54 protein-coding genes, 3 tRNA genes and 1 other annotated feature (2 of these 58 running past the window's edge) are annotated in these 57,671 nt (G+C 40.4%); of the genes, 21 read left to right on the top strand and 36 right to left on the bottom strand.

The genetic code is table 11. The features are described 5' to 3' along the window. The 6 genes from PR761_RS06410 to PR761_RS06385 form a co-directional block, all read left to right on the top strand. A protein-coding gene (locus tag PR761_RS06410) for an MATE family efflux transporter (protein WP_006813257.1) crosses the window boundary here: on the top strand, positions 1-458 show its end. 916 nt of this gene lie to the left of the window's left edge; only the last 458 of its 1,374 coding nucleotides appear in the window; its start codon lies off the left edge, out of view; the stop codon is at positions 456-458. Positions 459-617: 159 nt separating this feature from the next. Continuing rightward, positions 618-694 (top strand) — tRNA-Val (locus PR761_RS06405). Between the two features lie 42 nt (positions 695-736). Further along, a tRNA-Val gene (locus tag PR761_RS06400) sits at positions 737-813 on the top strand. A gap of 42 nt (positions 814-855) precedes the next feature. Then, a tRNA-Val gene (locus tag PR761_RS06395) sits at positions 856-932 on the top strand. A gap of 412 nt (positions 933-1,344) precedes the next feature. Next, positions 1,345-2,757: a pyruvate kinase PykF gene (gene pykF, locus PR761_RS06390; protein WP_006813258.1), complete on the top strand. Its 1,413-nt coding sequence runs from the start codon at positions 1,345-1,347 to the stop codon at positions 2,755-2,757. A gap of 438 nt (positions 2,758-3,195) precedes the next feature. After that, positions 3,196-3,432 carry a major outer membrane lipoprotein gene (locus PR761_RS06385; protein ID WP_004263789.1) on the top strand — a complete coding sequence of 79 codons (237 nt, stop codon included), beginning with the start codon at positions 3,196-3,198 and terminating at the stop codon, positions 3,430-3,432. Positions 3,433-3,545: 113 nt separating this feature from the next. Here PR761_RS06385 and PR761_RS06380 read toward each other — a convergent pair whose 3' ends face one another. The 9 genes from PR761_RS06380 to ydiJ all read right to left on the bottom strand — a co-directional run bounded on the left by PR761_RS06380 (position 3,546) and on the right by ydiJ (position 14,335). After that, positions 3,546-4,595, bottom strand: coding sequence for a L,D-transpeptidase family protein (locus PR761_RS06380; protein WP_006813259.1), 1,050 nt, complete (start codon positions 4,593-4,595; stop codon positions 3,546-3,548). Positions 4,596-4,834: 239 nt separating this feature from the next. Further along, positions 4,835-5,251 carry a cysteine desulfuration protein SufE gene (sufE, locus tag PR761_RS06375; protein WP_006813260.1) on the bottom strand — a complete coding sequence of 139 codons (417 nt, stop codon included), beginning with the start codon at positions 5,249-5,251 and terminating at the stop codon, positions 4,835-4,837. Between the two features lie 33 nt (positions 5,252-5,284). Then, positions 5,285-6,523, bottom strand: a complete 1,239-nt coding sequence (sufS, locus tag PR761_RS06370; RefSeq protein WP_154611047.1) for a cysteine desulfurase SufS — start codon at positions 6,521-6,523, stop codon at positions 5,285-5,287. Positions 6,524-6,527: 4 nt separating this feature from the next. Further along, positions 6,528-7,835 (bottom strand): Fe-S cluster assembly protein SufD, encoded by a 1,308-nt coding sequence (gene sufD, locus PR761_RS06365; RefSeq protein ID WP_115164245.1) that lies wholly within the window; start codon positions 7,833-7,835, stop codon positions 6,528-6,530. Then, the gene (gene sufC / locus PR761_RS06360; protein WP_006813263.1) at positions 7,810-8,556 is read right to left on the bottom strand and encodes a Fe-S cluster assembly ATPase SufC; all 747 of its coding nucleotides are present in this window, start codon (positions 8,554-8,556) and stop codon (positions 7,810-7,812) included. Before sufC ends, sufD begins: the two co-directional genes overlap by 26 nt. Before the next feature lie 44 nt (positions 8,557-8,600). Beyond that, positions 8,601-10,100 carry a Fe-S cluster assembly protein SufB gene (sufB, locus tag PR761_RS06355; protein ID WP_006813264.1) on the bottom strand — a complete coding sequence of 500 codons (1,500 nt, stop codon included), beginning with the start codon at positions 10,098-10,100 and terminating at the stop codon, positions 8,601-8,603. A gap of 16 nt (positions 10,101-10,116) precedes the next feature. Continuing rightward, entirely contained in the window at positions 10,117-10,485 is a 369-nt protein-coding gene (gene sufA, locus PR761_RS06350) for a Fe-S cluster assembly scaffold SufA (protein ID WP_039854407.1), read from the bottom strand. Between the two features lie 380 nt (positions 10,486-10,865). Continuing rightward, complete coding sequence (menI, locus tag PR761_RS06345) at positions 10,866-11,282, bottom strand: 1,4-dihydroxy-2-naphthoyl-CoA hydrolase (RefSeq protein WP_006813266.1); 417 nt, start codon at positions 11,280-11,282, stop codon at positions 10,866-10,868. Further along, positions 11,279-14,335 (bottom strand): D-2-hydroxyglutarate dehydrogenase YdiJ, encoded by a 3,057-nt coding sequence (ydiJ, locus tag PR761_RS06340; protein ID WP_154611046.1) that lies wholly within the window; start codon positions 14,333-14,335, stop codon positions 11,279-11,281. The genes menI and ydiJ overlap by 4 nt, the downstream gene beginning before the upstream one ends. 254 nt (positions 14,336-14,589) lie before the next feature. Between ydiJ and ydiK the strand changes: the two genes are divergently transcribed. Then, complete coding sequence (gene ydiK / locus PR761_RS06335; protein WP_006813268.1) at positions 14,590-15,705, top strand: AI-2E family transporter YdiK; 1,116 nt, start codon at positions 14,590-14,592, stop codon at positions 15,703-15,705. Between the two features lie 660 nt (positions 15,706-16,365). On the opposite strand, the gene ppsA is transcribed toward ydiK, so the two are convergent. Continuing rightward, entirely contained in the window at positions 16,366-18,744 is a 2,379-nt protein-coding gene (gene ppsA, locus PR761_RS06330) for a phosphoenolpyruvate synthase (protein ID WP_006813269.1), read from the bottom strand. A gap of 281 nt (positions 18,745-19,025) precedes the next feature. On the opposite strand from ppsA, the gene ppsR reads away from it, so the two are divergent. The 4 genes from ppsR to PR761_RS06310 all read left to right on the top strand — a co-directional run bounded on the left by ppsR (position 19,026) and on the right by PR761_RS06310 (position 24,357). After that, the gene (ppsR, locus tag PR761_RS06325; RefSeq protein WP_172459986.1) at positions 19,026-19,868 is read left to right on the top strand and encodes a posphoenolpyruvate synthetase regulatory kinase/phosphorylase PpsR; all 843 of its coding nucleotides are present in this window, start codon (positions 19,026-19,028) and stop codon (positions 19,866-19,868) included. 121 nt (positions 19,869-19,989) lie between these two features. Then, positions 19,990-21,039 carry a 3-deoxy-7-phosphoheptulonate synthase gene (locus PR761_RS06320; RefSeq protein ID WP_039854409.1) on the top strand — a complete coding sequence of 350 codons (1,050 nt, stop codon included), beginning with the start codon at positions 19,990-19,992 and terminating at the stop codon, positions 21,037-21,039. 267 nt (positions 21,040-21,306) lie between these two features. Beyond that, positions 21,307-23,448, top strand: coding sequence for a TonB-dependent receptor domain-containing protein (locus PR761_RS06315; protein ID WP_154611045.1), 2,142 nt, complete (start codon positions 21,307-21,309; stop codon positions 23,446-23,448). 537 nt (positions 23,449-23,985) lie between these two features. Continuing rightward, the gene (locus tag PR761_RS06310; protein WP_006813273.1) at positions 23,986-24,357 is read left to right on the top strand and encodes a helix-turn-helix domain-containing protein; all 372 of its coding nucleotides are present in this window, start codon (positions 23,986-23,988) and stop codon (positions 24,355-24,357) included. Positions 24,358-24,440: 83 nt separating this feature from the next. On the opposite strand, the gene PR761_RS06305 is transcribed toward PR761_RS06310, so the two are convergent. The 11 genes from PR761_RS06305 to btuC form a co-directional block, all read right to left on the bottom strand. Continuing rightward, positions 24,441-25,457 carry a lipoate--protein ligase gene (locus PR761_RS06305; protein WP_006813274.1) on the bottom strand — a complete coding sequence of 339 codons (1,017 nt, stop codon included), beginning with the start codon at positions 25,455-25,457 and terminating at the stop codon, positions 24,441-24,443. 74 nt (positions 25,458-25,531) lie between these two features. Then, positions 25,532-26,017 (bottom strand): C40 family peptidase, encoded by a 486-nt coding sequence (locus PR761_RS06300; RefSeq protein ID WP_039854176.1) that lies wholly within the window; start codon positions 26,015-26,017, stop codon positions 25,532-25,534. Positions 26,018-26,128: 111 nt separating this feature from the next. Further along, on the bottom strand, positions 26,129-26,536 hold the full coding sequence (gene arnF, locus PR761_RS06295; RefSeq protein ID WP_006813276.1) for a 4-amino-4-deoxy-L-arabinose-phosphoundecaprenol flippase subunit ArnF: 408 nt from the start codon (positions 26,534-26,536) through the stop codon (positions 26,129-26,131). Next, a complete protein-coding gene (arnE, locus tag PR761_RS06290) occupies positions 26,533-26,880 on the bottom strand; it encodes a 4-amino-4-deoxy-L-arabinose-phosphoundecaprenol flippase subunit ArnE (RefSeq protein WP_006813277.1) in 348 nt (115 codons plus the stop codon). Before arnE ends, arnF begins: the two co-directional genes overlap by 4 nt. Further along, positions 26,877-28,535 (bottom strand): lipid IV(A) 4-amino-4-deoxy-L-arabinosyltransferase, encoded by a 1,659-nt coding sequence (gene arnT, locus PR761_RS06285; RefSeq protein WP_006813278.1) that lies wholly within the window; start codon positions 28,533-28,535, stop codon positions 26,877-26,879. Before arnT ends, arnE begins: the two co-directional genes overlap by 4 nt. Before the next feature lie 7 nt (positions 28,536-28,542). Then, positions 28,543-29,436: a 4-deoxy-4-formamido-L-arabinose-phosphoundecaprenol deformylase gene (gene arnD, locus PR761_RS06280; RefSeq protein ID WP_006813279.1), complete on the bottom strand. Its 894-nt coding sequence runs from the start codon at positions 29,434-29,436 to the stop codon at positions 28,543-28,545. Continuing rightward, complete coding sequence (arnA, locus tag PR761_RS06275) at positions 29,436-31,421, bottom strand: bifunctional UDP-4-amino-4-deoxy-L-arabinose formyltransferase/UDP-glucuronic acid oxidase ArnA (RefSeq protein ID WP_006813280.1); 1,986 nt, start codon at positions 31,419-31,421, stop codon at positions 29,436-29,438. Before arnA ends, arnD begins: the two co-directional genes overlap by 1 nt. Beyond that, positions 31,421-32,413 (bottom strand): undecaprenyl-phosphate 4-deoxy-4-formamido-L-arabinose transferase, encoded by a 993-nt coding sequence (gene arnC, locus PR761_RS06270; RefSeq protein ID WP_112836618.1) that lies wholly within the window; start codon positions 32,411-32,413, stop codon positions 31,421-31,423. Before arnC ends, arnA begins: the two co-directional genes overlap by 1 nt. After that, complete coding sequence (gene arnB / locus PR761_RS06265) at positions 32,413-33,558, bottom strand: UDP-4-amino-4-deoxy-L-arabinose aminotransferase (protein ID WP_112836609.1); 1,146 nt, start codon at positions 33,556-33,558, stop codon at positions 32,413-32,415. Before arnB ends, arnC begins: the two co-directional genes overlap by 1 nt. A gap of 125 nt (positions 33,559-33,683) precedes the next feature. Next, positions 33,684-34,451, bottom strand: a complete 768-nt coding sequence (locus tag PR761_RS06260; RefSeq protein ID WP_112836607.1) for a vitamin B12 ABC transporter ATP-binding protein BtuD — start codon at positions 34,449-34,451, stop codon at positions 33,684-33,686. 4 nt (positions 34,452-34,455) lie between these two features. Beyond that, on the bottom strand, positions 34,456-35,457 hold the full coding sequence (btuC, locus tag PR761_RS06255) for a vitamin B12 ABC transporter permease BtuC (protein ID WP_112836605.1): 1,002 nt from the start codon (positions 35,455-35,457) through the stop codon (positions 34,456-34,458). A gap of 123 nt (positions 35,458-35,580) precedes the next feature. On the opposite strand from btuC, the gene PR761_RS06250 reads away from it, so the two are divergent. Further along, positions 35,581-36,462, top strand: a complete 882-nt coding sequence (locus tag PR761_RS06250) for a RhoGAP domain-containing protein (protein ID WP_006813285.1) — start codon at positions 35,581-35,583, stop codon at positions 36,460-36,462. Positions 36,463-36,539: 77 nt separating this feature from the next. Here PR761_RS06250 and ihfA read toward each other — a convergent pair whose 3' ends face one another. The 13 genes from ihfA to PR761_RS06185 form a co-directional block, all read right to left on the bottom strand. Continuing rightward, positions 36,540-36,836 carry an integration host factor subunit alpha gene (gene ihfA, locus PR761_RS06245; protein WP_006813286.1) on the bottom strand — a complete coding sequence of 99 codons (297 nt, stop codon included), beginning with the start codon at positions 36,834-36,836 and terminating at the stop codon, positions 36,540-36,542. A gap of 4 nt (positions 36,837-36,840) precedes the next feature. Continuing rightward, entirely contained in the window at positions 36,841-39,228 is a 2,388-nt protein-coding gene (gene pheT / locus PR761_RS06240; protein ID WP_006813287.1) for a phenylalanine--tRNA ligase subunit beta, read from the bottom strand. Between the two features lie 14 nt (positions 39,229-39,242). Then, entirely contained in the window at positions 39,243-40,226 is a 984-nt protein-coding gene (gene pheS / locus PR761_RS06235) for a phenylalanine--tRNA ligase subunit alpha (protein ID WP_112836603.1), read from the bottom strand. Positions 40,227-40,349: 123 nt separating this feature from the next. Then, positions 40,350-40,480, bottom strand: a sequence feature (Phe leader region). After that, on the bottom strand, positions 40,430-40,474 hold the full coding sequence (gene pheM, locus PR761_RS06230) for a pheST operon leader peptide PheM (protein ID WP_126437459.1): 45 nt from the start codon (positions 40,472-40,474) through the stop codon (positions 40,430-40,432). It overlaps the preceding feature by 45 nt. Positions 40,481-40,583: 103 nt before the next feature. Then, the gene (gene rplT, locus PR761_RS06225; RefSeq protein WP_006813290.1) at positions 40,584-40,940 is read right to left on the bottom strand and encodes a 50S ribosomal protein L20; all 357 of its coding nucleotides are present in this window, start codon (positions 40,938-40,940) and stop codon (positions 40,584-40,586) included. A gap of 46 nt (positions 40,941-40,986) precedes the next feature. Continuing rightward, a complete protein-coding gene (rpmI, locus tag PR761_RS06220; protein ID WP_005968897.1) occupies positions 40,987-41,184 on the bottom strand; it encodes a 50S ribosomal protein L35 in 198 nt (65 codons plus the stop codon). Positions 41,185-41,277: 93 nt separating this feature from the next. Next, complete coding sequence (infC, locus tag PR761_RS06215; protein ID WP_039854410.1) at positions 41,278-41,817, bottom strand: translation initiation factor IF-3; 540 nt, start codon at positions 41,815-41,817, stop codon at positions 41,278-41,280. 364 nt (positions 41,818-42,181) lie between these two features. Continuing rightward, a complete protein-coding gene (infC, locus tag PR761_RS06210) occupies positions 42,182-42,724 on the bottom strand; it encodes a translation initiation factor IF-3 (protein ID WP_071599530.1) in 543 nt (180 codons plus the stop codon). Positions 42,725-42,727: 3 nt separating this feature from the next. Beyond that, the gene (thrS, locus tag PR761_RS06205) at positions 42,728-44,656 is read right to left on the bottom strand and encodes a threonine--tRNA ligase (protein ID WP_039854184.1); all 1,929 of its coding nucleotides are present in this window, start codon (positions 44,654-44,656) and stop codon (positions 42,728-42,730) included. A 308-nt stretch (positions 44,657-44,964) separates the two neighbouring features. Beyond that, complete coding sequence (locus PR761_RS06200; RefSeq protein WP_039854186.1) at positions 44,965-45,318, bottom strand: hypothetical protein; 354 nt, start codon at positions 45,316-45,318, stop codon at positions 44,965-44,967. Positions 45,319-45,509: 191 nt separating this feature from the next. Continuing rightward, positions 45,510-45,857, bottom strand: coding sequence for a hypothetical protein (locus PR761_RS06195; RefSeq protein ID WP_039854412.1), 348 nt, complete (start codon positions 45,855-45,857; stop codon positions 45,510-45,512). A 184-nt stretch (positions 45,858-46,041) separates the two neighbouring features. Further along, complete coding sequence (locus tag PR761_RS06190; RefSeq protein WP_006813297.1) at positions 46,042-46,491, bottom strand: methyltransferase family protein; 450 nt, start codon at positions 46,489-46,491, stop codon at positions 46,042-46,044. A gap of 91 nt (positions 46,492-46,582) precedes the next feature. After that, positions 46,583-46,981, bottom strand: coding sequence for a hypothetical protein (locus tag PR761_RS06185; protein ID WP_006813298.1), 399 nt, complete (start codon positions 46,979-46,981; stop codon positions 46,583-46,585). 544 nt (positions 46,982-47,525) lie between these two features. Here PR761_RS06185 and PR761_RS06180 point away from each other — a divergent pair. Next, positions 47,526-48,230 (top strand): MarC family NAAT transporter, encoded by a 705-nt coding sequence (locus tag PR761_RS06180; protein ID WP_006813299.1) that lies wholly within the window; start codon positions 47,526-47,528, stop codon positions 48,228-48,230. 1 nt (position 48,231) lies between these two features. Here the strand turns inward: PR761_RS06180 and PR761_RS06175 are convergent, their stop codons facing one another. Beyond that, complete coding sequence (locus PR761_RS06175; RefSeq protein ID WP_006813300.1) at positions 48,232-48,882, bottom strand: transglycosylase SLT domain-containing protein; 651 nt, start codon at positions 48,880-48,882, stop codon at positions 48,232-48,234. 305 nt (positions 48,883-49,187) lie between these two features. On the opposite strand from PR761_RS06175, the gene PR761_RS06170 reads away from it, so the two are divergent. The 5 genes from PR761_RS06170 to PR761_RS06150 all read left to right on the top strand — a co-directional run bounded on the left by PR761_RS06170 (position 49,188) and on the right by PR761_RS06150 (position 53,809). Beyond that, positions 49,188-50,099 (top strand): metal ABC transporter substrate-binding protein, encoded by a 912-nt coding sequence (locus PR761_RS06170; protein ID WP_006813302.1) that lies wholly within the window; start codon positions 49,188-49,190, stop codon positions 50,097-50,099. Further along, positions 50,100-50,987 carry a manganese/iron ABC transporter ATP-binding protein gene (locus tag PR761_RS06165; RefSeq protein ID WP_112836599.1) on the top strand — a complete coding sequence of 296 codons (888 nt, stop codon included), beginning with the start codon at positions 50,100-50,102 and terminating at the stop codon, positions 50,985-50,987. Further along, the gene (locus PR761_RS06160) at positions 50,987-51,877 is read left to right on the top strand and encodes a metal ABC transporter permease (RefSeq protein WP_006813304.1); all 891 of its coding nucleotides are present in this window, start codon (positions 50,987-50,989) and stop codon (positions 51,875-51,877) included. Before PR761_RS06165 ends, PR761_RS06160 begins: the two co-directional genes overlap by 1 nt. Next, positions 51,870-52,736, top strand: coding sequence for a metal ABC transporter permease (locus PR761_RS06155; RefSeq protein WP_006813305.1), 867 nt, complete (start codon positions 51,870-51,872; stop codon positions 52,734-52,736). Before PR761_RS06160 ends, PR761_RS06155 begins: the two co-directional genes overlap by 8 nt. A gap of 203 nt (positions 52,737-52,939) precedes the next feature. Then, positions 52,940-53,809 (top strand): fructosamine kinase family protein, encoded by an 870-nt coding sequence (locus tag PR761_RS06150; RefSeq protein WP_039854188.1) that lies wholly within the window; start codon positions 52,940-52,942, stop codon positions 53,807-53,809. A gap of 65 nt (positions 53,810-53,874) precedes the next feature. Here the strand turns inward: PR761_RS06150 and PR761_RS06145 are convergent, their stop codons facing one another. After that, complete coding sequence (locus PR761_RS06145) at positions 53,875-54,414, bottom strand: YniB family protein (RefSeq protein WP_006813307.1); 540 nt, start codon at positions 54,412-54,414, stop codon at positions 53,875-53,877. A gap of 308 nt (positions 54,415-54,722) precedes the next feature. On the opposite strand from PR761_RS06145, the gene hxpB reads away from it, so the two are divergent. The 3 genes from hxpB to PR761_RS06130 form a co-directional block, all read left to right on the top strand. After that, a complete protein-coding gene (gene hxpB / locus PR761_RS06140) occupies positions 54,723-55,388 on the top strand; it encodes a hexitol phosphatase HxpB (RefSeq protein ID WP_006813308.1) in 666 nt (221 codons plus the stop codon). A 193-nt stretch (positions 55,389-55,581) separates the two neighbouring features. Then, the gene (locus PR761_RS06135; protein WP_039854414.1) at positions 55,582-56,172 is read left to right on the top strand and encodes a metal-dependent hydrolase; all 591 of its coding nucleotides are present in this window, start codon (positions 55,582-55,584) and stop codon (positions 56,170-56,172) included. A gap of 167 nt (positions 56,173-56,339) precedes the next feature. Beyond that, positions 56,340-57,671, top strand: partial view of an L-cystine transporter gene (locus PR761_RS06130; protein WP_006813310.1) — the 5' portion only. 60 nt of this gene lie beyond the right edge of the window; 1,332 of the gene's 1,392 nt are visible here — the first part of the coding sequence; it begins with the start codon at positions 56,340-56,342; the stop codon falls past the right edge of the window.

Below are 57,671 nucleotides of genomic sequence, written 5' to 3'. Positions count from 1 at the left end.
AATCAACGGAAGCCGCTAAAGTCTCATCTTATACCGCGCTGGCAGTAGGTCTAACATTAGCGTGTTTAACCGCCATTGTGACAACCATTTTCCGCGAACCCATCGCGATGATGTATAACAAGAACCCAGAAGTCGTTGTCTTGGCATCAAGCTTAATGCTCTATGCGGCGATTTATCAACTATCAGATTCTGTGCAAGTTATTGGTACTGGTGTATTACGTGGATATAAAGATACCCGTTCGATCTTCTTTATTACCTTTACGGCTTATTGGATTTTAGGCCTACCATCTGGCTATATCTTGGCTTTAACAGACTTAATTACTGAGCCTATGGGACCGAAAGGCTTTTGGATTGGCTTTATTATTGGGTTAACGGCATCAGCTATTGGTATGGCAACTCGAATATTGTGGATCCATCGTCAACAAGATAGCGTTATATTGCTCAAGTCAACTCGCTAATTGGCGTAAATTTAATCATTTATTGGCAAGGTGAGATGTGTTTTGGCTCAGATAGTTTTAAATACGAGCAAACTATCGCAAAATTACATTTTCCCCTTGCCAGATTGATGGCAGAACGTTAATATTCGTCCCCGTTGTTAGAGCAGTATTTACTGATATGCGTCCGTAGCTCAGTTGGTTAGAGCACCACCTTGACATGGTGGGGGTCGGTAGTTCGAGTCTACTCGGACGCACCATTTAAATCAGTAATTAACTGTAAACACGTAATCATTTTCAGTGCGTCCGTAGCTCAGTTGGTTAGAGCACCACCTTGACATGGTGGGGGTCGGTAGTTCGAGTCTACTCGGACGCACCATTCAAATCGATAATTAGCTGTAAACGCGTCATTATCGCCAGTGCGTCCGTAGCTCAGTTGGTTAGAGCACCACCTTGACATGGTGGGGGTCGGTAGTTCGAGTCTACTCGGACGCACCATTTAACTTCATCTTAATCTTGTTTCTTCAATTATCATATTTGACTTGATTGTCCTTTAAAATTGCCTTATTTTGTTGCGCAACAATCTTTCATTTATAAAATCTCACGGTTATTTGATCTTAATTACTTCTGCATTAAATTTTGAAAAATTTGATTTGTCTCACAGTTTGATGTTGTCTATAATACTCGTAAAGGCTGAAAGGTTTCACCAGCCGTAAATCAGTAAGTTAGCTTTATCATAAAATGTCATCTACACTATAATCAGAGTCAAAAAGAGACGTTTTAAGTGTAATTGGATTTTTAACACTAGACTGTCGCCTATTCTTATAAATGAGTTGCGCAACATACTAATTTTGCGCATTAAGCATCGGCGGCAATACCGATTTCCTTTATAACCATTAGATAGACTGCCATGAAAAAAACCAAAATTGTTTGTACCATCGGCCCAAAAACCGAATCCGAAGAGAAATTAACTCAATTACTGGATGCTGGCATGAACGTCATGCGTCTGAACTTCTCCCACGGTGATTATGAAGAACATGGTCAACGTATCAAAAACCTTCGTTCTGTATGTGCAAAAACAGGTAAACAAGCAGCTATCCTGCTGGATACAAAAGGTCCTGAAATCCGTACGATGAAACTGGAAGGCGGTAATGACGTTTCTCTAGTCGCAGGACAAACCTTTGCCTTTACAACAGATACTTCAGTCATTGGTAACAAAGATAGAGTCGCAGTAACCTACCCTGGTTTAACCAAAGATTTGAAAGTAGGCGACACCGTATTAGTTGATGACGGTTTAATTGGTATGAAAGTAACCAATGTCACCGCGACAGAAGTGATCTGTGAAGTCCTCAACAATGGTGACCTCGGTGAGAAAAAAGGTGTTAACTTACCAGGTGTTTCTATTGGCTTACCCGCTCTTGCAGAAAAAGATAAAGAAGACTTAGTATTCGGTTGTCAGCAAGGTGTTGACTTTGTTGCAGCATCTTTCATCCGTAAACGTTCTGATGTTGAAGAAATTCGCGCTCATCTGAAAAAACATGGTGGCGAAAACATCCAAATCATCTCTAAAATTGAAAACCAAGAAGGTTTAAATAACTTCGACGAAATCCTTGAAGCCTCTGACGGTATCATGGTTGCTCGTGGTGACTTAGGTGTAGAAATTCCAGTCGAAGAAGTTATCTTCGCGCAAAAAATGATGATTGAGAAATGTGTTCAAGCACGTAAGGTTGTTATTACTGCAACCCAAATGCTGGATTCTATGATCAAAAACCCACGCCCTACTCGCGCTGAAGCAGGTGACGTTGCTAACGCCATTTTAGATGGTACTGATGCGGTTATGCTGTCTGGTGAAAGTGCCAAAGGTAAATACCCTATCGAAGCAGTTACTATTATGGCCACTATCTGCGAACGTACTGATCGCGTTATGCCTACTCGCATCGAAACTCAAAAGCCGACTCAACGCTTACGTGTTACTGAAGCTGTTTGCCGTGGTGCTGTTGAGATGTCAGAAAAACTGGATGTACCATTAATTGTAGTGGCAACCTATGGTGGTAAATCAGCAAAATCTGTACGTAAATACTTTCCAACTGCACCGATTTTAGCCTTAACAACTAATGAAGAAACTGCGCGTCAGTTACTATTAGTAAAAGGTGTTATTCCAATGATTGTCGGACCATTTGAATCAACGGATGATTTCTATCGCGAAGGTAAACGTGCAGCACTTGAAAGTGGTTTAGCTGCTGCTGGTGATGCCGTTGTCATGGTCTCTGGTGCATTAGTACAAAGTGGAACCACTAATACCTCTTCTGTACACGTCCTGTAAGCGCTTAACTTAATAACGTTATTCTATGAGCCCTATTGCTAAATTAGCAGTAGGGCTTTTTTATTTCCTTAATTTTGTTATCCCTCCAAATTTAACATTTTATGCTATTGTAAAATAATTTTTATTTTATTAAAAAAGCCTTAACGACTATTTTTAGATTATTTAAAAAGACAATCACAAAAGGATAATTCAATGCTCAAATATCAACCCAAACAATCCCTAATTTAAATTTTTTTGCCTTTTATCACAGCTAAATACAAAGTATTTCTAGCAAATTTCTGAATTAAGTACTAGCATAAGACTTAGTGAGTACCATACCCTAATTTACATTAGGTTGTTTTAAAGGGATAGAGGTAGCTTTAAGATAATACTCTTAAGTCTATTTTTTGGTTGCTTGCTTTTATATTTTCAAGATAAATCAATCTAGAGGGTAAAATAATGATTCGTACTAAAATTGTACTGGGCTCTATCGTATTAGCTTCAGCATTACTGGCGGGTTGTTCTAACAGCACTGAAGTGCAGAAACTCTCTTCAGACGTGCAAACTCTGAACGGTAAAGTTGATCAACTGAGCAACGATGTTCAGTCTCTGCGTTCTGACGTACAGACTGCACAAGAAGAAGCAGCTCGTGCGAACCAACGTCTGGACAACCAAGTCCGTACTTACAAAAAATAAGTTCGATTTGATTGTTATCTAGAAAAGCTTTTTAAGCTGAATTAGTATTTTATGAGGGCCTATTTTTATAGGCCCTCATTTATTTAGTAGCTATCTATGTTTATTGTTCGTTACTAGCCTTGAGATGACTGATATTTTGCAGGGATTGATGATTTTACCGCCCCTTCAAATACTGGCTGTGGCTGGGTAATTTTAAATGGTTCAATTGGTTTTAACTTCGGATATTGACGATTTGAGTCAATATTCTGGTCACGGTTAACCCGTACAGGTATCCCTGAACGTCTCGCTAGCTCTTGCTCCACCAGCGCTTTATCAATGCCTTCATTTGCTAGGAATGCTTTTAAATCATCCGGTAGCTTAATAGGCATCGTTTGAGGGTCATCCGTTTCTTTACGTGATAATGGCTGATGGACTTCAATATAGTAACTACCATCGGCTTCTTTTGAGTATTTAACCGGCTGGTCAATTACCTGCACTCGTGTTCCTTTCGGTACTGATTTAAATAATGCTTCGATATCATGTGGACGTAAACGAATGCAACCCGAACTAACTCGCATGCCAATCCCGAAATCTGCGTTAGTTCCATGGATCAAATACTCCCCTTTACCATAGGAAAGGCGTAAAGCATACAGCCCCATTGGGTTTTCAGGGCCAGCTGGAACTACCGCCGGTAAAGTGATCCCTTGTTTAGCATAATGTTTACGTATATTTGTGGTTGGTGTCCATGTTGGATCTTTAATCAGCTGGCTAATTGACGTGACCATTTCTGGAGTATCACGACCTAACTGACCAATCCCTATAGGATAAACAATGACTTTCTTACTGTTTGCTGGGAAATAATACAAACGCAATTCGGCTAAATTAATAACAACCCCAGTTCTTGGTGTAGATGGTAATAACATTTGTGAAGGGATAATCAGTTCTTTGCCCGCCTCAGGCAAATAAGGGTCAGTACCTGGATTCGCTTCTAGCATCGCAAGTAAACCAATTTCATGCTCACTCGCTATTGCTTCTAAAGGGCGACCATCATTAGGCACTACGTATGTGGCATTCTCCCCAATTAAGCGCGTATTATTATCTGGCAATAAATATTCTTTGGACTGTGCAGGTGTCAGCACTGCGCTCATGACAAACAAACTCACCGCCGTCAAAACTTTTTTCATACCTACTCCAAGGAAAATAAGGTTATTACAAATATTCAAACAATATCGCTCATAATAGCAACTATCTTGATAGTCTTTAATACTTAATAAATATTTAAATAAATTAATAGCTCATTATTTAATAATCACATAAAGATTTAAATTTAATTTATCTAATAAATACAGTGCGTTAGTTTTTAAAAATCAAGAATGGAAATATATGAAAAGTGTGGGAAATTCATATAATTTCCCACATTTAATTAGAGAAGTTCGTTGGCTCTAGCTAAAATTGACTTGATCATCCCGTTGAGACCTTGGGTACGAGATGGAGTAAGATGTTGCTCCAATTCTAATTTTTGGAAAAAGCCTTTTACATCAATTGCAAGAATTTGCTCAGGCGTCTTTCCTTGAAATAAAATGATAACGATCGCTACTAGCCCCTTAACAATTGCAGCATCGCTGTCACCCGCTAGCAAAATTTGGCCATCGTCCTGTTTTTGCATATCAATCCAGACTTGACTCTGGCAACCTGCAATTAAGTTAGCATCAACTCTTTGGTCGAGTGATAACTCCGGTAATCGACCACCTAGTTCAATCATATATAAGTAGCGTTCTTCCCAATCCTGACAGCGTTCAAAATTGCGTAAAAGTTTCGCTTCATCGGGTAATGCTGACATACATCTTCCTTTGAAATACCGTAAATTAAATCGTTAACCTAATAATTTTTTTATACGTAATAGCGCATTATACAATGCTTCGATATCATGCTTTTGTGTATAAACCCCCACCGATGCACGACACATAGCAGGGACATTATAGCGTTCCATAAGCGGCATAGCACAATGATGTCCGGTACGAATAGCGATGCCATATCTGTCTAAAAATGCGCCAATATCATAAGCATGATGTTCACCCAAATTGAACGCTATCACGCCCTCACGCTGATTATTTCCATATAAACGTAGTGAAGGAACCTGTTGAAGCAATTCGGATGCATACTCAATAATCTGTTTTTCATGGGCAAATGCATTGGCAAGGCCAAGCTGATTAAGGTAATCGAACGCAGCACCTAACCCAATAATACCACTAATATTCGGTGTTCCAGCCTCGAATCTCCATGGGATATCCGCAAACGTAATACCGGTAGTGAAACTGACCTGCCGGATCATTGCTCCGCCCCCTTCCCACGGTGGCATTTTTTCTAGTCGTGATTTTTTACCATATAAGATACCAATTCCCGTCGGGCCATACAGTTTGTGCCCCGAAAACACATAAAAATCACAGTCCAAAGCTTGGACATCGACTATTTGGTGCATAGCACCTTGAGCGCCATCCACTAAAATAGCTAAATCACCCTCTTTCTCTATGGCAATACTGCGTGCTTGTTGGATGATTTTTTTTACTGGATTTACCGTTCCTAGCACATTAGAAATGTGGGTAAAACTGAGTAATTTAGTGCGCTGGTCAATCAATGTATCTAATTGAGAAAGATCTAAGCTCCCATCATCCAAGATAGGTAACACTCGGATTTCACAACCAATCTCTTCTGCCAACATGAACCATGGAACAATATTGGCATGGTGCTCCATTTCGGTAATAACAATGTTATCACCGTCATTAATAAACTGTCGTCCAAAGCTATTAGCAACTAAGTTGATGCCTTCCGTAGTCCCTTTGACGAAAATAATTTCATCTTGAGACTTTGCATGAAGAAAATCCGCTGCTTTTTGGCGAACCTCTTCCATCAAGGTCGTCGCATTCGCACTAAGAGTATGAACGCCACGATGCACGGCAGCATAGTGATGGAGTGTAAATTGGCTTTCACATTCAACCACTAGTTGTGGCTTCTGAGCACTTGCAGCACTATCCAAATATACTAATGGATGCCCGTTCACCGATTGTGCTAAGGCAGGAAAATCCTGCCTTACTGTTTCAACATCAAAAGCCATCGATTTACACCCCCGCTAAACGTTGGTGAATGTTCGCCATTACGGCCGATTTTAGCCCTGCAATATCAATAGACTCGGTTAGTTCTGCAGCGAAGGCATTGATGATCATTTGCTTTGCTGCTTGGTGACTAATTCCCCTCGAGCGCAAATAGAATAACTGCTCATCATCCATTCGTCCGACCGTTGCACCATGTCCACATTTCACGTCATCCGCGTAAATTTCCAATTGTGGCTTGGTATCTATCTCCGCTTTTTCACCCAATAACAATGTATTGTTTGTCATCTGCCCATCAGTTTTTAGTGCATTCGGTGCGACTTTAATCATCCCATTAAATACTGTTTTACTGCTGTCCATCCCGATGACTTTATGTAATTGGCGGCTAGAACAATAGCAAGCATTATGCTCAAGATAACTGCGGGTATCCGCTATCTCTGTTCCTTGTGGTAATACCAAACTATTGAGCTCAAACTGCGTATTCTCACCCTCAAGACGTGAACTGGTATGGTGACGTAATAAGCCTGCACCCAATAGAAAACTACTGCTTTTCACTTGGCTATCACGCCCAACAATCATGTCGTTATGCGCAAAATGCTGAGCAGATGGATTCTCTGTAACAAGTTTGAAATGAGATAATTGAGCGTTATCTCCAATTTCTACCGTTAAACGCCCTCCCGTCAAATGAGGCTGATTATCCAAACTCACAAAATGTTCAATGACTTCGCTCTGACTGTTATTTCCAAGGGTGAGATGATAACGATATTGGCTCATATTCGTCCCTTGAGAATTCACACTACCACTCGAAATATTGAGTAAATAGAGAGGTTTAGAAGCCACTTTATTCGCCGCTAAATTAATTAATAACGGTTGTGGTGCCAAACATTCCGTTAGATGAAGAAAAATTTCGCTGTTGACGGCATCTGGCAATACATCTTGGCTATCCAGCAATGTAACCTGAAATTCCCCCATATCAATGGAGCTTAATTCTGCATTATAGCGCCCATCAACAAGAGTAATCCGGTAAGCATCTATTTCTAATGCTATATCGGCATTAGGTTTAAGTACCGACTCTGGATCACTGAAATGATACTGAGTACGTAGAACCGTTTCTAGCGGAGTATAGTGCCAATCTTCATGACGAAATTTAGGCAATCCAACATATTTTGCAATCTCCCAATGCGTTTGCGCATGTTGAGACTTTTCGCCTGAACGATGTTCAAATAGTTGAGCAAAGTTTGCCATTGCTTGCTGATTAAGCTCAGAGACTTGAGCACTTTTTACTGCTCTATCACTGTTGGTCAATAAGCCAGCCATAGCCTTGCTCCTCCAGTTTTTTCGCTAAACTGAAATCACCGGATTTGATGATTCGCCCTTGATACAAAACATGAACAAAATCTGGTTTTACATAGTCTAAAATTCGCTGATAGTGCGTCACAATAATAAATGAACGCTCTGGTGTACGTAGGGAATTCACACCATTAGAAACAATTTTTAATGCATCAATATCTAAACCTGAATCTGTTTCATCTAAAATGCATAACTTCGGCTCCAATGCAGCCATTTGTAAGATATCGTTACGTTTTTTCTCACCGCCCGAGAAGCCTACGTTGACTGAGCGTGTTAGCAAATCTTGTGGCATATCTAACAACGCAATTTTATCTTCGATAAAATCTTGAAAATCAAAACGGTCTAAAGATTCTTGCTGACGATACTCACGCACCGCATTAACCGAGGTTTGTAAGAAAAATTGGTTACTCACACCCGGAATCTCTACTGGGTATTGAAACGCCAGAAAAATCCCCTCTCCTGCGCGATCTTCAGGATCTAGCGCGAGTAAATCCTTACCATTAAATATGACTTCGCCGCTGTCAATTTCATAATCTTCACGACCTGCCAGCGTTGCTGATAATGTACTTTTTCCTGAACCGTTAGGTCCCATAATCGCGTGAACTTCACCAGGTTTAATTTCCAGCGATAACCCTTTTAATATTTCATTACCTTCTACACTGACGTGTAAATCTTTAATGCTTAACATATCAACATGCCTTTAGCGCTAGTGCGCAACTAAACTTGTTAGGATCAGCCCACACTGTGTTCTAAGCTGATAGCCAATAATTTTTGTGCCTCAACGGCAAACTCTAATGGTAGTTCTGAGAAAACATCTTTACAGAATCCATTAACGATCATAGAGATAGCATCATCTTCACTGATACCACGCTGCAAGCAGTAAAACAGCTGATCTTCACCAATACGTGAAGTCGTCGCTTCATGCTCTAAGTGCGCCGTATTATTTTTAACTTCCACATATGGGAAAGTATGTGCACCACACTGTGTGCCAATTAGCATTGAGTCACATTGCGTGAAGTTACGAGCGTTATGTGCACTTGGCAGAATTTTGACTAACCCGCGATAGCTATTCTGGCTTTTACCCGCAGATATTCCTTTCGAAATAATGGTTGAGCGCGTATTTTTGCCAATGTGGATCATTTTAGTTCCAGTATCCGCTTGCTGATTACCGTTTGTCAGTGCTACAGAGAAAAATTCTCCCACAGAGTTATCCCCTTTGAGGATCACGCTTGGGTATTTCCATGTAATTGCTGAGCCAGTCTCTGATTGTGTCCACGACATTTTCGAGTTTTCACCTTCACAGAGCGCACGCTTAGTCACAAAGTTTAAAATTCCACCAGCTTCACTGTCTCCACCTGAGAACCAGTTTTGTACCGTGGAATACTTAACTTCTGCATCTTTATGAATAATGACTTCGACTACCGCAGCATGTAGCTGATAGCTATCTCGAACTGGTGCTGAACAACCTTCGATATAACTGACATAACTGCCTTCATCCGCAATTAAGATCGTACGCTCGAATTGTCCGGTTTTCGCCGCATTTATACGAAAATAGGTCGATAACTCCATTGGGCAACGAACCCCTTTGGGGATATAGACAAAGGTGCCATCAGAAGCCACAGCCGCATTTAATGCAGCAAAGAAATTGTCATGGCTGGAGACTACACTACCCAAGTATTTTTGAACTAATTCTGGATATTCATGGATAGCTTCACCAAATGAGCAGAAAATAATCCCATGTTTTGCTAAATCACCACGATAAGTCGTCGAAACAGAAACGGAGTCAAAAATAGCATCCACAGCAACAGCACTACCTTCACGAACAGGCACACCTAGCTGCTTAAATGCATCTTCCACTTCCGCAGTTAAATAATTATTTTCTTCAACTGCACCGGTAGTTTGTGTTGCACCTGACTGTGAGCCACAAGTATCATCACACGCACCACAAGACGGAGCTGAATAATAGCTATAATCTTGATAATCAAGGTTTGGATAATTTGCTTTTAGCCAATGAGGCTCTTCCATACCCTTCCAGTGATTAAAGGCATCAAGGCGAAATTGAAGCATCCATTCTGGTTCATTACGTTTTGCGGAAATAGCGCGAACCACATCTTCATTTAAACCTTTCGCCATTTCATCGGTTGCGACTTGGGTAAAAAAGCCTTCTTTATAGCGCTTTTCATCAAGCCAGCTTTGAACTTCTTCGCCAACTTCTACATTGCTCTGAGACATAATCTAGCTTCACAAGTTAAACGCCAAAGCTTTCACCACACCCACAGGCATGTTGAGCTTTCGGGTTATTGAATTTAAAAATGTGATTCAGCCCTTCTTGGACATAATCCACCACTGTGCCATCAATAAATGGCATTGCTTGTTTCGGTACATACAGATGTGCGCCATCCAACTCAAATAATAAGTGGTCATCCGTAGGGTTTTCTATCATTTCGAACACATAGCCAAATCCCGCACATCCTGACTGTTTTACGCCAAGGGATAGTCCTTTACTGTTTGGAGTTTGTACCATTAATTTTTTAATTTGTTTTGCCGCACTAGGCGTCAGGCTAACTCCCTGCCAATGATTTTCATCGAGTGAAAACGTCTCTACACCGCCAGTCATTTTGACCTCACTTTTTTCATGGTTTTTCAGCCTGTTATCGGAGATTTCTTCTATATATGACATGGTAATGATAACCCATATGACTTCAACCATTTGTTTTAAGAGGTTATAGCGATTGATCGTAATTTTTCATCCAACTTTCCGCCGAATAGATATCTAACCAATTAATAATTAAGGAATAGATTTAAAATATCACAATATTTTTTATGTATTAAATAGTACATAAAAATAACACAAATTAATAATCGGTCATGCTGTATGACACTGAATTGATTTAAAACGAATTAATTAAATAGATAGGTTCTAATGAATTGATATAAAAGATGAATATTGTCAATAGAATTTGCCCTCAACATCACGATGCTAAGGGCAAAAAATCATTACTCAAATAACACGGCAGTGGTTAAACGAGAGGTGCAACAGAGTTGTCCTTTCTCATTAAATATATCGATATTCCATACCTGTTGGCGACGACCAAGGTGGATAGGTTTACAAACCCCTTTTACAACTCCATCTCGTGCTGCACGGACATGGTTTGCATTAATTTCCAACCCGACAACACGTTGATCGCCTTCAGTACATAAATATCCCGCAATCGAGCCTAGAGACTCCGCAAGAACGACCGAAGCACCACCATGCAGTAAACCGAATGGCTGCTTGGTGCGCTGGTCAACGGGCATTGTGCCTTCCAGATAATCATCACCAAACCCAGTAATCTCAATACCTAAATGCCCTAACATGCAGTCTTTAGCCATTGCTGACATTTGTTGCAAATTAAATTGACGCTTCCAAATCATGAAACAATCTCCAGTAGTGCTTGAATTGGATGTTTTATTGTCGTTTTTTCCATACGTTTTACTTGGCTACGACAAGAGTATCCAGAACTTAAGCAACGTTCTAGGGGTAATTTTTCTATTGCCGGCTTCCACGATAGATTATAGATACCTTTTGAGTTTTCGAGATTAACCACTTCATGCCCATAAGTGCCTGCCATTCCACAGCAACCTACACTCACGTTAGTCAATTTTTGTCCGAACCGAGCGAATAATGCAGTCCATTGATTTGCACTATTTGGTAACGCGGTAGATTCTGTACAATGGCCAAACAGATACCAAGGTTGCTCATTGTCAAATTTGCTATCACGATGTTCTGGCAGGCTTATTAGCCATTCATGAGCTAACATCACCGTAAACTGGCACTGTTCTGCGCCTAAAATTTCATGATATTCGTCGCGGTAACACAATACGAGTGCGGGATCGACACCGACCATCGGCAATTGCAGTTTTGCAACTCGATTCAGAAAATCCGTCGTTTTGCGGGCTGTTTTTGCGAAGCGGTTTAAAAAACCTTTAATATGTTGCGCTTTACCATTCGGAGAAAATGGGAGTAATACCGGTTTAAAACCCAATTTTTCGATCAACCGAACAAAATCTACCACAACTTTTGCATCGTAATAGCTCGTAAATGGATCCTGAACCACAAGCACATATTGTTCGCGAGCAGATGCAGGCATTCCTTCTAGCTGCTCAAGCGTGACGGTGGTTGCAGCATGACCGGATAATTCCTGTTTCAACGTGGGTTGAGAAAACAGTGGCAAATCCACCATTCCAATCGTGTGTTCACTTAATTTTTGCACGAGAGGCTGACGAAGGAAAAAGTTAAATATCCCCGGTGCTCTAGACATAAACGGTGCGCTCATTTCAACATTTGCCACAACGTGGTCACGCATTGGACGCAAATAACGGCTGTGATATAACGCTAAAAATTTTGCTCTAAATGATGGCACATCAATTTTAATTGGGCACTGGGTTGAGCAAGCTTTACACGCTAAGCAGCCTGACATTGACTCTTTCACTTCGTGAGAAAAATCGTAGTCACCCTTTTTTGCTCGCCAAGAGTTACGGGTTTTTTCGATCAATCCTCGCAGTGAAGGCGAATCATCTTTTACTCCCCGTTCAATCTGGTCAGGCGTTACCCCCTGCTCAGCTAATAAACGCAACCATTCGCGAACTAACGTTGCTCGTCCTTTAGGGGAATGGATGCGCTGACGAGTTATTTTCATCGATGGGCACATCTGACTTTTCACATCGAAGTTAAAGCATAAGCCATTCCCATTACAGTCCATAGCGCCACGAAACTCTTGGCGTATTTGAAGCGGAATTTGTCGATCAAATGTCCCACGCTTAACGGCATCAACCTGTTTCATTGGCGCATCAAGCCCTTCAGGCGGGCATATTTTCCCAGGATTTAATCGGTTATCAGGATCGAATGCTGCTTTAATTTTACGCAACTCTCCATACAACACATCGCCAAAAAATTCAGGGCTGTACTGTGCTCGGAAGCCTTTACCGTGCTCCCCCCATAATAACCCACCATATTTCGCCGTAAGCACAACAATTTCATCAGAAATTTGCTTCATCAATATTTCTTGTTGTGGGTCACACATATCTAATGCTGGACGAACGTGTAACACCCCCGCATCAACGTGACCAAACATACCGTAGCTCAGTTTATGGTGATCAAGAAGCGCTCTAAATTCTGCAATATAGTCCGCTAAATGTTCAGGTGGAACGCAGGTATCTTCAACAAATGGAATTGGTTTTGCAGCGCCTTTACTATTTCCTAATAATCCCACCGCTTTTTTACGCATATTATAGATACGCGTAATATCTTCGAGGTCATGGCAAATTTGATAGCCAATGATGCCGGCTTGGTTACTGGACATCAATTCATCGATACGTAAGCATAAATGATCCGTGAGCTGATTAATTTCAGCTTCATCATCACCACTAAATTCGACAATATTAAGCCCTAGCATCTCTTTATCAGGGATGTCAGTGATAAGTGATTTGACTGAATGCCAAACAATATCTTCTTTCGCTAGATTAAGAACCTTTGAATCCACCGTTTCTACTGATAGCGCTTTCGCTTGTACCATGAATGGGGCATTACGTAAGGCAGATTCAAAAGAGTCATATTTTACATTCACTAAACGACGTACTTTTGGTATTGGTGTAATATCCAATGTCGCTTCAGTGATAAAAGCTAAGGAGCCCTCAGAGCCTGTTAATATCCGTGTTAGATCAAACTGACTTAGGTCATCATTGAAAACGTGGCGTAAATCATAACCCGTTAAAAATCGATTGAGTTTTGGAAATTTTTCTTCGATTAAAGGGCGTTGCTCTAAACAACGTTCTAAAACAGTTTTATAAATCCGTCCTTCAACAGAATCCTCTGACGCAATCGTTTGGGCGAGTTCGATCGGCATAGCCCGAGTCTCAAGGCAAGCCCCCCCTAAAACCATGGCTTTAACACCCAGCACATGGTCTGAAGTCTTACCATAAACTAATGAGCCTTGCCCCGATGCATCCGTATTGATCATTCCACCTAGCGTCGCACGGTTACTCGTCGACAATTCTGGGGAGAAAAAATAACCATACGGTTTGAGGTATTGGTTTAACTGGTCTTTTATCACACCCGCTTCGACTTTAACCCACCCTTGCTCCAGATTAATGTCTAAAATTCGATTCATATAGCGGGACATATCCACCACAATCCCTTCTGTTAGAGATTGCCCATTCGTGCCCGTACCGCCACCGCGAGGTGTAAAACTCAACTCACGATATTTTTCCTGCCCGGCTACACGCGTGATGATTTGTACATCAGCACTCGAACGCGGAAAAATAACGGCTTGTGGTAATAATTGGTAGATACTGTTATCGGTAGCCATGGACAAGCGTTCGGCATAACTGGTTCCGTTATCACCGGTGAAACCTTGCTCTTGCAATTCATGCAAAAATTGTATGGCTAATTGACTGAGATGTGGTGCTTCAGATATACGCGGGATCATTATTAATCATGACTCTTGTTGTTTAGTATCGCATTTGTCGTTATGTACTATCTTTATTTTAAGTAGCACAATAGGCACAAGGTTTGCTGAACGATGACCTAGCGCCACTGTACTGATAGTACATTTGCGGATGACATTGTCCTTAAAACCATATCACACTATTGTTTTTTTTAACCATGAAAAATAATTACGTTATTTTCACCTGTAAAAGCAGTAAAACCACAGAATTTTCATTTGTTAAGGATTAATCATTAATGGAAAAATCGCAAAAACGCATGGATCTCCCCAAGCTTGTCCTTGGACTGCTCTCCATTATCTTTATGATAGCCACCTGTTTTTGGGTATTAAGTCCATTTATTTTAGGATTTGTATGGGCTGGGATGATGGTTATTGCCACTTGGCCAATTATGTTAAAACTACAAGTTCGACTATGGAATAAGCGTTGGCTCTCATCTGTCGTAATGGTGTTGCTGATTTTCTTACTGTTTGTTATTCCATCAAGTATCCTGATTGGCAGTATCATTCAAAATAGTGCTCCATTAATTGAACTTGCTAAGTCCCCAGCCAATATTACTTTACCCGATTTAGAGTGGCTGAATCAGATCCCTATGGTTGGTGAAAAACTGTATTACGCATGGCATAGCCTAGTTGCTAGTGGTGGTAATGCACTGTTAGCTAAGGTTCAACCTTACATTGGTCAAGCCGCAGGTTGGTTTGCTACCCAAGCCATTAGTGCTAGCCGTTTTCTCTTCCATTTGATGCTGATGCTACTGTTCAGCGGTCTGCTTTATTATAAAGGTGAACTCGTCACTTTAGGCATTCGCCATTTTGCAGTTCGTTTAGCAGGGATCCGTGGTGATGCTGCGGTCGTGCTTGCAGCGCAATCCATCCGCGCAGTGGCACTCGGAGTTGTAGTGACTGCATTAGTACAAGCCATTGTTGGTGGTATTGGCTTAGCGCTTTCGGGGATTAGCTATGCCGCCATCCTAACGGTACTCATCTTTATCTGCTGCGTGGCACAGATTGGACCATTACTCGTCATGATACCGTCTGTTCTGTGGCTATTTTGGACGGGAGATACCACATGGGCCATTATCCTTGGTGTGTGGGCAGCAATCGTAGCGACCATGGATGGCGTACTGCGCCCTTGGTTGATTAAGATGGGTGCAGATCTTCCAATGGTACTGATTTTAATTGGGGTTATTGGTGGTATCCTATCATTCGGAATGATTGGCTTATTTATTGGTCCGGTTGTACTCGCCGTTTCTTACAGTTTGTTGAAGGCATGGATGAATGAAGTTGCACCACCGAGTGAAAGTTTAGATGAGACTGAAAAGTTTCTTGAAGAAGAGTTTTTAATGAAAAAGTAAATTTCACTTAATTACAAAAAAGCATGCTCTATTTTGAGCATGCTTTTCTATTCTTTCATTCTCATTAATATTTAGAAACAATATTTAACACTCTTACGTTAGTTTTTATTCTTAATTATGTTAATATTCTTTTCGTCGAATGAATTATCATTTAGGAACAATAAGTAATATTTTATTAAGAGAGTTCTTAATGATTAACGTATAATAATAGTTTATTATAATCTTGTTACTATATCTTCGATAATGAATATCTAGCTATGTTTTTATATTACTAAACGTAGCTTACTCAATGAATTGCTGTGTGTAGTCTTTGCCTGTCAGCCCATGATAGGCTTTTTTTTTATCTAAACCTCAGCGCCTCTCCGTGACTTATATTATATTCTCAAATTACACTTTATACGTGATTACACATAATTAGGGTATTATCTGATTAATAAAGTTATCATTATATTTTTAATATTAATTCCGACACTAATAATGAGACGATAGTTTTATTTTGATGAAATAATAGTTAGCTTTTATGAATTATTACTTAATTCAAACCTATTACGTGTTTATTCCAATTTATGTAATAGGCTAAATCTATATATAAAAAAGGCCGGTAAATTATAATTATTTACCGGCCTTCCATGATAAGTTAATTAAAATATAATTATTAACTTATTGATTTTCAGCGATTGTTAGCCATGTTTGAACAACAGTATCCGGGTTCAATGATAAGCTATCAATCCCTTCATCCACCAACCATTGTGCAAAATCTTGATGGTCTGAAGGACCTTGACCACAAATGCCTACATATTTGTTCTGACGTTTAGCGGCTTTGATTGCCATCGACAACATTGCCTTAACGGCATCATTACGCTCATCAAACAGCTCAGATACCACGCCCGAGTCTCTATCGAGACCAAGAGTTAACTGAGTCATATCATTCGAACCAATAGAGAAGCCATCAAAGTGCTCAAGGAACTGGTCTGCAAGTAACGCATTCGATGGGATTTCACACATCATAATGAGTTTGAGACCATTTTCGCCACGTTTCAAATCATGCTTAGCTAATTCAGCAACCACAGACTCGGCTTGTGCAACGGTACGTACGAATGGGATCATCACTTCAACGTTAGTTAGACCCATAGTATTACGAACACGTTTAACTGCTTCACACTCTAATGCAAAGCATGCACGGAAACTATCTGACACATAGCGTCCTGCGCCGCGGAAGCCCAACATAGGGTTTTCTTCTTTGGGCTCATACACATCACCCCCAACGAGATTCGCATACTCGTTAGATTTAAAGTCAGATAAACGGACAATCACGCGTTTTGGCCAGAATGCAGCCGCTAACGTCGAAATACCTTCAGTCAGTTTACTAATATAGAACTCAACAGGGTCATCATACCCCGCCATCATGCTACGAATTTCGCTCTGTAATTCAGGTGATTGTGCATCAAACTCTAATAATGCTCTTGGATGAACACCGATCATACGGTTGATAATGAATTCTAATCGGGCTAAGCCAACACCTTCATTTGGTAAACAAGCAAAGTCGAATGCACGGTCAGGGTTGCCCACGTTCATCATGATTTTTACATTCAGGTCCGGCATATTGTCGACTTCAGAGCTATGGATTTCAAACTCTAATTTACCGTCGTACACAAACCCTGTATCCCCTTCAGAACATGAAATGGTTACTTCCTGACCTTCTTTCAGGCGTTCAGTCGCATCACCACAACCAACCACAGCAGGAATCCCCAACTCACGAGCAATAATTGCCGCGTGGCAAGTACGTCCACCACGGTTAGTCACGATTGCAGCGGCTTTTTTCATGATCGGTTCCCAATCAGGATCCGTCATGTCCGTCACTAATACATCACCAGGTTGAATTCTATCCATCTCACTTAAGTTATGGATAACTTTCACACTTCCTGCACCAATACGATGACCAATAGCACGTCCTTCAACTAAAACCTGCCCTTGATTTTTCAGTTGATAGCGTTCCATAACCTGCTGATTTGAACGAACGGTTTCCGGTCGAGCTTGAACAATATATAGACGACCATTATGTCCATCTTTTGCCCACTCGATGTCCATTGGACGACCATAGTGTTTTTCAATTTGCAGAGCCTGACGAGATAACTCTTCTACTTCATGATCAGTCAAAGAGAAACGATTGCGTAGTGCTTCTGGTACATCTTCAATCTTAACTTGTTTACCGTGCTCTTTACTGTCGGCATACACCATTTGTAATTTTTTAGAGCCTAAAGTACGACGAACAATTGCAGGCTTATTATTTTGTAATGTTGGCTTATGTACGTAGAACTCGTCAGGATTGACAGCGCCTTGTACAACCATCTCACCAAGACCATAAGCAGAGGTAATAAAGACAACTTGATCGAAACCAGATTCAGTATCGATAGTAAACATAACGCCCGAGGACGCCAGATCAGAACGTACCATTCTTTGCACACCAGCAGAGAGGGCTACCCCACGATGGTCATAACCTTGGTGTACACGATAAGATATAGCACGATCATTAAACAGCGACGCAAATACGTGTTTAATTGCAACCAGTACAGCATCAATCCCTTGCACGTTGAGGAATGTCTCTTGTTGCCCTGCAAATGAAGCGTCAGGCATATCCTCAGCAGTGGCAGATGAGCGAACAGCGAATGAAGCGTCAGCTTCACCTTCAGACAACGTAAGAAAGGCCTCACGGATATCCTGTTCTAGCTCTTTCGTCAGTGGGGTCTCAATCACCCATTGACGGATCTGAGCACCGGCAATCGCCAGTTGATTCACATCATCAATATCCGTTTCATCTAGCAGGTTATAAATACGTTGGTTTACACCACTCTGCTCCAGAAAATTATTAAACGCCTGTGCGGTTGTCGCAAAACCGTTTGGTACGGATACACCAAGATCGGATAAGTTGGTAATCATTTCACCGAGAGAGGCATTTTTACCGCCTACACGGTCAACATCATTCATCCCTAATTGGTTATACCAAAGTACATTACACGGAGTAAGGCCATTTGTGGACATTGAAAGCGATCCTTCTATAGCAATTTAGTGACAGACAACAAATCGTAAAAAATCTCGTTGGCGAAAATTCGCCTCGCGAATAGACTAGCACAGACGTTATGGGAAGATGGACTGGTGAATCGTTCCATCATTGAATAAAAAATTTTTGTTCTAAAAATTGTTCAAATTATGTCTATACTTCCCCGCATAAACTATTTTTTAAACTTTAATCGATTACAATATTTCAACAATCTGGCAATAAATACGATAAAAAGAAATCATTTATGAGCGAGCTAAATCCAATGAATAAGAGTGTCAACCAAGCCCAGCGAACTGTTTTTTTTATTTCTGATGGCACGGCAATAACCGCTGAAACGTTAGGGCATGCCGTATTGTCTCAATTTCCTTTATCTTTTATTTCTTATACTTTACCGTTTGTAACCACTGAGGCTCGCGCATTAGAAATCAAACAAAAAATTGACGTAATTTATACCGAAACTCAGATGCGTCCGCTGGTGTTCTATTCAATTATATCCCCACAAGTTAGAGAGATAATTACCCAAAGCTCAGGATTCTGTCAGGATATTGTGCAAAGTTTAGTCGCACCAATCCAACGTGAAGTCGGTTTAGAGCCTGAACCAAAGTTGAATCGTACCCATGGCTTATCTATGCAGAATATGAATCAGTATGATGCCCGTATTGCAGCGATTGAATACACCTTAGCTCATGATGATGGTATTTCATTGCGTAACCTAGAGCAGGCTCAAGTGATTTTAATCGGTGTCTCTCGCTGTGGAAAAACACCCACCAGCTTATATTTAGCCATGCAATTTGGCATTCAAGCCGCAAATTATCCATTCACAGCCGATGATATGGATAATTTACAGTTACCCATAGCTCTACGTCCTTATACCCATAAGTTATTTGGATTGACAATCAGCCCTGAGCGATTAGCTGCAATCCGAGAAGAACGTCGAGAAAATAGCCGATATGCCTCTTTACGCCAGTGTCGTATCGAGATTTCAGAAGTTGAAGCTTTGTTTAGACAGAATAAAATCAATTACTTAAATACCACAAACTACTCTGTTGAAGAAATTTCGGCAAAAGTGATTGATACGATGGGGCTACAACGTCGTATTTTTTAGCAGAATAAAATATAAAAAATTATTCATTCAACCCTGATTGAAGGTTGAATTTGAGCCACTTTCGTTTATTGTGACTTTAGTCACTAATATGGCTCAGCCTATTAAAGTTTTGAGAAACGAAATGCATAAAACAGATGAGTTACGCACTCAGCGAGTGGACAGCCTAATTACGCCACAAACGCTCGCAGAGGAATTCCCTATTTCACAAGAGATTGCTGAAAACGTGACAGCGTCACGTAAGAGAATTGAAAATATTTTATCGGGTCAAGACCCTCGCTTGTTAGTTATCGTGGGCCCATGCTCAATTCATGATATCGACGCTGCAATTGAGTATGCAAATAAACTCAACCAGTTACGTCAAAAATATCAAGACCGACTAGAAATCGTCATGCGGACTTATTTTGAGAAGCCGCGAACGGTTGTCGGCTGGAAAGGACTCATCTCCGATCCCCATCTTGATAACTCGTGCCAAGTCAATACAGGGATACGACTCGCTCGTAAGTTACTAATTGAGGTTAACCAATTAGGACTGGCAACGGCTACCGAATTTCTCGATATGGTAACAGGGCAATATATTGCTGACCTTATCAGTTGGGGAGCTATCGGCGCGCGCACGACAGAAAGCCAAATTCATCGCGAAATGGCATCAGCCCTATCCTGCCCTGTTGGGTTCAAGAATGGTACTGATGGTAATATCAATATTGCGATTGATGCAATCCGTGCAGCAAAAGCCCAACATATGTTTTTATCACCAGATAAAACTGGGCAAATGACGATTTATCAAACTAGCGGGAACCCACATGGTCATGTGATCATGCGTGGAGGCAAAAAGCCAAACTATACAGCAGAATATATTCAAGAAGCCTGCGATAAATTGCATAAATTTGGATTAGCTGAACATTTAGTGGTCGATTTTAGTCATGGAAATTGTCAAAAAATCCACCGCCGTCAGTTAGATGTAGCCAAAGATATTGCAAAGCAAATTGAACAGGGTTCAACGGTTATTAGCGGTGTGATGGCAGAAAGTTTCCTACTGGAAGGGAACCAACAAATTAAAGAAAACCAGCCTTTGGTTTACGGTCAATCAATTACTGATCCTTGTCTTGGATGGGAAGATACTGAACAATTGATTGAAATCCTTGCTAACGCTGTCAATTCACGTTTTAAATAAACTCGTTCATAGGGTCACTTTAGCTTAATTTTAAAGCTAAAGTGGCTTCAAGCAGTTACCCCGCGAATATATCACCAACAATCAATTCACCATTAAAAATAATTAGCTATTAATTCTTTTATATTATTTATTTTTAGCTAGAAATTACTTGATCTCCCTTAGTTTCAATTGATAATGATTCTCGTTTTTAACCGCAAGCCACCCAGCGATACATTTAACTATCTAGGCAGCCAGCATCATACATATCAATCAGGAAAGGATTTCCTAATGGCGTTTACACCGACATCTGCATCAAGAGCAGATTATTCATACAATAAAAAATTCTCTTTATCGACTTTAACCCTCGCAATTTCTATCACCGGATTTAGCGCGAATATTCATGCAACACAAGATGTCATGCATGTCACATCTCCCCCACTCAATAACGAAAAATTGGCTGTCGCTGAGCAAGTTGAAATAATTGATGCAACTGCACCAGAACATCAAACCGCAAGCTCTGCGCTGAGTTTACTCAAGGGGCAATCCGGTGTTTTTGTGACTGGAATGGGCAGTACTTACGGTGAAGGGGTTCAAATGCGCGGTTATGATTCGCGCGGTGTTAAAGTGACCATCGACAATATCACACAGGATTTTAACTCTGGTTTGTTTGATGCAACGTTCATAGACCCCTCATTAGTCAGTAAAGTCTATGTTCATAAAGGTGCATCTTCCGTCCAACATGGTAGCGGTGCCCTTGCTGGCGTTGTTTCATTAAAAACATTGAATGCGGCTGATGTGCTAGCTTCTGGGAAAAATTTAGGTGGGCGAGTATTTAGTGGCATTAATCGTAATGACCATAGTTATTACGCAGGCGCAACATTACTGGGGAGAACAGATACCTTTGATAGTCTATTCAGTTACAGCCAGCGTAAAAAATTTTTCACCGCCTCTCCTGATTCCGTAAATTTCGATAACCATGAAAAAATTCACAATTGGATGTTAAAAACTTCTTGGCTGGCTAACCCAGCTTATCAAGTTGGATTACAACTACGCGAGTATCGCAATGATGGTACTAGCCTAAAACAACCTACAACCATTGATACCAAGAAAGTGATGTATGCGAATACACCTCATCAGCGTCAGAGTCATCAACGTGATGTGCTAATAAACCAACGTTTTACATCACAGAATAAATTTAACTGGCAAGCAGAATGGGATCTGTATTATACCGATTTATATTTGAGCCAATTAGATTTAGTTAAAGCCATCAAAAAACCTAACGAGTATGGTGAGGAGTCTCGTAACCAATACACTTATGGAACAAAATTTTCCAACAGTTTTACTGTTCCAGTATCCAGTTGGGCATATAATTATATGCAAAGTGGTTTTGAACACTATCAACAGAAACAAACGCCTAATCAATATGCGATTAGCTATCCTCCAACTGAACTGTCCAATACGTCAGGCTGGCTAATCAGTGACCTGACCCTACAGCATTTACCTATCACCTTATCTGCGGGAACACGCTTTACCCAATATCAAGTGAATCGAGAAGGTTTCGATAAAAGTCAGCATACTAACTGGTCCTCTCGCTTTGCTGTGAACGCAACACCAACTTCATGGTTAAGTCTCCACTCATCTTATGCGGAGGGCTTCCGTGCACCACGAATGGCTGAGCTATATAATGATTCTCAACATTTTAAAATACCCATCTACGGAATATCAGTTTTCAGACCATCCCCTGATCTAAAACCAGAAACCAATCAGACCATAGAAGCCGGATTTAAGCTGAGTTTTGATGATTTTGTTGTAGCAAATGATTTCATTCAAATTGGCAGTACCTACTTTACGACCAAAGCTGATAACTATATTGCTACCCATGCGGTATATAAAAAGGCCGTGGGACGAGATTTTATGTGGACATGGCTCCCAAAAGAGGTTTATTACATCAATGTTCCATCAGCCACCATCACTGGGTTTGATAGCTTTATTAAATATCAATCCCAATGGTTTGAACTCAGCCTCAATCATAACGTCACAGTCGCTAAAGAAGATGTTGAAAATTACTCACTCTCTTCGATCCGACCAGAAACTTTAACGACACATTTCAAAACTCCTATCGCAAGTACAGGCGTCAATATCGGATGGATTGGTGAGTTTTCAGCAAAAACTCAATTTACGGGAGATAGTACATACAAGCTAAAAGACCATAAATTTGATGAAAACCTAGATCGCCATCGTAGAGAGATTATTCAATACGCTGGTTATGGAGTTCATGATTTCTATGTGAATTATCATGCCGATCAATTCGTTAAGGGATTGAATACCACCCTTACGATGAAAAATGCTTTCGACCGCCAATATGTTTCTTCACTCGGTGTCCCACAAGAGGGTCGTAATTTTTATTGGCATGTTAACTATAACTGGTAACCAATTAGCAAATAATAATTAGAATGGTAGGCTCCTTTTTTACACAATTACCTGTAATCAATGAGCCTGCCATCACAATTTAAACAATAATAAGCCCGTGAACTCTCTACCATTATGCGATTTCTAAAGCTGATGAGCCTATAATTCAATTCAGCTCGGGATTTCCTGTTAATTGTTATTACTTGGTGACAAATAAGCCACTAATTAGCACAAATAAAATATCAATAGTTTACTTGGTTAATAAAATCGAACAGCTCAAACAATAATTTTGAACAAATAAAAAAACCGTCTAATACTCCAGCCAAGAAAAACAAAACAAACAAATTAATTCATTGAATACAAAGAATAATAAACATGCATCTATGTATGTTTAACTCTACGGAATTTGACAAAATCTATCGTAACAATAGTTATTCTCATTCAAAAAAAGCACGATTAGCCTATCGATATATCGGAAAAAAAGGAAGAATAGACCATAATTTCATGAGTTATTATTAGTTATTAATGAACAATAGCCTACGGTTGTAGGAGGTAAATATGTCAGAAAGCGTAGTCAACGAAATTATTAGATGGCTAGAAAGCCAATTGCAACGTAATGAAGGCATCAAAATCGATACCATTGCGGATAAAAGTGGATATTCAAAATGGCATTTACAGCGAGTCTTCAAAGAACTTAAAGGCTGTACTCTTGGTGAATATGTTCGTAAACGCCGCTTGCTAGAAGCCGCAAAATCGTTACGTGAAGGTAACTTACCGATCCTCGACATTGCCTTGCAATATGGTTTTAGCTCTCAGGCGACATTTACTCGCATATTTAAAAAGCATTTTGACACTACACCAGCGAAATTTCGCCAAGCAGGTGAATTACCTGAGTGTAAAACGTTCATGACCTGTAATTGCCATCACTAAGTAAAAATTAGATTTTCGTTGCACCCTCAAACAACCATTCAAACGAAATCTATCTTTGAGCCGATAAATAATCGGCTCTTTTTTTAGCTCAATTCAGAAATCAACCAATTTTCTAAATCAGCAAATTGTGCGGATAAATGAGGCCATTGTTCGTTCATTTTTATCACTAAATGGCGAATTGTTTCGGTCTGGTAATGCAGCCCCACTAACTGATTACTCAGCCATTCTAATGGTGAAGGATCAAGACTATCCGTGAAAAACTGACAACGTGTAATGGTGCCTTTCTCAATATCAAAGTGAAACTCAATACCGCCCCAAGGAAAACGGGTATCAGCTAAATGACTAAATGCTGGAGCTTGTCCAAAGTTCCATTCCCAGCTACTTTGTTTAGCAAATGTTGCTTCAAAATTCGGTAAATCGGGGAGTTTTTCTGGAGAAATGTATTCAGGCTCAACCGTTTCACCATAGTAACTGAAGAAGCTATCTATTATCCCAGCACAGACGGTATTATGATTAATATCGGGTACTAATTCATTCAGATTAGCGACTCGCGAACGAACTGATGTAATCCCTTTTGCTTGAAGTTTTTTCGGATCTGGATTGAGATAATTAGCAAGGCGACTCAAATCTGTACTGATCAGTAATGTACCATGATGGAAACCGCGATCTTTCGTTTCACGATATGCTGAACCAGATATTTTTCTTGGCCCATTGGGTGTATTCAGCACCAAGTCATTACGCCCAGAAACCTCTGCAGAAATTCCCACTTTGGCTAGCCCATCGACAATTATTTGGGTTGATATGGTTTTATCATATTCCGGTTTGCCCGCCATAAAGGTAAAGCAGGTATTGCCTAAATCTTGGAAAACCGCACCCCCACCGCTGCTACGACGCGCTAATCGAACATTGTCTTGCTCCATTTTTCGAGTATTACACTCTTTCCACGGATTTTGAGCCCGTCCAATGACCACCGTATCTGCATTGCGCCATAAAAACATAACACGTTGATCCGCTGACATTTGACGAAAAATAGTCTCTTCTACCGCTAAATTAAACCACGGGTCGAAGGATTCTGAGATAAATAAACGTAATGTAGACATTGGACTATCCTAAAAACAAAACTTGCCCCTAAGATAGCATAATCATTGAGAAATTCATGGGGTAAGGTTCTAAATTAGATACGCCGAGCCTGCCAAAACACTTTTCGCCAATAAACGTTATCCATCGAAGAACGGATAACGCCTTTACTAGTAGATGCATGAATAAAAGTATTATCGGTATCATAAATACCAACATGCAAGCCATTCTCTCCAGAGCCTGTTTTGAAAAAGACTAAATCGCCGGGCATTAAATCTGATTTATCGATACGAGTCCCAAGACGAGTCTGATCAACCGTTGTCCGAGGAACTTCAATTGCAAAACGATCACTGAAAGTACGATAGACAAAGCCGGAACAATCCACCCCATTTTGACTCATACCACCATAATGATACGGCGTGCCATACCATTGACTTAACTGGTCTTTGAGCTGGGCAATCGTCATGATGGGATCTGACAATTGAGTTTTCATCGGCGGCGCTGAGGTTTGCTTAACTGATGATGAGCACCCGATTAACACCAAACAAAATAGCAATGGTAAGTATTTTAGATTCATTATCATAACGTGCCCTACAAGCTATCCACGAACTATCACCTAAAGCGATATAATAATATGTAATGAATATAATTTACAACGCATGAAAAATAAACAGCGAACACTAATTGATTGATGCTATTTCGCTTTTTTCGTTAATGGCTTAGTTGGGCGGCTAATCATCCACACACCAAATAGAATGAAAGCAATTCCCGCCGCTTTTATCCACGTCGCAGGTTCATTAAACCATGGAAGTAAAACGGCAAGTACGTAAACAAAAACATAGCTCAAACTAATTAACGGATATGCTTTATTTAATGGGATGTATTTTAATGCGAATAGCCAGCATAACATAGATAAGGCGTAGCACACTAAACCAATGAAAATAATACCTAGGCTTAGAACATTGTCAGTTAACCATTCTAGCTGTAACCAGTGCCATCCTAGGGAAAATGAGGGCAATTCAACTACCCCCATTTTTAAACTTAATTGCGCAACAGTCACTAACAGTGCGCTACCCAATACCCATAAGTAGCCTTTATTCATATACTTATACTCATCAACAAAATACCAAACATGATTGCCGCAACCCCAAGCCAATGATTTAAGCCTGTTTTCTCATGATAAACAAACTGACCAATCAGAGTAACGAGCACAAAATTGATACTTAACATTGGGTAAGCAATGCTAAGAGGCATGCTTTCTAGCAATTTTAACCAGAATAACATTCCTAAGCCTAGCATGAAGAGTGCCAGCATCAGCCAACGAATGGCAGATGCTGTTTTGTTGATTTTTTCTCCCTGCCAAGTCACTACGGCCTGTTTCTGAGCAATTTGCCCCAAACAAGTCAGCAAGCTAACAAGAAGTAATAATAATAATTGCGCTATCATTGTTTATGGTAAACCACTATCGCCATACGCGAGTTTTGGATCACTTCATCAGGTTTTGGAATATCAGGTAACCCTTCTTTACGGCCTAACAAGAATACAACTGTAACCTGCCCTTCTTTACGTGCTTTTTCTAGCCATGTTGCAAACTGATCTGGTTTGACTAAACGATGGGAGCTATCTGGATATTCCAACCCGTAAGTCAGCTCACCACTACTGTTATAGAGGTAAATATCAGAGTTTTTAGTTTCCCAAGCGAGTCCCGCAGCAACACCGACATTACTTGCCATGAGATAGTGACTATTCATCAATAAATCGTGGTTTTGGTGAATAAAGTTCTGTGGTAGTTTTGAATCAATCGTATTATTTGGTAATGCGCTTCCAATACATAAGCTCACCGCCAATGAACAAGATGCTGCCCATAGCCAATATTTAGCATTTAATACAGTACAGAGATAACCAATAATCGCCCAGATAGAAAAAGCGACAACACCGAGTACCATTTTCGACCATTCATCTGGCTCATACAGAGGTTTTTTGATCACGCTACTGATGATAATCACTGCAATAACAGCAGCAATACCGAACACTATATTAATAATTCCATTAGCTTTTAGCGCTTTCATGGTGCCATTTCGCACACAGTCCACACCATATTTCGCCATCAATAATGCAAGTGGTGCCATAAATGGCAACATATAGGTTGGTAATTTACCGCGAGAAATACTGAAAAAAATCACTGGAACGATAAACCAACATAATAAGAAAAACATATCTGGGCTTGATTTTCGCTCCTTCCATCCTTTAATCAATGCCCCAGGAAGTAAACCTGTCCATGGAATAGCACCCAATAAAATAATCGGAATATAGTACCAAAACGGCTCAAGATGCTGCGCGTCATCGGCAGTAAACCGTTTAATATGCTCAACCCAAAAGAAGTAATTCCAATAATCAGGCTCTTGTTTAGCAATGGCTAAAGCCCACGGTAAGCTAATAATCACCGCAGTGAGTATGGCCAAAGGGCCATATTTGAGCATTTCAAGAAAGCGTTTTTGGTAAATCGTAATTGGTAACATGACAATAACAGGGATGGCTAATGCTAAGAACCCTTTCGTCATAAAGGCCATTCCGCAGGCTAAGCCAAGCGCCCCCCATGCGGCGAGTTTCGTCTTGACCTCTCGGGCTTTCATTGCCCATAAACAACAGAACATACTTGCCGCTATCCATAGTGATAGCATGGGGTCAAGAACACTATAGGTTCCTACCGCAAAAACTAAAAACATGGAGATATAAATAAAGCTTGCCACATAAGCAACATGACTATTACGCCACATCATTTTTGCCATGCGGTAAACCAGCAGTGTGCTTAATAAAATACAAAAAACGGAACCAAAACGAACAGCAAAGTTTGTATCACCAAAAATCATTTGGCTAATATTATTGATCCAATAACCTGCTACTGGCTTTTCAAAATAGCGTGTATCCAACATGTAAGGAACAATCCAATCCCCACGCTGTAACATTTCACGGCTAATTTCTGCGTAACGTGTTTCATCCGGTTGCCAAAGTAAACGGCTATTCAACGGCAACAAATACGTTAGGATAAAAAAAAGAGCCAGCAGAGAGGCTCCTACTTTGCTCGCTCGATTATTCAACATGGGATGTTTATTCCTCTTCTTGGCAGCCCAGCCAACCTTCTCTTCCTGGGAATGGTGCTCGAACCACTCTCCCCTTAGGAAGTGTATTGATGTCTTCAGGCAACAATTCACTTAATGTACAGAATTGGATTTCTTCTTGCTTAATTCGTTCCAATAATTGTGAAAATTGTTGTGACTTTGACATTCCTTCAACTTCCGTATGGATAGTATACACAGGAACACCGCGGTCGCTCTTAATTGCTTGAAGAATAAAATCATTAAACTGTTCATCAGTCACGACAGTACCCACTACTTCATCATAAGTAGGTAATGTGACTGGAATTTGAACCGTTCCTAAAGAACCATCACGTAAAACAGGTCTGAATGGATATTTGCCACGACAGTCACTGTTATAATCGAAATTAAATCTTTGCTTAACGTCTAATACGCGTTCATCACCCCGCCAACCGGCTACCGCAGAGCACGTCACGCGCTGACCGGTCGCTTGTTGCAATGCATCGACACCCAATTTCACTTGTTCGGTGAGTTGAGCCTCGCTCCATTTAGCGACTTTTGCTTGCCATCCCTGATGATCCCATGCATGCAGCCCAACCTCGTGTCCTGCATCCAAAGTTTGTTTCATCAAGTAGCCTAAATCTTTGGCTATTTTTTTACCTGGCCATGCTGTCCCCGCCAGTAAAATATCTAACCCATATAATGATGCTGCATTCGACCGTAGCATTTTCCACAGAAATTTAGGACGCAAAAGGCGCCATAAATGGCGCCCCATATTATCGGGTCCTACACTGAAGAAAAAGCTGGCTCGAATATCATGCTCCTTGAGCACTTTAAGTAACTGAGGAACACCTTTCAGGGTACCCTGATAAGTGTCCACATCGATTCTCAAGCCAACTTTTTTCATTATTCTTCGCTTTCCAGCTCTTCCACAGCACCCTGTAAGAAGAAGTCTAATGTCTCATCAATGGTATCTTTCATATCGATAGTCGGCACCCAGTTAAGTAAACGACGCGCGTTCTCAACACTTGGTTTACGATGTTCAACGTCTTGATAACCTTGACCATAGTAACTTGCACTTTCGATTTCACGGAAACCAGCAAATGGAGGGAACTTCCCACGAGCTGGATGTTTTTCAAAGCTTTCCAGTAACATTTCCGCTAATTGACGAATACTCGCTTCGTTAGTTGGGTTACCAATGTTGATGATTTGGCCATCACATTTACCATCTTTGTTTTCGATGATACGGAACAGTGCTTCAATACCATCTTTGATATCAGTGAAACAACGTTTCTGAGCGCCACCATCAACTAACTTGATTGGTGAACCTTCAACTAAGTTCAGAATCAGCTGAGTGATTGCACGAGAACTACCAATACGTGCAGAATTCAAGCTGTCTAAACGTGGTCCCATCCAGTTAAATGGACGGAATAAGGTAAATTTCAGACCTTCTTTCGCGCCGTATGCCCAGATAACTCGGTCAAGTAACTGTTTAGAAACAGAGTAGATCCAACGCTGCTTGCTGATTGGACCAACAATCAGGCGAGATTCATCTTCATCAAACTCTTTATCATCACACATACCATAAACTTCTGAAGTAGAAGGGAAAATGATACGCTTGTTGTATTTCACACAGTAGCGAACAATTTTCAAGTTTTCTTCAAAGTCTAATTCAAATACACGCAGTGGGTTACGGGTATATTCGATTGGTGTCGCAATAGCGACTAATGGCAGGATGACATCACATTTTTTAATGTGATATTCAATCCACTCAGTGTGGATACTGACGTCACCTTCAATAAAGTGGAAACGTGGGTTACCAATGAAACGCTCAATTGCAGATGAACCGATATCCATACCATAGATATCATAGTTATCATCTTGTAATAAGCGCTCAGTTAAGTGGTTACCGATAAAACCATTTACACCTAAAATCAGAACACGCTTACGGCGTTTGACTTGTGTTGTTGGTTTAATACCAACATGCATGTCAGCCATAATGCCCATTTCATTAGCCAGACGATTACCTTGCATGTAAAGACCAGTTTCGCTCTGACCACTCACAATCTCAAGTGCGCCTTTTCCACAAGCAATACGCAGAGGATCACTAGATAATACGGTTCCAGCTGCTTTACCGTTGTTGTCATCTAATACGCGAGCTCGCCAAATCACCATCTTACGCGCGCCCAAGTATGTAAACGCACCTGGATATGGTTCTGTCACTGCACGAATTAAGCAATTGATTTCTGTCGCACTACGGCTCCAGTCAATTTGGCCATCATCCGCATTACGGCGACCAAAGTAGCTTGCTTGACTCTCATCTTGAGCAACGGCTTTATAAGTACCCGCTTCAATTAACGGTAGAGTTTTATCCAACAGAACTTCAGCGGCCTCACGCACTTTAGCGTGCAGGGTTAATGCTGTATCCGTGTCTGAGATAGCAACTTTCTCTTGTGCAACAATGTCACCAGCATCAGCTTTAGCAACCATTTTATGCAGTGTCACACCCGTTTCACTCTCACCATTCAGTAACGCCCAATTGATTGGTGCACGACCACGGTATTTAGGTAGTAAAGAACCATGTAGGTTAAAAGCACCTTTTGGTGCTAATGCCAGCAGCTCTTCACTTAACATATCACGATAATAGAAAGAGAAAATCACGTCAGGTTTCATCTCACGAATACGTTCAATCCACAGTGGGTGGTTAACGTTTTCTGGAGCGAAAACAGGAAGTTCCATGTCTGCACTTACACGAGCTACAGAAGAGTAAAAGTGGTTTTCATTTGGATCGTCAGTGTGAGTAAATACTGCCTGAATATCAAAACCCGCTTTTTCCAGCGCTTTTATCCCTACACAGCCAATATCATGATAGGCAAAAACAATAGCTTTCATTAGTTTTCTTCCTGATTTTTGTCGGTTTTAAGATCTGCTCCGACGACTTTTTGAATAAAATAACGAGGTCTCGCGCGCACATCATTGTAGATCCTACCAATGTATTCGCCCAACAAACCCATAGCAACAAACTGTGCGCCGATAAAGATAAAGAGTATCGCAAACAGTGTGAATACGCCGTCAGCTGCCCAGTCAGAGCCGAACAGTAAACGTAAAACAATTAATAACACGGCGAGAACAAAACCACCCGCAGCGATAACACTACCCACGACACTTAACAATCGCAGAGGTGCGGTTGTTAAGCATGTTAATAGGTCATACATTAAATTAATCAGCTTCATAAAGCTGTATTTAGAATCACCAAACTCGCGTTCAGCATGCGCTACATCAATTTCAATAGTTCGACGCGCAAAAGTATTTGCTAAAATTGGAATAAACGTACTTCTTTCGTGGCACTGAAGCATCGCTTCAATAATATGTCGACGATAAGCACGTAACATACATCCATAATCACCCATAGAACGCCCAGTGGCTTTAGTGATCATTGCATTAATCATTTTAGATGCAGTTTTTCGGAACCAAGAGTCTTGACGATTTGCACGACGAGTTCCAACAACATCATAGCCTTGGGAAGCTGTTTGTACCAAACGAGGAATTTCTTCCGGTGGGTTTTGTAAATCCGCATCTAACGTAATGATTAAGTCGCCATCAGCTTGATTGAAGCCTGCCATAATCGCCGAGTGTTGACCATAATTACGGTTTAAAATAATAGCAATAATATGGTTTTCAGGATTTTCGGCCGCTTCCACCAACATTTTTGCAGAACGGTCACTACTCCCATCATCAACTAAAATCAATTCATAAGATTGAGTCAGTTGTTTACAGGATTTAATCGTACGCTCTAACAGTTGAGGTAAACTTTGCTCTTCGTTATAAACAGGGATTACGATAGAGACTTTTTTAATCTCTTCAAATTCATCAGCTAATGACACTATTTTGACTCCAAAAGGACTGTATTAATCGCAGCAACTACCCGGTCAACATCAGCATCAATCATATCTGGGAATAAAGGCAGCGAACACAGTGTCGCACTATTCCATGTTGATTCTGGTAATGACAACTCAGGGTATTTTTCACGGTAATATTTTTGCGTATGAGCTGCACGGAAATGCAACCCCGTACCAATATTATGCTCTTTTAGTCTCTCCATAAACTCATCGCGAGTAATTCCACATACAGATTCATCAACACGTACCATAAACAGGTGATTCGCATGTAAATGTGAATATTTTGGCACCGACAGCATTTGTAATGGAGAGTCTTTCAGTAATTCACGGTAACGCGCCGTCAACTCAGCTCGACGTTGATTTAACGCCTCAACACGAGATAATTGTACAACTGCAATAGCCGCATGAATATCTGATAGGTTGTATTTAAAACCGGGTTCAACTACCTCAGCCTGAGGTTTACGACCTTGCATTTGACGGTCAAACGCATCAACACCTAAACCATGGAATTTCAATGTGCGAACACGTTGTGCCAGTGCGTCGTCATTTGTTGCAACAAGACCGCCTTCAGCACAGGTGACGTTTTTAATCGCATGGAATGAAAAAATGGCAGTACCATTCTCACCAATCCATTCATTTTTATAGCGTGTACCTACCGCATGAGCAGCGTCTTCAATGAGAACAACATTCGCCTTTTGAGCAATTGCACGTAGGGCATCTAAATCACAAGGTGCACCTGCATAATGCACAGGAATGATCGCTTTAGTTTTTGATGTTAGTGCTTGTTCTACGGTTTCAGGTTGGATCATCAATGTATCGCGATCAACATCAATCATCACTGGTGTTGCGCCAAGCAACTCAATCATATTGATGGTTGATACCCATGTTTGAGATGGGGTAATAACTTCATCACCAGGCCCAATTCCCAAAGCCATCAGTACCACATGCATACCCGCTGTCGCTGATGAAAGCGCAATAGCATGTTTACAACCATAGCGCTTGCAAAAATCTTCTTCTAGTTGATGATTCTGTGGGCCTGTCGTTATCCAGCCTGAACGCAAAACATTTTCTACTGCCTTAACCTCTTCATCACCGATTGCAGGTTTTGAAAATGGAAGGAAATTGCTCATATTGTTTGTAGCCTAGTTTCATTATGAATAGAATATTCTAGCTAAAATTACTTTAACCGAACCTCAACACCAGTCATCATTACAACGATAAATCAATTAAAAACGGGCAATTGGAACACATTTTGTTAATTATCGAAATCAATAATTTGCCATACTCTATGCGAGGAGTTATGGATGAGTTGAATATCAGCCATAAAAATATCGGATAGATTTATATCAGTCATGATCTCATCAGGTTTGCCTGTATAAATTAACGTTCCTTTTTTAATCATCCATATTTGACTTGCATTTTTATATGAGTGACTAAGATTATGTCCACTCATTATAACTGTTCCTGAGCAATCACAAAAATATTTCACCCATTTATCTAGTATTCCTTGATGAATAATATCTAAATTGTTTATTGGCTCATCAAAAAAGATTATTTTTCCACTTAGTACATGGCTATCCCATACTTGTAAAAACATAGCAACGATACGAACACGTTGCCATTCACCACCCGATAATTGGTTTATAGACTTAGCTAAAAGGGGAAGCAACTGAAAATCTCGACATAGCACATCAAATATAGACCGATTCACGTCGCAATTAGATGTGAATAGCCCTAAGTATTGAAATACTTTCAAACTTGGTAATATTCCCATTTGCTGGGTCAAATAGGCTCTTTGCTTGCCAAGCTCTTGGGCTGAATAATTTTTTAGATTAATATGATTAAGGTATATGTTTCCTGTATAAGATTCACAGCCACTTAATGCCGCTAATAACGTACTTTTCCCTGCACCATTCGCACCTAATAAATGAATTTGTTCACCAGCAGAAACTTGCTGCGTGACCTGATGAAGTCGGCCAGAGACGGATAAATTAGTTATATCCAGAATAATCTTTTTATTCATAAAATTAGCGCCATTGCTGGTGACGAACGAGTAAGAAAATAAAAATTGGCGCCCCGAGAGTTGCTGTAATTACCCCTATAGGAACCTCTGCATTTGCTATCAATAAGCGAGCCAACAAATCTGCAATTAATAAGCAGAGTGCACCTGCAATAGCACAGCCAGGTAATAACAATCGATTATCAGTTAAGCCACTTAATCGTAATATATGCGGAATAACTAACCCAATAAAACTAATTGCTCCCGCTATAGCTACACTCAGGCCAATTAATATTCCGCTAATAATGATTAATATTATTCGCCATTTATGAGTAGAAACGCCTAATTGGAATGCTTGGATATTTCCAAGAGATAAATAATTTAATACTTTACCTTGCGTGATAGCCCAGAATAAAAATGGGATACAGGTAATAATTAGCCCTATTTGCTGCCAGTCAACGCCACTAAAACTGCCCATCATCCAGTACAGTAATTGCCGTAGGTCTAAATTACTGCTCATATAAACCATCCAGGTCATACAAGCACCACTGATCACTCCAAGCGCAACACCAACTAATAGTAAACTTGGATTACTGAGATTCTTGCGGCGGGCAAAATAAAGCAAAACAGTGGTTAAAATCAAAGCTCCGCTAATAGCACTTAAACTCAATAGCCAATAATGGGTAATACCCGATGATATGAGTACAGTAAAAACAACCGCAACACCTGCACCATTGCTGATCCCCAATAATCCTGGCTCAGCGAGAGGGTTTTCAAATAGAGCCTGCATGATAGCCCCCGTTACAGCTAATGCAGCGCCAATTGTAATAACGGCAAGTAGCCTAGGTAAGCGAATTTGCCCTACAAACATCCGCCCTGCTTCATTAAACCATTGTGTAGGCCACAGCCATACCTCACCAGCACAAAGTGAAAGCAACGCAACGATAATTAGCCCTAAAGACAATATTCTCATTAGACGCAAATCTGCTTGATGCTGTTTAGTTTGCAAACTGTGAAGTAATTGGCTCATTGGAGATTATCTTAATTTTTATTAGGTTGAAAAATTATCGCTTTTTATGCAAGCAAATCCACAGTAACGATTTTATGCTCCCATTCAATTTTAATCACATCATTAAAAAGGAACTGTATAAATATGAAATTATCAACTATACAACCTACTCTGCCGATATTACCTATCGAGTCAGTTATGCGTTCTGAGAATAAAGGCTTCCTTGCTTCAGTGCAAAAAATCATCAATAGCTGTAAAAGCTTCTTAGGATGTCCCGCTCATCATAAATTTGATACTGTTACCACGACAAATCATTCTGTTAAAAACATGAGTTTAAAGCCATTACAAGATAGCCAGCCTACATCAAAATATCTCAATACCGAACAATTAAGTTCAATGGCTCAACGTATTGAACAACAAAATAATGCGGGGAAAATTGAGAAAAAGAATACCCAAGCTATTAATGATTACAAAGGGATGGCTTATAGCGAAAAATTACAATATCAACAACTCAATGAAATTGGTACCGCCATTTTATCTCATCCAGAATTTGCCAATGAAGTGGGACCTTTTCGAACAAGTGGAACCCCTATTCGGGCTCAATTAATACTGGACCATTTAGCAAGCAATAATTCACTCAACATTGACTTTATTACTAAAAATAATATTGGCATTAAAGAGTTAACCAGTGCTTATAAAAAATTAGTAATCACTTTACTACCAAAAAGCAGTAGTGAGACAGTTACATTGTCTGCGCGATTTCATCAATTGGATAATGGAATACCGCCAATGAAAAATCAGCCTTTATCTTTACAAATAGCAATTCCTTTACTTGTTGAGATTGCAAAAAATAACAATATCAATCAGATGGGAGCTAAAAATCTAGCCATTGCCTTTGCTCCAAGTTTAGATAGAACAGATTTTTCACAAGTGAAAATTAATAATGCTGCGGATATGAAAGCACTGACTGAAGCCCCCATTAACTATGTAACCACCCTCATTGAACGAGAGTTAGGAAGCCAGTAGTAAGCCTTTTCATTTGATAAAAAAACAAAAGACCGCCTAGGCGGTCTTTTTACTATCCAAACTATAAATGGATATGATTAATCTTTTGGTGTTGCTTTTTCCACACGGTTTTTTAATTTTTGACCTGGGCGGAAAGTAACAACACGACGAGCAGTAATTGGAATATCTTCCCCAGTTTTTGGGTTACGACCAGGACGTTGATTTTTATCACGTAAATCAAAGTTCCCAAATCCAGATAATTTAACTTGCTCACCGTTTTCTAAGGAAAGGCGAACCTCTTCAAAGAAAGTTTCAACAAGGTCTTTAGCATCACGTTTGCTAACACCCAGTTTTTCAAACAACTTTTCTGACATTTCAGCTTTAGTAAGCGCCATAAGTTTAGTCCCTCAAGGAGGCTTGGAATCGCTGTTTTAACGCAGCAACACACAGATCAACGGTCGCGGTAATCTCTTCTTCTTCCATCGTACGCTGGGTATCTTGGAAGACGAGACTGATAGCCAAGCTCTTATAACCTTCAGCTATCCCCTCACCACAATACACATCAAATAAGTTTATGCCAACTATATGATTTATGCCAACTTTTTTACATTCTGCTAAGACTTCCGCAGCTGCTACATTTTCTGGCACGACCACAGCAATGTCACGACGGTTCGACGGATAACGTGAAATCGCCTTAGCTTCAGGGATCTCACGCTCTGTAATAGCATCAGTACGTACCTCAAACACCACTGTACGACCATTTAAATCGAGTTTACGTTCTAATTCTGGGTGAACAACACCGATAAAGCCAATATGTTCATTTTCCAGATAAATCCCAGCACTTTGCCCAGGATGTAATGCTGGATGTGCTTCTGATTTAAATGTAATTTGATTTAGTTTTCCAGTCAATTCAAAAACAGCTTCAAGATCACCTTTTAAATCAAAGAAGTCAACAACTTGTTTATCTATTGACCAATGTTCATCAAATTTATTGCCCGTGATCACACCTGCTAGCATGTTTTCCTGACGAATTCCATATTCTGCTTGATTATCAGGAGTAAAGCGCAGACCTGTCTCAAATAAACGGATTCTATTTTGTTGACGATTTTGATTATAGACCACGGTGCCTAATAAACCAGTCAACAGAGATAGGCGCATTGCAGACATATCTGCAGAGATTGGATTCGGCAGGATCAAAGCTTCTTGCTGAGGATGCAACAATGCTTGAACTTTAGGGTCAACGAAACTGTAGGTAATCGCCTCTTGGAAACCACGGTCTACTAACATCGCTTTAATGCGCTTTAGAGGCAAGTTAGCTTCTTTATGGTCAGTCATGACTAAATCGGCGCGCAGAGGAACATCTGGAATATTGTTATATCCGTAGACTCGAGCGACTTCCTCAACTAAATCTTCTTCGATTTGCATATCGAAACGCCAGCTTGGCGCAACAACATCCCAACAACCCACAGAAACTTGCACTTGGCAGCCTAAACGTTTCAGGATATCCGTCACAATGTCGTCAGCAATCACATGGCCAATTAGACGATCTAATTTTTTGCGTGTCAGTTTAATTGTTGCAGCTTTAGGTAAATGTTCTTCGCTAGTAACATCAATGATGTCACCAACTTCGCCACCGCAAATCTCAACAATCAGTGCTGTTGCACGTTCAATCGCTTTAAATTGTAACTGGGGATCAACACCACGTTCAAAACGATGAGAAGCATCTGTATGCAAACCGTAATTACGTGCACGGCCTGTAATTGCTAAAGGTTCAAAGAACGCACATTCCAATAAAACATTTTTAGTTTCACTGTTTACACCTGAGTGCTCACCACCAAAAATACCAGCAATACCCAGCGCTTTAGACTCATCAGCAATCACTAAAGTATCTGATTTCAACGTCGCTTCTGTGCCATCTAGCAATACAAGCTTTTCTTCATCTTTAGCCATACGAACAATAATAGAGCCATCAAGACGGTCTAAGTCGTATGCGTGTTGTGGTTGACCCAGTTCCAATAGAACGAAGTTAGTGATATCGACTACTGCGTCAATTGAACGAACACCGCCACGGCGCAATTTTTCTTTCATCCATAACGGTGTTGGTGCAGTCACATCGATATTTTTGATTACGCGGCCAAGAAAACGCGGGCATGCTGCTGGCGCTTCAACACGAATTGGGAATATATCTTTAATCGTACTAGCAACCGGAGTAATCGTAGGCTCTGTTAAATCTAATTTGTTAACAACGGCAACATCACGAGCGACACCTAAGATACTCAGGCAATCAGCACGGTTTGGCGTAATGCTGATTTCAATCGCATTATCGTCCAGTTTTAAATATTCACGAATATCTGTACCAATCTGAGCATCTAATGGTAACTCAATGATCCCACTGTGATCATCAGAAATACCTAATTCAGAATAGGAACACAGCATGCCTTCAGATGGCTCACCGCGCAATTTCGCTGCTTTGATTTTGAAGTCACCTGGTAGTATTGCGCCGACTGTCGCGACAGCAACACGTAAACCTTGACGGCAATTTGGTGCACCACAGACGATATCTAATAAGCGATCACCACCCACATTGACTTTTGTGACTCGCAATTTATCTGCATTTGGATGTTGTCCACACTCAACAACTTCACCAACAACAACACCGTGGAATTGCCCTGCAACTGCATCTACACCATCAACTTCAAGACCTGCCATGGTGATTTGATCAGATAATTCTTCACTACTTACCGCCGGGTTCACCCATTCGCGTAACCATAGTTCACTGAATTTCATGAGATAGACCCGCCTTATTTAAACTGTTTGAGGAAACGAAGATCGTTTTCGAAAAATGCACGAAGGTCAGAAACGCCGTAGCGCAGCATAGTTAAGCGTTCCATTCCCATACCAAATGCAAATCCAGAATAGACTTCAGGGTCAATACCGACGTTGCGTAATACATTTGGATGTACCATACCGCAACCTAATACTTCCAACCATTTTCCGTTTTTACCCATAACGTCAACTTCTGCTGAAGGCTCAGTGAATGGGAAATAAGATGGGCGGAAGCGTACCTGAACTTCTTCTTCAAAGAAGTTATTCAGGAAGTCATGCAGAGTGCCTTTTAGGTTGGTAAAGCTAATGTCTTTATCAACAATCAGACCTTCAGTTTGGTGGAACATCGGGGTATGTGTTTGGTCATAGTCGTTTCGATATACACGACCAGGGGCAATAATTCGAATTGGTGGCTGTTGACCATTCATGGTGCGAATTTGCACACCTGAAGTTTGAGTCCGTAATAAACGTTTAGCATCAAACCAAAACGTATCATGATCAGCTCGCGCAGGATGATGAGCCGGAATATTCAATGCATCAAAGTTATGATAATCATCTTCAATTTCAGGTCCGGTTTCAACCGAGAATCCTAACTCACCAAAAAATTCTTCAATTCGCTGAATGGTGCGGGTTACTGGGTGTAATCCGCCATTTTCCATACGACGTCCCGGTAATGAAACATCGATTGTTTCTGATGCTAAGCGTGTATTGAGAATATCAGCTTGCATTGCATCTTTACGGGCGTTCAGTGCATCTTGGACTTGAACTTTAGCTTCATTAATCACAGCCCCTGCTGCTGGACGTTCATCCGCAGGCAAATCACGCAACGTTTTCATCTGGAGTGTGAAGTGGCCGCTTTTGCCTAAAAATTCAACACGCACTGACTCTAACGTCGCAACATCTTGGGCCTGTTCAATGGCTGCTTTTGCCTGTGCAACCAATTCAGCGAGATGTGGCATTGTTTCCCCTTTATGACCACTTGGTCTTTTGCTAGTTATTCACTAAATTTATCAAGCTTCACAATTCATATTAATGCGATGTGAATACCTGACTGATTTTACTGTATTTTTTGGTAAACCAAAAACAAAAAAGCCCCCTAACGGAGGCTTTAGCGTAATTTTTTGTTTCTATTCTACTCGCTATACGCAAAAGCCCCCGAAATTCAGGTGCTAAAGTAAAAAAAGAAACGAAAAATAACGTTGTTCATGTAAATTAGTCTCAATAAAACACAGTATTAATGTATTAACACAGCCTAATTTTTAATACAAATATTAAAAATGAAGAGAGGAAGTTTCCTTCCTCTCTTCAAGCAAACATTAAGCTAAAGCGCCTTTTGCTTTTTCAACTAAAGCAGAGAATGCTGCTTTATCGAAAACTGCGATGTCTGCTAGGATCTTACGGTCGATTTCAATTGAAGCTTTTTTCAAGCCATTGATGAAACGGCTGTAAGACAGACCGTTCTGACGAGCCGCAGCGTTGATACGCGCGATCCACAGTTGACGGAACTGACGTTTACGTTGACGGCGGTCACGGTAAGCGTATTGACCAGCTTTGATTACCGCTTGAAACGCTACGCGGTAAACACGTGAACGTGCTCCGTAGTAGCCTTTCGCCTGTTTCATGATTTTTTTGTGTCTTGCACGGGCGATTACACCACGTTTTACGCGAGCCATAGCTTTCTCCTAATCGTCTATATTCTTAATTAACTAAAATGTTTACTTATGCGTAAGGCAGGCAAGCAATTACCAGACCCAGATCGCCCTTAGATACCATTCCTTTCGGACGTAAATGGCGTTTACGCTTAGTTGATTTTTTAGTCAGAATGTGACGAAGGTTTGCATGCTTACGCTTAAAGCCACCGCCTGCAGTTTTTTTAAAGCGCTTTGCTGCGCCACGTACAGTTTTAATCTTAGGCATTTCTTTTATTTCCGACTTCGCATTGTGATTAACTACGAATTAACTAGGCGAATAACAGCCACATCGCTGTGAAGTTACTACTTGATGGCCTAATTACTTCTTCTTCGGTGACAGCACCATAATCATCTGGCGCCCTTCAATTCTTGAAGGGAATGATTCAACAACCGCCAGTTCTTCCAAATCAGCTTTGATACGGTTAAGTACTTCCAAACCAATTTGTTGATGAGCCATTTCACGACCACGAAAACGTAGTGTTACTTTAGCCTTGTCACCATCTTCTAGAAAGCGTATCAGGTTGCGCAGTTTGACCTGATAATCACCTTCATCTGTACCAGGGCGGAATTTAATTTCCTTCACCTGAACAACTTTTTGTTTCTTTTTCTGTTCTTTTTGAGACTTGCTCTTCTCATAAAGGAATTTGCCGTAATCCATGATACGACAAACTGGCGGTTCAGCATTTGGGCTGATTTCAACAAGGTCAACACCTGCTTCTTCAGCTTTCTCAAGCGCTTCACGTGCGCTCATAATGCCTAGCTGTTCGCCGTCTAAACCGGTTAAACGGACTTCAGGAACACGAATTTCGTCATTAATACGATTTGGACGTGTTGTTGGGATTCTTTTTCCGCCTTTAATACTACATTCCTCCAACTGGATAAAGAGATTTGCTACATTCTCTAAAGCAAGCGCCTCGACAATACTTTCAGTTTTTACTAATTAAAAACCGTTAATTATCAAAACGCGATATTCTTTTTTGCTTTTCATTTGCCAACGCAAACTTAACAAAGCGATTCGACCGCGGATTTTACTGCTTATTGTGAGATTACTCAAGCAGATATTCAAATTATTCCCTAAGCGTCATCTGAATGATAAAACTTCTGGGCCATTCTTTTCGCTAGAATTCCCACATTTCACCAAATCTTTCGACTATTCATAGAGATTTTATGCAAAAAAAACATCAGCGAGGATACATTTCCCCGCTGATGTTAGTGTGTATTACTTATTTATTTTTCTTTGGCGCCATAATCATAATCATTTGGCGCCCTTCAATTCTTGAAGGGAATGATTCAACAACCGCCAGTTCTTCCAAATCGGCTTTAATACGGTTAAGTATTTCCATACCGATTTGCTGATGAGCCATTTCACGACCACGGAACCGCAGAGTTACTTTAGCTTTATCACCATCTTCTAAGAAACGAATGAGGCTACGAAGTTTAACTTGGTAATCCCCTTCATCTGTTCCAGGTCGGAATTTAATTTCCTTCACTTGAACAATTTTTTGTTTCTTTTTCTGCTCTTTCTGAGATTTGCTTTTCTCATAAAGATGTTTACCGTAATCCATGATACGACAAACTGGTGGTTCAGCATTCGGGCTAATTTCTACTAAATCAACACCCGCTTCTTCAGCTTTAAAGAGTGCTTCTCGTACACTCATTACGCCAAGAGGTTCACCATCAATGCCAGTGACACGAATTTCAGTCGCACGGATCTCTTCGTTAATACGATTCGGACGTGCTGTTGGGAGTTTTTTTCCGCCTTTAATACCTTATTCCTCCATCTGATTAAGCTGACGACTGCGAATTTCTTTCAGAAGTTTAGTCATGAATTCGTCAACATCAAGGCTACCTAAATCTTTACCACGACGGGTACGGACAGATACTTTTCCTGATTCAACTTCTTTATCACCACAAACTAACATGTAAGGAACACGACGCAGTGTGTGTTCACGGATCTTAAAGCCGATTTTCTCGTTGCGTAAGTCCGCTTTCGCACGAATGCCAACACTTTGTAATTTGTTTACTAATTCTTGCACATACTCTGCTTGAGTATCAGTAATATTCATGACCACAACTTGTTGTGGTGCTAACCATGTTGGGAAGAAGCCTGCATACTCCTCAGTTAAGATCCCGATGAAACGCTCTAAAGAACCTAAGACCGCACGGTGGATCATCACTGGTGTGATGCGCTCATTATTTTCACCAACATATGAAGCATTTAAACGACCCGGTAAGAAGAAGTCTAATTGTACAGTACCGCATTGCCATGCACGGTCAAGGCAGTCATACAAAGTAAACTCAATTTTAGGGCCGTAGAATGCACCTTCGCCCGGCTGATATTCGAATTCGATACCTTTCGATTTCAGTGCGTTCGCTAAGTCTGCTTCCGCGGTATCCCACATATCGTCAGTACCGATACGTTTTTCAGGGCGAGTTGATAGTTTTACTACGATTTTTTCAAAACCGAAAGTGCTGTAAACATCGTAAATCATCTCAATACAGCTAGTGACTTCACTCAGGATTTGATCTTCTGTACAGAAGATGTGCGCATCATCTTGGGTAAAGCCACGAACACGCATTAAGCCATGTAACGCGCCCGATGGTTCGTTACGGTGGCAGCTACCAAATTCAGCCATACGCAATGGCAAGTCACGGTAAGATTTTAACCCTTGGTTAAAAATCTGGACGTGACCTGGACAGTTCATTGGTTTTACACAATATTCACGGTTTTCTGATGACGTAGTGAACATTGCGTCTTTGTAGTTTTCCCAGTGACCGGTTCTTTCCCATAGTACGCGATCCATCATAAATGGACCTTTAACTTCTTGGTAGTTGTAAGATTTTAATTTAGTGCGTACGAAAGTTTCCAGCTCACGGAAAATAGTCCAACCATCATTATGCCAGAATGCCATACCCGGCGCTTCTTCTTGCATATGATACAAATCTAATTGCTTACCAATTTTACGGTGGTCACGTTTTGCAGCTTCTTCTAAACGCAACAAATATGCCGCTAACTGTTTCTTGTCTGCCCATGCAGTACCGTAGATACGTTGCAGCATTTTGTTATCGCTGTTTCCACGCCAATATGCTCCTGCCACTTTTTGTAATTTAAAGTGATGACAGAAACGCATATTTGGTACGTGTGGACCACGACACATATCAATATATTCTTGATGATGGTATAAACCTGGACGGTCATCTTGGCTAATATTTTGATCCAAAATTTCGACTTTATAGTCTTCACCACGCCCAACAAATGTTTCACGAGCCTCAGCCCAAGAAACACGCTTTTTAACCACATCATAATCTGTTTTGGCAAGCTCTAGCATACGCTTTTCTAGCTTATCCAAATCTTCCTGGGTCAGCGTATAGTCAAGATCAACATCATAGTAAAAACCGTTATCGATCACTGGACCGATTGCCATTTTGGTATTTGGCCACAATTGTTTAATTGCATGACCTAATAAGTGAGCACAAGAGTGACGAATGATCTCTAGACCTTCATCATCTTTACTCGTAATAATGGATAGTTTTGCATCATGTTCAATCAGTTCGCAAGCATCAACTAGCTCACCATCAACACGTCCAGCAATACATGCTTTTGCTAAACCTGTGCCAATATCACGAGCTACATCCATCACAGAAACTGCATGGTCGAATTGACGCTGACTTCCGTCAGGAAGAGTAATAACAGGCATTAAAAAATCCTTATCAACAGTGGTGACCCACACGAAAGATCACTTGTTTGATTATCCCAAAGTTTATAAATCAATACGTTACTAACGATTTCTCACTTCACTATGCGAGATAGGTACACCGCCATGAACACAAATTGTTTATGATGATATACATCGATAGGAACTCAACTATTAATCATAACACAGACACATTTTATGGCGATAGGGCGTTGTCGATTATTAAAGCCCGATGATTGGATATAAATCACTTTTTTGTGATCGTTCAAATGGCGGCTCTCTCCCCTACGCCATATTGCTAAACATCATAATTACGGATCTTTATCTGAAGCTGATTCAATATAATCCGCCGTCATAATCAGCACATTTTTGCCATAACCATTACAGTCTGTTCTGACGGCATATTCTGGTAGCCATACAATTCGGGATTTAGAGTGGGATAAGCCTAAATTAAGCGTAGTTGGATAGTGCGATGATATTACGAGATAAACTAAATCGGTAGTTGCAGAGCATAACTCAAAATTGATCCTATCCCCATGAATGGCATGCCATCCTTCATGATAAGGAATACGTCCTTGCTCTGTGATTGTTTCAAGCTCATTCACCGTGTAGGTGACTTGTGGATAGGCTCTGAACGCTGAAAAGATAATTATTGCAGCCATCATTCTTTTTTTCATATTTAACCACACTTAATTTATTGTTAAATAACAGTTTTATTAAGCTACGATTACTGTATGTAATGAACAATAACTGCCCTTCAATATTGTGAATCTTTAGGGCAAAAATACATCTGAGCCTAGAAAAGCTTAAATTTATTATAAAGGCTACCTTCTATACTGAGATAGCCTTGCATCACTTACCAACAACCACGATATTGGCTATGGTTACCACCCCGTCCACGATAAGGGCGATTATATTGCTTATCTTCCTCGGTCCTAATTTTGAGTGATAGTTCATCAAGTTCTTTAACTAATGCTTTCACTTTCGCATCATCATCACTCGCACCTGCATCATAGAGTTTATTTAACTCAAAACGCTTATCATCGAATTCTTTCACTAGTTTAGTGATTTCATTATTTTCGCGGTAATTGCTGCTATTGTATCGATGGTCATAATTTCCATTACAGTAAGGACAAGCCGCTGCAGATGTAGAATAAAGCAGTATCGAAGAAACGATGGCACCTAGAAGGAATTTTCTATTCACGATATTAACCTCACTAAATTCTTGGTTATTATAGTGTACTATTTCAACAGAAAAATTGCCTTGACCCCATGATTTTGACAGCACTAAAAGCTAAATTAATGAATTTAAAATTCAATTTAGTTAAAGTTTATAGGTAAACTTACCTACCTTAGTTAATAATTTCAATATATTCAACTAAGGGATTTCACAACCAGCGACGTGTCTGTTGAATATATTTTCGCCACTCTTGTTTGAATTTTTCTGATAAGAATTTTTCTTCTTGTGGGATCGTATACAAATCCGTTATTAACCAAAAAATCAGTCCCGAAACTAGAAAATAAGGAGAATGAGTAAATAACGCGAGGCTTAAGCAGAGTGAAGTAAAAGCAAGATAAAGCGGATTACGTGATAATCGATAAGGACCATGGGTAATTAAAGACGTTGCTTGATGAGTTGGGTTCGGTGAGGTTTTTTGCTGAACAAAATAATATAGGCTCGTACCAATCCACCCTATTGCTTCTAATACAACTAAGATCCCTAATATTCCCATCCAGCCAGAAAAAGCCCAATAAAGCCCCTCTTTTAGATGCAAATAATAGGCAGCAAGTCCATTAAGAACCAACCAATTTAATAGTGGGAGACGAAAAATATGCATTACATATCCTAATCAATATTGATGTAATCAGCATATCATAGTTGAAATAGTCGAATGGGATGTTGACTAACTACAATGTTTTATAGCAACTCTAAGGCACGTAGCTCAAAGAAAAGACACTTTTTAATCCCTCAAGATTTGCATATTCTTGTTGGCATACCGCATTACGTACATCACTTGGTAAACTATTTAGTCGAGATTGAATATTGCTTAATTGCTCCTCTATGCCATTCATTCCTTTTACCTCAACAACCTCTGAATTGCTTTTCAGATAATCAGCAAAACTTTGTAGATTCTGTTCTAAGCTATCACATACCCCATTATTCAATTCACCTTGGAAAATGAGTGAACTCACAGTATCAGGAAGCCACTGAGAAACATTAGGATAAATGGACTGCTTCCATGTTTGAGGAAAAATAATTAATAATGCAGCAATAGCCACAATGAGTAGCATGGATGATGTCATTAATGGGGCTAGTAGTTTTTTCATTGGCTATCCTAAAATCACATTTAACACTCTAGATAGCATAACGAATAAACCGTAAATCAATTTTTAAAATAAAAATAGTTTGTAAAGAAAATAAGAGTAATCTCCACTAAAAACTAGCATTAAATCCTGCCATTAATCTTTTAATGAATTTACATAACCTGTCAGTAAAACACATTCCCCCCTGTATACTCTTTAACAAATGAAGACAATCCCCTCTAGCAATAATGCCCTTAACCTTTTTATTTACCATAAAAAGGTTTTTTTTTGCCTAATATATTGCGTGTTTTTAATCCACCAACGTATTACATTGTTATTAATGGAATAATTTAACTTATTCACATCTGAATAGGGCTGTTATCCACAGTTAATGTGCACAACTTTAAGTATTGGATTAAATAATACTGGTCCAGTATCTACCTTTTATTCTCCCCATATCGCCATTATTAAAGAAGAACGCTCCCATAACCAACACATCCAGGCTAATGTTTGTTATAGTCCCAAGCAACAAAGTTTTTCAAATTAAGTAAGGGAGCAATTTAATACTATGCAAAATATCTTAGCGCTTTTTCAAGCAGTTAGTATTGGATTAGTATTATTATTACCCCTTGCGAATCCATTAACTGCAATCGCAGTCATGTTAAGTCTCTCCGCAAACATGACCAAAGAACAACGGGATCATCAATCCCTGCTCGCCTCTATTTATGTGTTTATCATAATGATGGTTGCCTTTTATGCTGGTCAGCTAGTGATGAGTACTTTTGGAATTTCTATTCCCGGCTTGCGCATTGCAGGTGGACTTATTGTCGCCTTTATTGGCTTTGGGATGTTATTTCCCAATACTGAAACTACGGATGATAGTACAAATAATCAATTAGATGACCCCAGCGTACCGAAAAAACGTCAAGGCACTCAAAATATCGCTTTCGTACCTCTTGCAATGCCAAGTACCGCGGGTCCCGGCACTATAGCTATGATCATTAGCTCCACCGCTTCACTTCAAGGGGATGTGGGATTTGCGCCTTGGATACTGAATACGGCTCCCGTAATTATATTCTTTTTAGCCAGTTTGTTTGTCTGGATAGGATTAAGAGGAGCCACATCCATTATGAGATGGTTGGGTAATAGCGGTATTGATGCCATAGGGCGAGTTATGGGTTTTTTATTAATTTGTATGGGAGTGCAATTTGTTATCAACGGGATCGTTGAAATTGTCGCGCAACTCCCACACTTAATGTCAGAATATCAATAAATTACTGCAATGCATTATACGCATTTTTTACTTTCCACAGATAACGAGGTGCTTGTGGTGCAGGATGCTTAGATTGTACATGTTGATAAAATTCTTCAGGTGACAAGTTATTAATCATCGCTATCGCTCTGCTTTTGTCATTATCAAACGTACGTAACAGAGCACCGGCGCCATTAACATAAGCAACCACCGTTGCATAATATAAGGTTTGTGGATGGCTTATCCCCGCTAAATGCTGCTCTTTCAGAATGCGGATATAGGTAGTACCAATATCGATATTTTTGCGTGGATCTTTTAAATCACGAGAACTAGGTTCACCAGACTTACCTTGATAACGGTATGCATCACGTCCTGCCGTTGATGCTTTAATTTGCATTAAGCCAATTGCATTAGATTTACTCACAACTTCCGGCCTGAAGTTTGATTCAACTTCAATAATTGCTCTAATAAGTGTTTCATCCACACTGTAGCGTGCTGCAGACTCACGAATAAACTCATCGTAAGGTGTACGTGGGTAGCTAGTATTCGAGGCTGAATTGGATACTTGATTTCCATTATCTAGCATTCTTTGCTTATTTGCTGATTTATTCGGTTCACTCGAACAACCTGCTAACAGCAGAAGTACAAGCGCACTGCCGACCAATTTTTTCACTGTAGTATCCTCTGCTGATAAAAATCTCTGGAAGAATAGCTAATGTTTAGAAAAATAGTATATTTTTTACTTAACTTTTACTTCAGGACATGTTTTAGTCATATTCATCAATAATAACAACAAGAAACTCATCATCGATACAAATATTGTTTTTGACTTTTAGGGTCATTTTCTTCAATTGATATTGATAATCATTATCAATTGGGATATAAATTGTATTAGACTTAAAAACCACACTAACAATACCGTTAAAATAACGCTAATCCAATACAAACAATAGCAAGCTAAACGTTAGGGTCAATTTCATGAATAAACTGTTATCCCGATTTTCACTTCCTTTACTGGCCACTTTAGTTGCTTTAACTGCCATCCTATTTGGAAGCCAACCCGCTTTTGCAAAAAAATTTAAAGTGGTGACAACATTTACAATCATTCAAGACATAGCTCAAAATGTAGCCGGAGATGCCGCTATTGTCGAATCCATTACCAAACCCGGTGCAGAGATCCACGGTTATCAACCTACCCCAAAAGATATTATGAAAGCCTATGATGCTGACCTCATCTTATGGAATGGCATGAATTTGGAAGTATGGTTTCAACGTTTCTTTGAAAATCTCAAAAATGTACCTGCGGTCATCGTGACCGAAGGCATAGAACCGATGCCAATCCGTGAAGGGGAATATAAAGATAATCCGAATCCCCATGCTTGGATGTCCCCCGCTAATGCCCAAATTTATATCGAAAATATCCGTAAAGCATTCGTAAAACACGACCCTGCAAATGCTGAAACTTACAATGCTAATGCCAAAAAATACTCACAGCAGATTGCTGCATTAGATGCACCATTACGTGCGCGTTTAAATCGTATTCCAGAAAATCAACGTTGGTTAGTGACTAGCGAAGGTGCTTTCAGTTATCTAACAAAAGATTACGGTTTTAAAGAGGTGTATCTTTGGCCTATCAATGCCGAAGAGCAAGGTTCACCACTGCAAGTAAAAAAAGTGATTGATACGGTTCGTCAGCATAATATTCCCGTTGTCTTTAGTGAAAGTACCATTTCCGATAAACCAGCCTTACAAGTTAGCAAAGAAACGGGGGCTAAATATGGTGGTGTTTTATACGTTGACTCCCTATCAACCCCAGAAGGGCCAGTACCGACTTATATTGACCTGTTAAACACAACCGTTGATACCATCGCAAAAGGATTTTCACAGTAAATGAGCCTCACAAATCAGTTTGAACACCCACATCTTGTTGTCGATGATGCGACCGTAACCTATAACAACGGCCACACTGCAATTTATGATGCGAGCTTTAATATCCAAGGTGGTTCCATTTGCGCACTTGTTGGTGTGAATGGTAGCGGTAAATCCACATTATTTAAAACAATAATGGGACTAGTTACCCCTTCATCTGGTAGCGTAAAGTTGAATAATCAGTCAATTAAAACCGCGCTAAAAGAGAATGTTATCGCTTACGTCCCGCAAACAGAGGAAGTTGATTGGAATTTTCCTGTCTTAGTCTCTGATGTCGTTATGATGGGAAGATACGGTAAAATGGGTTTTTTTCGCATTCCCAAGAAAGAAGATAAAGATGCGGTTAAAATGGCATTAGAACGTGTGGACTTAACAGGATTGGAACATCGTCAGATTGGTGAGCTTTCGGGTGGTCAGAAAAAACGCGTCTTTTTAGCGCGAGCACTCGCTCAACAAGGAAAAGTTCTATTACTCGATGAACCCTTTACGGGTGTCGATGTTAAAACTGAAAATGCCATTATTGATCTATTACGCAGCTTACGTGATGAAGGACATCTAATTTTGGTTTCGACGCATAACCTAGGTAGCGTGCCAGAATTTTGTGACCATGTGATCCTAATAAATCGTACCGTACTGGCTAGTGGTCCAACGGAAACAACCTTTACCCAACGAAATCTACAACAAGCTTTTGGTGGCGTTCTTCGTCATATTAACTTATCCGGTCAAGAACTCCATGACGATGATGACCCTCGCTCAGTCACGGTCATCACCGATGACGAACGAGCCGCAGTATTCTATGGGCACGACCACGATGCTCCGGTCAGAAAAAACCAAACTAAGGAATCATAATGATTGAGTTGTTACTGCAACCATTTGAGTACAACTTTATGGTGAAAGCCATTTGGGTCAGCGCTATCGTCGGTGCGGTATGCGCTTTCCTTTCGGCTTACCTGATGCTCAAAGGCTGGTCATTAATGGGAGATGCGCTCTCCCACTCGGTTGTCCCGGGAGTTGCGGGGGCTTATGCATTAGGTTTACCTTATGCCGCTGGCGCATTTTTTACTGGGATCCTTGCCGCTCTCGCCATGACTCTCGTTAAGCACCTAACTCGTTTACGTGAAGACGCCGTTATTGGTTTTATTTTTTCGACCTTTTTTGCTGCTGGGTTACTGATCGTTTCTTTAAATCCCACTTCAGTGAATGTGCAAAGTATTATCTTTGGTAATATTTTAGGGATTGCCGACGCTGATGTACTCCAAGTGGAAATTATTATCGCGGTCTCTTTCATTGTATTGATGTGCTTGTGGAAAGATCTGCTCGCCGTATTTTTTGATGAAAGTCATGCCCGATCCATTGGTTTGAATCCGCTACGCTTAAAAATTATTTTCTTTACTTTATTAAGCGCGTGTACCGTTGCAGCATTACAAACTGTTGGCGCTATATTAGTCATTGCCATGGTCGTCACCCCAGGTGCTACTGCTTATCTATTGACGGACAAATTTAAAACCCTTCTGATCATTTCAGTTTCCATTGGAACAGCCACCAGCGCTATTGGTGCTTACCTCAGTTACTTTTTAAATGGTGCTACCGGTGGGTTAATCGTGACCTTCCAAACAGCGATTTTCTTATTAGCGTTCTTCTTTGCTCCGAAGCATGGCGTTTTTGCCTCTCGCCGTAAAGCACGAAAAGAAGTCGCAAAACTGCACCAAACTAAGCAGCAAGGAGTGTCCCATGAGTGATTTTATCGACTTATTGATGGCTCCCTTTGCATTCCCATTTATGCAAAAAGCACTCCTTACTGCTATTGTGACAGGTACTGTGTGTGCGATTTTATCCTGTTTTTTAGTACTCAAAGGCTGGTCATTAATGGGTGACGCTATCTCCCATGCAGTATTACCGGGGATCATTATTGCCTCACTCATTGGTATTCCACTAGCTATCGGCGCATTTGCTTCTGGATTATTTTGTGCTGTTGCAACGGGGTATCTAAAAGAAAACAGCCGTATCAAAGAAGATACAGTGATGGGAATTGTCTTTTCCGGCATGTTTGCCATTGGTTTGGTCATGTTCGCTAAAATTGATACTGAGCAGCACCTGACGCATATTCTATTCGGTGATATTTTGGGGATCACTAACGAAGAATTTAAACAAATTCTCGTATTCGCCGGGATTACTGTCGCTGTGATTTTATTAAAACGTAAAGATTTTATGCTGTATTGTTTCGACCCCAACCAAGCACGAGTAATTGGCCTTCCCGTTAAACTATTGCATTACGGTCTACTGTCTCTATTAGCGCTAACGATTGTGGCATCATTGCAAGCCGTGGGTATTATTCTCGTTATCGCCATGCTCATCTCACCTGGCATTATTGCTTTTGTTCTATGCCGTAGTTTTGGTTGGATGCTCGTGGTCGCAATTATTGCCTCCGTCACATCCAGTGTTATCGGGACCGTATTGAGCTTCCATATCAACGCCACTACAGGACCAACCATTGTGGTGATCCAAGCAGGTTATTTTGTGATTGCATTGCTGTACAGCAAATTAGTTTTAGCGCGTAAAAAATCCCATGTTATCCCTCAGGATCTGCATACCGCATAATACAATTCCAAGGAGCTAAATATGATATCCCCATATTCAGCTCCATTTTCCCACTCTCCCTCAATCTCCACGCTATTCTCACTATAAATCATCTAAAACCATTTCATGCTATCGCCTTATTTTTAAACAAGGATCACTGTTAATTCCTAAATTGTCGCTATAGTATGGTATTAGTGAATGTCAAAATCACAGCGAGGTGGATCATGTGGCAAGCAATGTGTCGTTTATTAAGTGAACACTTTGGTGAAGCAGAGCTGAGTAATAAAGTTATTCTCTCTGGGGGTGATATCCATAATACGTTAAAAATAGACTATGGCGATCACACCGTATTTATTAAACAAAACCGGCGTGAATTTCTACCATTATTCAAGCAAGAAGCCGAACAATTGGAAATGCTGGCAAAAAGCCAAACCATCACAGTCCCCAAAGTGTATGGCCTTGGTAGCAATAAGCACCATAGTTTCCTTTTGCTTGAGTATTTTCCCTTAAAATCCTTTGATAACACGAATGCATGGCATTTTGGTCAGCAGCTAGCACGTCTGCACCAATGGGAGGAGCAACCTAGTTACGGCTTTGATTTTGACACAATGCTGAGTACGACAGTGCAACCTAACGCATGGGAAAAACGTTGGAATACTTTCTTTGCAGAAAAACGTATAGGTCTGCAATTACAAATAGCGTCAGAAAAAGGCATGATATTTGGGGATATCCAAAATCTTGTGGATATTGTCAAAGATAGGCTTGCTGGGCATCAGCCACAACCATCCTTATTACATGGGGATTTATGGCCAGCGAACTGTGCAATGACCAATCAACTCGATGGTGTTCTATATGATCCTGCTTGCTATTGGGGGGATAGAGAGTGTGATATTGCCATGCTACCATTGTATAAGGATATTCCGATTCAAATTATCGATGGCTACCAAAGTGTTTGGCCTCTCCCTGCTGGTTTTTTAGATAGGCAACCTTTATATCAACTCTATTTTTTACTTAACCAAGCAAACATTTTCGGTAATGAGCAAAGTTATTTACAGGCACGTAGCATCGTTGATCGTTTATTAGAAGAGCATTAATCTTACGAAGTCAATATCGAGCTATAGGAAATCCTAGCCCTATGGCTCAATATTATTTTAGTCTATTACCAATTCAGTAATTTAAGACCAAAGTAAATGACAAGACCAAGTACAATTGGCCAGAAGTACATCAGGAAAAACTGCTTAAAGATAGTATGTCGAGGAATTGTCACCTTCGACTCTAGCTCTTCCTTAGTCACTTCACTTCCTTTCGCATTCTCTAAGATCACATGGTCTTCAATACTTTCACGAATAAATTTAATTTGTCGATACATACGTAATCCTGATGCGCTCAGGGCTAAGCCAACAAAAATGAAAATGAAAATAATAAAAAAACCAATCGTACTGCCTGAGAAACCACTACTCACTTCAGGTACGGGGGAGTTATTCCAAAATGTGTTTAAAAATGGTGTGCTTTGACGTGTCATTTCTGCCATTAATTTAACAAAATCATTCGCCACCGCATTGATCCCCTCACCTTGGATCCCTTTAAGGGCAGCTAGCTTAATTAATGATGCCAGAGTAGAAATTAACGCTACTAAAAATACAATCCAGCCTAAAATACGTTTGCCGATCGCAATAGAATTTGCCTTGTGGTAATTCATTACAACTATTCCTCAGAGTTTTTTTCTACGCTAATCATAGCCGATATTAATTATCGCCTCCAAATTTATGGAAAAAAATGATAGTTAAAAAACGAGTTTCGGATTATTCAAATCCTTCATCCTGATGAGAAGAGCAGCCAAACTCAAATTTTGAGTAAAAACAGTACATAGCACAGATATGGGTATAACCGAAAGCCATGAATTGTTAGAATAGATTTAAATCACAACGGTGACTGTTTTTTAAATAACCACGACAACACTCTCATACCCTCATTCCGCATGGGTATCTCAATGAATGGAGTTTTGATATGTACCATAAATTACCTATCCAATCAGTGATCTTTGATATGGATGGTTTGCTCATTGACTCAGAACCTTTTTGGGAACAAGGGGAGAATGAGATATTTTCAGAGTTAGGTGTCGATTTATCCCTGAAAGATACGCTTCCGGATACCCTTGGATTACGTATTGACCATGTTGTTGAGCTTTGGTACAACGCTTCTCCTTGGCAAAACTGTAGTTTAGAAGAAACTAAACAGCGCATTATTGACAGAGTAATCGGTTTGGTCGAGGAAAAACGCCCTCTACTGCCCGGTGTTGAGCATGCACTGGAACTGTGCCGCTCCATGGACTTAAACATTGCTTTAGCGTCAGCATCCCCCGATTACATGCTAGAAAAAGTGCTAAATCTATTTGATATCCGACACTATTTTTCTGCTGTGGTTTCTGCAGCTGACCTGCCACTAAGTAAACCACACCCAGAAGTCTATTTAAAAGCCGCTGCCGAATTATCGACAAAACCTATTCATTGCGTTTCTCTGGAAGACTCATTCAATGGAATGATTGCAGCAAAAGCCGCAAGAATGCGTTCAATCGTCATCCCAGATAAACGTCATATGAATGACCCTCGTTGGGGTCTGGCTGATATTAAACTCAATTCATTGAATGAATTACGCCCAGAACATTTGCGTTAATTTCATTATCCATTGACGACTCTTTATCCCCCCTAGTCATTGACTAGGGGTAACTGACCTTAAAGTATAAAAATCTGTCCTTATAGTCTAATAAATAAGAGTTTTTTTATCTTTAGCCCCCTATTCAATTACGCTTAAACCCTTTATACTCCCCACCTACTGTATAGATGAACAGATGGTATTTTATCCACTAATGACTGCTGAAGGGCATCTGCTATTTTCCGTCGCCTCACTGATCATGGCTCATAAATTGCAAATCACACCTGAGTTCGCTCAAGGTGATTGGTTGCACATGGTGCCAGGGGTTTTATTGGGCGCATTATTACCTGATATTGACCACCCTTCTTCGATTCTTGGTCGATTATTTCGCGTAATATCACTTCCTATTTCAAAACTCTGTGGTCATAGAGGGTTTACTCACAGCTTAATTGCATGGCTGATTTTACTTATATCTTGCTACCAATGGTTACCGACTCAGTGGGGGCTTCCCGCTGATTTAATTCAAGCTTTTTTACTGGGTTATATGAGTCATCTCGTCGCTGACATGCTTACCCCTTCTGGCGTTCCCTTTTTATGGCCTCTTCCTACTCGGTTCTGTTTCCCTATTCTGCGGGGTAAAAATAGTAAACGGGGAGAACGTTTCATTTCCGTGCTTTTGACCGTCTGTGCGGTACTGCTTCCCATTGATCACTCTATGGATTTTCACGTACAACTAGATAACATTGTTAATTATTTGAATAATAAGTTAAATATACACTTCCCGACAAATACATCACTTTTGTAATATACTGTAAGCATGAATAGCGCTATCTTATAATTTTTGATTATAAGAAATGCTGTTATTCAGCTGATAACATATAACCAGTTGTTAGAAGGAGTCACATCCTTATATCCAATAAGGATTAAGCAGCAAGTTTCATCATTTATAATAATTACGACTTGGAGTGTGGAATGAATATTCCCCTGATAATCAATGTGCTCATTTTTGTAGCACTACTCATACTGTTAGCAAAACTCGGAGCAAATGGCTGGAGTCTGTCTAAGAAAGTATTACTCGGTCTCGTCTTCGGTGTTGCTTATGGTGTAGGCCTGCACCTTGTATATGGTACTGGTCACCAAACGGTTAAAGACTCCATTCTTTGGTTTAATATCGTCGGTAATGGCTACGTTCAGCTATTACAAATGGTGATAATGCCACTGGTCTTCGCGTCTATTCTGAGCGCAGTAGCCAGACTACATAAGGCTTCATCACTTGGGAAAATTAGCTTTTTAACGATTGGTACACTGTTATTCACTACGGCTATAGCTGCATTAGTGGGTATCTTAATCGCCAATCTGTTCGGATTAAGTGCAGAAGGTCTGGTTCAAGGTCAATCAGAAACTGCGCGCCTAGCAGCCATCGAAACTAATTATATTGGAAAAGTATCGGACTTAACTGTTCCACAACTGATCTTATCCTTTATTCCAAAAAATCCGTTTGCAGATTTAACAGGTGCAAGCCCAACATCGATTATCAGTGTTGTTATCTTTGCCGCATTCTTAGGTGTTGCAGCCTTACAACTGTTTAAAGATGACAAAGAACGTGGCGAAAAAGCCTTAGCCGCAATTGATGTCTTGCAAGCTTGGGCAATGAAATTAGTCCGCTTAGTCATGCGTTTAACCCCTTATGGTGTTATGGCGCTGATGATCAAAGTCGTGGCAAGCTCTAACCTTGCTGATATCCTAAACTTAGGGACTTTCGTTATCGCGTCCTATGTAGCGCTAGGAATTATGTTTGTGGTTCACGGTATTTTAGTGGCAACAACGGGATTAAACCCTATCAGATTCTTTAAAAAAGCGGGTCCAGTACTTACATTTGCATTTACTAGCCGTTCAAGTGCTGCAAGTATTCCACTGAATATTGAAACCCAGACTCGTCGTTTCGGTATACCAGAGTCTATCGCGAGCTTCTCTGCTTCTTTCGGTGCAACTATTGGTCAAAATGGGTGCGCAGGTATCTATCCAGCAATGTTAGCGGTTATGGTGGCTCCCACTATGGGCATTAACCCATTTGACCCACTGTGGATCGCGACCTTAGTCGGTATCGTCACTATCAGTTCTGCAGGTGTGGCTGGCGTGGGTGGTGGTGCAACTTTTGCTGCATTGATTGTTCTACCTGCAATGGGATTACCTGTAACACTGGTTGCGTTGCTGATTTCTGTTGAACCATTAATTGATATGGGCCGTACCGCCCTCAATGTTAGTGGTTCTATGACAGCAGGTACCGTGACTAGCCAGTTAATG

The sequence above is a fragment of the Providencia sp. PROV210 genome (assembly GCF_028479445.1).
Lineage (GTDB): Bacteria > Pseudomonadota > Gammaproteobacteria > Enterobacterales > Enterobacteriaceae > Providencia > Providencia rustigianii.
This window is presented reverse-complemented; position numbering and strand designations above follow the sequence as displayed.

Excerpts from the sequence above, each read along its gene's own strand:
- pykF (WP_006813258.1), top strand. The coding sequence starts at position 1,345 with ATGAAAAAAACCAAAATTGTTTGTACCATCGGCCCAAAAACCGAATCC.
- PR761_RS06385 (WP_004263789.1), top strand. The coding sequence starts at position 3,196 with ATGATTCGTACTAAAATTGTACTGGGCTCTATCGTATTAGCTTCAGCA.
- PR761_RS06380 (WP_006813259.1), bottom strand. The coding sequence starts at position 4,595 with ATGAAAAAAGTTTTGACGGCGGTGAGTTTGTTTGTCATGAGCGCAGTG.
- sufE (WP_006813260.1), bottom strand. The coding sequence starts at position 5,251 with ATGTCAGCATTACCCGATGAAGCGAAACTTTTACGCAATTTTGAACGC.
- sufS (WP_154611047.1), bottom strand. The coding sequence starts at position 6,523 with ATGGCTTTTGATGTTGAAACAGTAAGGCAGGATTTTCCTGCCTTAGCA.
- sufD (WP_115164245.1), bottom strand. The coding sequence starts at position 7,835 with ATGGCTGGCTTATTGACCAACAGTGATAGAGCAGTAAAAAGTGCTCAA.
- sufC (WP_006813263.1), bottom strand. The coding sequence starts at position 8,556 with ATGTTAAGCATTAAAGATTTACACGTCAGTGTAGAAGGTAATGAAATA.
- sufB (WP_006813264.1), bottom strand. The coding sequence starts at position 10,100 with ATGTCTCAGAGCAATGTAGAAGTTGGCGAAGAAGTTCAAAGCTGGCTT.
- sufA (WP_039854407.1), bottom strand. The coding sequence starts at position 10,485 with ATGACTGGCGGTGTAGAGACGTTTTCACTCGATGAAAATCATTGGCAG.
- menI (WP_006813266.1), bottom strand. The coding sequence starts at position 11,282 with ATGATTTGGAAGCGTCAATTTAATTTGCAACAAATGTCAGCAATGGCT.
- ydiJ (WP_154611046.1), bottom strand. The coding sequence starts at position 14,335 with ATGATCCCGCGTATATCTGAAGCACCACATCTCAGTCAATTAGCCATA.
- ydiK (WP_006813268.1), top strand. The coding sequence starts at position 14,590 with ATGGAAAAATCGCAAAAACGCATGGATCTCCCCAAGCTTGTCCTTGGA.
- ppsA (WP_006813269.1), bottom strand. The coding sequence starts at position 18,744 with ATGTCCACAAATGGCCTTACTCCGTGTAATGTACTTTGGTATAACCAA.
- ppsR (WP_172459986.1), top strand. The coding sequence starts at position 19,026 with ATGAATAAGAGTGTCAACCAAGCCCAGCGAACTGTTTTTTTTATTTCT.
- PR761_RS06320 (WP_039854409.1), top strand. The coding sequence starts at position 19,990 with ATGCATAAAACAGATGAGTTACGCACTCAGCGAGTGGACAGCCTAATT.
- PR761_RS06315 (WP_154611045.1), top strand. The coding sequence starts at position 21,307 with ATGGCGTTTACACCGACATCTGCATCAAGAGCAGATTATTCATACAAT.
- PR761_RS06310 (WP_006813273.1), top strand. The coding sequence starts at position 23,986 with ATGTCAGAAAGCGTAGTCAACGAAATTATTAGATGGCTAGAAAGCCAA.
- PR761_RS06305 (WP_006813274.1), bottom strand. The coding sequence starts at position 25,457 with ATGTCTACATTACGTTTATTTATCTCAGAATCCTTCGACCCGTGGTTT.
- PR761_RS06300 (WP_039854176.1), bottom strand. The coding sequence starts at position 26,017 with ATGATAATGAATCTAAAATACTTACCATTGCTATTTTGTTTGGTGTTA.
- arnF (WP_006813276.1), bottom strand. The coding sequence starts at position 26,536 with ATGAATAAAGGCTACTTATGGGTATTGGGTAGCGCACTGTTAGTGACT.
- arnE (WP_006813277.1), bottom strand. The coding sequence starts at position 26,880 with ATGATAGCGCAATTATTATTATTACTTCTTGTTAGCTTGCTGACTTGT.
- arnT (WP_006813278.1), bottom strand. The coding sequence starts at position 28,535 with ATGTTGAATAATCGAGCGAGCAAAGTAGGAGCCTCTCTGCTGGCTCTT.
- arnD (WP_006813279.1), bottom strand. The coding sequence starts at position 29,436 with ATGAAAAAAGTTGGCTTGAGAATCGATGTGGACACTTATCAGGGTACC.
- arnA (WP_006813280.1), bottom strand. The coding sequence starts at position 31,421 with ATGAAAGCTATTGTTTTTGCCTATCATGATATTGGCTGTGTAGGGATA.
- arnB (WP_112836609.1), bottom strand. The coding sequence starts at position 33,558 with ATGAGCAATTTCCTTCCATTTTCAAAACCTGCAATCGGTGATGAAGAG.
- PR761_RS06260 (WP_112836607.1), bottom strand. The coding sequence starts at position 34,451 with ATGAATAAAAAGATTATTCTGGATATAACTAATTTATCCGTCTCTGGC.
- btuC (WP_112836605.1), bottom strand. The coding sequence starts at position 35,457 with ATGAGCCAATTACTTCACAGTTTGCAAACTAAACAGCATCAAGCAGAT.
- PR761_RS06250 (WP_006813285.1), top strand. The coding sequence starts at position 35,581 with ATGAAATTATCAACTATACAACCTACTCTGCCGATATTACCTATCGAG.
- ihfA (WP_006813286.1), bottom strand. The coding sequence starts at position 36,836 with ATGGCGCTTACTAAAGCTGAAATGTCAGAAAAGTTGTTTGAAAAACTG.
- pheT (WP_006813287.1), bottom strand. The coding sequence starts at position 39,228 with ATGAAATTCAGTGAACTATGGTTACGCGAATGGGTGAACCCGGCGGTA.
- pheS (WP_112836603.1), bottom strand. The coding sequence starts at position 40,226 with ATGCCACATCTCGCTGAATTGGTTGCACAGGCAAAAGCAGCCATTGAA.
- rplT (WP_006813290.1), bottom strand. The coding sequence starts at position 40,940 with ATGGCTCGCGTAAAACGTGGTGTAATCGCCCGTGCAAGACACAAAAAA.
- rpmI (WP_005968897.1), bottom strand. The coding sequence starts at position 41,184 with ATGCCTAAGATTAAAACTGTACGTGGCGCAGCAAAGCGCTTTAAAAAA.
- thrS (WP_039854184.1), bottom strand. The coding sequence starts at position 44,656 with ATGCCTGTTATTACTCTTCCTGACGGAAGTCAGCGTCAATTCGACCAT.
- PR761_RS06200 (WP_039854186.1), bottom strand. The coding sequence starts at position 45,318 with ATGATGGCTGCAATAATTATCTTTTCAGCGTTCAGAGCCTATCCACAA.
- PR761_RS06190 (WP_006813297.1), bottom strand. The coding sequence starts at position 46,491 with ATGCATATTTTTCGTCTCCCACTATTAAATTGGTTGGTTCTTAATGGA.
- PR761_RS06185 (WP_006813298.1), bottom strand. The coding sequence starts at position 46,981 with ATGAAAAAACTACTAGCCCCATTAATGACATCATCCATGCTACTCATT.
- PR761_RS06180 (WP_006813299.1), top strand. The coding sequence starts at position 47,526 with ATGCAAAATATCTTAGCGCTTTTTCAAGCAGTTAGTATTGGATTAGTA.
- PR761_RS06170 (WP_006813302.1), top strand. The coding sequence starts at position 49,188 with ATGAATAAACTGTTATCCCGATTTTCACTTCCTTTACTGGCCACTTTA.
- PR761_RS06165 (WP_112836599.1), top strand. The coding sequence starts at position 50,100 with ATGAGCCTCACAAATCAGTTTGAACACCCACATCTTGTTGTCGATGAT.
- PR761_RS06160 (WP_006813304.1), top strand. The coding sequence starts at position 50,987 with ATGATTGAGTTGTTACTGCAACCATTTGAGTACAACTTTATGGTGAAA.
- PR761_RS06155 (WP_006813305.1), top strand. The coding sequence starts at position 51,870 with ATGAGTGATTTTATCGACTTATTGATGGCTCCCTTTGCATTCCCATTT.
- PR761_RS06150 (WP_039854188.1), top strand. The coding sequence starts at position 52,940 with ATGTGGCAAGCAATGTGTCGTTTATTAAGTGAACACTTTGGTGAAGCA.
- PR761_RS06145 (WP_006813307.1), bottom strand. The coding sequence starts at position 54,414 with ATGAATTACCACAAGGCAAATTCTATTGCGATCGGCAAACGTATTTTA.
- hxpB (WP_006813308.1), top strand. The coding sequence starts at position 54,723 with ATGTACCATAAATTACCTATCCAATCAGTGATCTTTGATATGGATGGT.
- PR761_RS06135 (WP_039854414.1), top strand. The coding sequence starts at position 55,582 with ATGACTGCTGAAGGGCATCTGCTATTTTCCGTCGCCTCACTGATCATG.